Below are 41,506 nucleotides of genomic sequence, written 5' to 3' on the forward strand. Positions count from 1 at the left end.
AAAATGGTCGTGATATAGAAGCTATAAAGTTTAACGCACAAAAAGATTATAAATATTTAAGTGATAAATTTAAGGCAAATATAATAGGAAATAAAATTGATGCTGTATTTTATCCAGATATAAATGAATTTAATGGTAGAAGAAATTTACAAGTGAAATTAATAGATATAAGGTAGGTGATATTATGGCAAAAGATTTTCAAAAAGAATTTTTAAATTTCAAAAAAATTATTTTAAAAAATAATGAACATGCAGATATTAATTTAATAAAAAAGGCTTATGATTTTGCTGAATATCATCACAGAGGTCAAAAAAGAAATTCTGGAGAAGATTATTTTATTCACCCAATAGCTGTTGCAACAACTATATCTAATATGCAGTTAGATGACCAAACAATTTGCGCAGGATTGATGCATGACGTTTTGGAAGATACACCTGTAACGGAAGAACAAATGAAAGAAATTTTCGGGGAAGAAATAACTTTTTTAGTAGATGGAGTTACAAAACTTAAAAAATTAAATTACAAAACAAAAGAAGAAAAACAAGCCGAAAATATAAGAAAAATGGTTTTGGCTATGAGTAATGACATTAGGGTTATTTTGATAAAGCTTGCTGACCGTTTGCATAATATGAGAACTTTGGAATATAAGACTGAAAAAAAACAAAAGCAAACAGCAAGTGAAACTTTGGAAATTTATGTTCCACTAGCACATAGGCTTGGAATATATACTATGAAATGGGAGCTTGAGGATTTGTGTTTTAGGTATCAAAAACCTGAAGAATATTATGAGCTTGCTCAAATGGTTCACAATAAAAGAAGAGAAAGAGAAGCATACATAAATCAAATAATTGAAACTTTGGATAAGGCTCTTTCATCCTCAAATATAAATTATGAAATTTCTGGAAGACCAAAAGGTTTATTTTCAATTTATAAAAAAATGAGTAGAAATAAAATTGAATTTAACGAAATTTATGATATGACAGCTGTTAGAGTTTTGGTTGATACGGTTGCAGATTGCTATGAAGTTTTGGGAAAAGTTCATTCAATCTGGAGACCAATTCCAAATAGAATTAAAGATTATATTGGACAGCCAAAACCAAATGGTTATAGGTCTTTGCATACAACAGTATTTGGAGAAGATTCTAAGCCATTTGAAGTTCAAATAAGAACAAGGCAAATGCATTATGAATGCGAATATGGAATTGCAGCTCACTGGAAATACAAAGAAAATAAAAGTAAATCAACAGAATTTGATGAAAAACTTACTTTTATTAGACAAATTATGGAATGGCAAAAAGAAGGTGGCAAGGATGTAGATAGTAAGGAATTTCTTGATACCTTAAAAGGAGATTTTTTCTCAAAAGAAATATATATTTATTCTCCAAAAGGAGAGATTTATTCTTTGCCTGTAAATTCTTGTGCAATTGATTTTGCTTATAGAGTTCACACAGAAGTTGGAAATAAATGCGTTGGAGCCAAAGTAAATGGAAAAATCGTTCCATTTTCCCACAAGCTAAATACAGGAGATGTAGTTGAAATTCTTACAAGTAAGAATTCTCAAGGTCCATCAAGAGATTGGCTAAATATGGTCCAATCAAACCAAGCCAAAAGCAAAATCAAACAATTTTTCAAAAGATATAGAAAAGAAGAAAATATTGAAATAGGAAAAGATTCCTTATACAGAGAACTTAGAAAATCAAACGAGATTTACAAAAAAGACATAAAAGATGATTGGCTAATAGAAATTGCAAACGACTTAGGTTATCCAACAAAAGATGAAATGTTTGCATCGATTGGATTTGGCAAAACAAATACAGACCAAATAATTCAAAAATTGATAAAAAAACACAAAGATGAATTGCCTAAAAAAATTGAAGATTTAGATATAAATAAGGAAAAACCAAAAAAATCTTTTTCTAATGAAGTAAGGGTAAGCGATCTTGATGACCAAGTGGATGTAAAATTTGCAAAATGTTGTAATCCAGTACCAGGAGATCAAATTGTTGGATATATTACAAAAGGAAATGGTATAAGCGTTCATGTAAGGACTTGCCCAAATATAACAAGCTTAAAATCTCCAGAAAGATTAATTGATGTATATTGGCAAAATAATTCTGATGATATGTTCCCTGTAAGAATACAAATTACAACAAAAGATAAAACTGGAATTATTTTTGAAATAACTAAATTGATTTCAACGGAAAATGTAAGCATTGAGGCGATGAATGTAAGAAGTAATGAAAATCATGAAGGAATTATTGATCTTACAGTTTCAGTTCCAAATACAGAAAAACTTAATGAATTAATTATGAAATTGAAAACAATAAAAATGATTGAAAGTATATATAGGGTGAAAAGTTAATGAGAGCAATTGTACAAAAAGTAAAAAAAGCAAGTGTAAAAGTTTCTGATGAGTTGATTTCAGAAATAGGAGAGGGATTATTAGTTTTTGTAGCAGTAACAGATTCTGATACAAAAAAAGATATTGATTATATAAAAAAGAAAATTGAAAAATTAAGAATTTTTGAAGATGACCAAGGAAAAATGAATTTGTCTGTAGAAGATGAGGGGGGCGAATTATTAATTGTAAGCCAATTTACCTTATATGGCGATGCAAGAAAAGGAAATAGACCTTCATTTATCAATTCATCAAGTGCAGATAAGGCAGAAGAATATTACGAAATATTGATTAATGAGTTAAAAGATGATGGATTTAATGTAAAAACTGGAAAATTTCAAACACATATGGAAGTTTCATTAATAAATGATGGACCTGTTACTATACAGCTTGATAGTGAAAGGTTGTATTAATGAATATTAAAAAAATCACTGAAGGGCCAATGATGGCTAATTGTTACGTAATTTATGACGAAAATAAAAATGGATTTTTGATTGACCCAGTTTATCCAGGTGGAAAAATTGAAAATTATATAGATAAGAATAAAATTAATATAGAGTTTATTTTATTAACTCATACACATTTTGATCATGTGTTGGGGCTTGAATATTTTAAAAACAAATTGAATGTAGATGTTTACGCTAGTGATGATAGTAAAAATATTGCAAATGATCCAGACTATAATTTATCTAGAGGTTATTGCAATATAAATGTAGAAATTGATTCATATTTAAAAGATGGAGAAGTTTTTTCTCCATTCAAAATAAAAGCTATCAAAACTCAAGGTCATAGTTTAGATTCAATGTCATATAAAATTGAAGATGATATTTTTTCTGGAGATACTTTATTTAATTTATCAATTGGAAGAAGTGATTTTCCAGGAGGAAATTTTAACACTTTGATTAATTCTATAAAAAATAAAATATTTATATATGATGAAAAAACAAAGATTCATCCAGGACATGGAGAATCAAGTAATATTGGTTTTGAAAAAGAAAATAATCCATTTTTAAATTAGGAGGTTAGTATGGAATTTAAAAGAAGTCGCATGTGTGGCGAACTTAGAGAAGAAAATATTGGAGAAGAAGTTGTTTTGATGGGCTGGGTTGCCAAAAAAAGAAATCTAGGCTCATTGGTGTTTATAGACCTTAGAGATAAAACAGGTATAACACAAATTGTAACACGTGAAGATGATAATGAAAATTATAAAATAGTAAAAGATGTAGCTGGAGAATATGTTTTGGAAGTTAAGGGAGAAGTAAGAGAAAGAGAATCTAAAAATCCTGAAATTCCAACAGGAAACATAGAAATAATAGCTAGTAAAATCAATATTTTAGATAAGGCAAAAACACCTCCTATTTATATTAAAGAAGATGATGATGTAAGTGAAAATTTAAAATTAAAATACAGATACCTTGATATGAGAAAACAATCAGTTCAAAAAAATTTAAAATTAAGATCTGATATTGTTAGGTGTATGAGAGAGTATATGTATGATAATGGATTTACAGAAGTTGAAACACCATTTCTTACAAAACCAACTCCAGAAGGAGCAAGAGATTATTTGGTTCCATCAAGAGTTAATCAAGGTAAATTTTACGCATTGCCACAATCTCCACAATTAATGAAACAATTGTTGATGATTGGTTCATTGGATAGGTATTTCCAAATAGTAAAATGTTTTAGAGATGAAGATTTAAGAGCAAATAGACAACCAGAATTTACACAACTAGATCTTGAATTAAGTTTTGCTGATCAAGATGATGTTATTAAAGTGAATGAAGGATTATTAAAAACACTTTTTGATAATTTTACTGACTATGATTTAAAACTTCCAATCCAAAGAATGGATTATTCGGAAGCTATGAATTCATACGGATCTGATAAACCAGATTTAAGATATGGATATAAGATAAATGATATTTCAGAAATATTTAAAGATTGTGATTTTAAAGTTTTCACAGATAATATCAAAGAAGGTCATTCAGTAAGAGCAATCAATTTTAAAGGACAAGCATCAAATTATTCAAGAAAGCAATTAGATAAATTAACAGATTTTGTAAAAGATTATGGCTTAAAAGGATTGAGTTTTATTAAATTTAATTCAAAAGATGACATTAATTCTTCTATTAAAAAATTCTTAACTGACGAAATTGTTGAAAATTTAATAGAAAAATTAGATATTTCTGATAATGATTTGATTTTAATTGGAGCTGATAAAAATAAAACTGTTCTTGAAGGACTTGGAGCTTTAAGAAGAAAAGTTGCAAAAGATCAAAATCTTTATGAAAAAGAATATGCTTTTTGTTGGGTTGTAAACTTCCCTATGTTTGAATATAGCGAAGAAGAAGACAGATACGTTTCACAACACCATCCATTTACAATGCCAAACGAAGAAGATATTGATTTATTACCTACAGAACCTGAAAAGGTAAGAACTCAAGCTTATGATATTGTAATAAATGGAGATGAGATGGGTGGAGGTTCAGTAAGAATAAACAATCAAGAACTTCAAGAAAAAGTATTTAAGGCTTTGAAATTATCTGATGATGACATAGAGCAAAAATTTGGTTTCTTTATAGAAGCTTTACAATATGGAACACCTCCTCATGCAGGACTTGCTTATGGACTTGATAGGTTGGTAATGTTATTTGCAAAAACTGAAAATATTAAAGATATTATTGCATTTCCAAAAACTCAATCAGCAACTTGTCCATTAACTCAAGCGCCAAGTATAGTTGATGAAAAAAGTTTAAATGAATTAAGCATTGAGGTAAAAGAATAAGAGGAGCATCGGATGCAAACTATTAGTAAAAAAGGAATAGTCGTAGAAAACTTAAATGGCAATGTAAAAGTAATGATTCAAAAGGAATCAGGATGTGGATCTTGCTCTTCATGTGGTGGTTGTGAAATAAAACCATCTTACTACACTACATTTACTAATGAAAATCTAAATCCTGGCGATTTTGTTTATCTAGATTCAGATGTAAAAACTGTAAATAGACTTTCTTATTTCACTTATTTATTTCCAGTTTTTATGATGATATTTGGAGCTGTTTTAGCTAATACAATATTTAAGGATAAGTTTCTAGATAATAATTTACTTACTGTTTTGTTTATATTTTTATTTTTAGCAATATCTATTTTTATTTTAAGAATGATGGATAAGAGATATGAAAATAAGGATATAATTACAATAAGAAAAGCCTAATATAGATAAGGTTAGCTTTGCTAACTTTATCTATTTATTTATCTTAAAATTAACGGAGAATATAATGAATGCACCAATAGTTACACTAGTAGGAAGAACTAATGTTGGTAAATCGACATTATTTAATAAATTAGTTGGAAAAAGAAAAGCTATTACAGAAGATGTAAACGGAGTTACTAGGGATAGGGTTTATGATAAAGTTGAATGGGTAGGTCATGAATTTATACTAGCTGATACAGGTGGACTTGATATTTCAAATAAAGAACTTATGAATCAAGAAATAAAGTCTCAAGTTGAAAAAGCCTTATTAGAAAGTGATTTAATTCTTTTTGTTGTAGATGGAAGAGAAGGAATAAATCCACACGATTATGAAATAGCTGATGAAATTAGAAAATATAATAAAAAAGTTATAGTTGTAGCAAACAAAATTGATGGAGCAAATATACCAGATCATATTTATGATTTTTATCAATTTGGTTTTGATGATTTGATTAGTACATCTGCAGAAGGTTCAAAAAATCTTGGAGATTTGTTAGATAAAATTGTTGGTTTTATAGATTTTTCTAAATTTGATACAGATTTAGATGCTACAAGAATAGCAATAATTGGAAAACCTAATGCTGGCAAATCATCTCTTGTAAATCATCTTTTGAATGAAGAAAGAATGATTGTTACCGATATTGCAGGAACTACAAGAGATGCCATAGATACTTATTGGCAATATAAAGGCAATAATTATGTTTTGATTGACACGGCAGGACTTAGGAGAAAAAATAAAGTAAGCGATAATATAGAATATTATGCTAATCAAAGAACTTTTGATGCTGTTGATAGCTCAGAAATTTGTTTATTTTTAATAGATGCAACAGTTGGAGTAACTGAACAAGATACAAAAATAGCAGGATATGCTCACAATCAAAAAAAAGCAATTATAATTGCTGTTAATAAATGGGATAAGGTCCAAAAAGAAACAAACACAATGAAAAATATGGAAAAAGAAATTAGAAATAAACTTTCTTTTGCCTTATATGCCCCAATTATTTTCATTTCAGTTCTAAAAGGACAAAGGATTACAGATCTTTTGAATTTAATTGAAATTGTAAATAGCAATTATCACACAAGAATAAAAACTGGAGTATTAAATACTATCTTGCAAGATGCAATAATGATGACGGCACCGCCTCAAGATAAGGGAAAAAGGTTGAAAATATTTTATATCTCACAAGTTCAAACAGCTCCACCAAAGTTTTTATTGCATGTAAACGACAAAGAGTTGATGCATTTTTCATATCAAAGATATTTGGAAAATCAAATTAGACAAAATTATAGTCTTCAAGGAGTACCTTTTACTTTTGAAATTAGAGAAAGGAAAGAAAAATGAAATTTGTTTTAGTTGCACTTTTTTCATATTTAATTGGTTCTATCCCTTTTTCTTATATAATAGCTAAAGTTTTTTTCAAAAAAGATATAAGAATTATGGGAAGTGGAAATCCTGGAACTACAAATGTATTTAGAAATTTTGGAGCTCTTGCAGGTTGCTTTTGCTTGTTTTTAGATATGGCTAAGGGATTAGTAGCAGTTTATTTTTCCATGTTTTTCCTTGGTGAAAAATACGCATTAACTGCTCTTATTTTTGTGGTTTTAGGTCATATATTTTCAATTTTTTTAAAATTTAAGGGTGGAAAAGGAGTAGCAACATCTGCTGGAGCATTGTTTGCTTATGATTTGAGAGTATTCTTGTGTCTATTAATTTTATTTTTAATAGTTTTCTTACTTACAAGAACAGTTTCAAAAGCATCATTAAGTGCAAGTTTACTTGCTCCATTTATTTCTTATTATTTTCAAGGTCTAAGTGCCTTTACACTAATTATATTATTTGTTGCAATTACTATTATAATTGAACATAGGTCAAATATAATTAGAATTAAAAATCACGAAGAAAAGAAAATGTTTTAAAGGAGTATTATGAAAATTTCAATTATTGGTGCAGGAAGTTGGGCAAGTGCTATTGCTGATTTCCTTTCAAAAGACAATGAAGTTTTAATGTATGCTAGAAATATTGAAGATGTAGATAATATAAATAATTTTCATATCAATAAAAAATATTTTGCTGATATAAAATTAAGTGAAAATATAAAGGCTACTAATAAAATAGAAGACTTATTAGAAAATAAAATTATAATAAATGCTATACCAAGTCAAAAGACAAGAGAAGTATTAAGCAATATAAAAGATGGCCTTGATGGAAAAATTTTGATTAATTTATCCAAAGGAATAGAAATTAAAACATTAAAAACAATATCAAAGGTCGTTTATGAATTAAATCCGAACTGTACTTATGCAGTTTTGTCAGGGCCAAGTCATGCTGAAGAAGTGATTAGAAAAATGCCTACAGCTTTGGTTTGTGCTTGTGAAGATGAAAAAATCGCAAAAGAAATTCAAGATATATTTTCAAAATATTATTTAAGAGTATATACTTCAACTGATGTAATAGGATGTGAAATTGGTGGAGCTATAAAAAATGTTCTTGCTTTTGGTATAGGAATGGTTACAGGTTTGGGATTTGGAGATAATACCAAGGCTGCGATTATGACTAGAGGAATCTATGAAATGAATAAATTTGCCATAAGCCAAGGAGCAGATAGAAAAACAATAAATGGACTTTGTGGAATAGGAGATTTGATTGTTACTGCTACAAGCATGCATTCAAGAAATAATAGGTGTGGAATATTATTTGGAAAAGGCTATTCATTAGATGATGCTTGTAAGGAAGTTAAAACAGTTGTTGAGGGAATACCAACTACAAAGGCTCTTTATAATCTATCAAAAAAAGAAAATATAGAGCTACCTATTACAAACGAAATTTATAAGGTGATTTTTGAAAATAAAAATCCAAAGGATTCTGTTGAAGTTTTGATGAATAGAGATAAAAAAAGCGAATATTAGATTGGATGTGTTATGAGTATAAAAGATAATATTGATGATTTAAAAAAAGACTTAGAAAATTATGATGCTAATCTTTTAGCTGTAACAAAAACTCATGGAATAGATAAAATTATGGAAGTTTACAATTACGGTTTAAGGGATTTTGGAGAAAATAAAGTTCAAGAATTAATAGAAAAAAAAGAAAAAATGCCAGAAGATATTAATTGGCATTTGATAGGTCATTTACAAACTAATAAGGTTAATAAAATTGTAGGCGAAGTTTCATTAATTCATTCGGTTGATTCTTTAAAAATTTTAAAAAAGATTAATAGCCGTGCAAAATCTTTATCAATTGTTCAAGATTGTTTGATACAAGTAAATGTTTCAAAGGAAGAAACAAAGTCAGGTTTTTTTGTTGATGAGATTGATAAAGTGATTGAAGAGGCTTCAAAATTAGATAATATTAACATAAAAGGTTTAATGACTATGGCTCCTAATACAGAAGATGAAAATCTTATTAGAAATTGCTTTAGGGAACTTAAAAAAATATTCGAAAAATTATTCAATTTAAGTTATAATAATATTGAAATGAAATATCTTTCTATGGGAATGACTCATGATTATAAAATAGCTCTTGAAGAAGGGGCTAATATAATTAGAGTAGGATCAAAAATATTTGGTAAAAGGATGTATAAAAATGTTAGATAAATTTAAAGAATTTATAGGAATTGACGATGATTACGATGAATATGATGAAGAAGTTGATGAAGAGGAAGAAGTAGAAAAAACTAGCGAAAAAACTGAAAAAACTTACAGCCCTAGCTCAACTTATGATTTTAACAGCTCAATGGGCTCAGATAACGCTAAGACAAGCACCTATTCATCATTTTCAAATGATTATTCTTCTAATAACAAAGCTAGAAAAATTAGGGGAGGAGACAATATAGTTAGTATGAATAGTAATAATAGAAGCTTCGGAAAAAGCACATCAAATTCTTTTAGAATTTCTATTCAAGAACCATTAAGCTACGATGAAGATGGTCCAAAAATTGTCGATGATATTTTAGATAAAAAAGTTGTAGTATTAAATCTTGAAATGCTTGAAGTTGACAAAAAAAGACAAATTTTAGATTTTGTATCTGGTGCTGTTTATGCTCTTGAGGGAACAGTAGAAAAAGTTTCTAAAGGAATTTTTGTAATTTGTCCAAAGGGCGTAGATATTGATAATTATGTAGAAGATCAAATTTCTAGCGGAAATTACAATCAATTATAATTTGTAATTTAATAAATCTTTTATGAAATTAGAATATAATATTGATTTTGTTGAAGATAAATATGTCAAAGCAAATATAAAAAAAGCTATCTCTTTATTAGAAAAATCATTTTATACTAGAAAGGAAGTTCCAAGTTTTTTCTTAAATCCATTTGAGATTTCTGTATTAAATGATATAGCAAAAATTAATAATATAGAGATAGTTTTTTTGTCATGCAATGAATCTAGCGAAAGACAAATATTTGTTGCAAACCCTTATTCGAATGAAATTAATACTAAAGACTACATAAGTGTATTAAAATTTAAAAAAAATAATATAAAACATCCAGATGTCCTTGGAGCTCTTTTAAACTTAGGTCTTGAAAGAAATGATATTGGAGATATTTATGTTGGAGATGAAATTTGCGAATTTGTAGTTTTAAATAAGGATAAGGATTTTGTTAAATTTAACCTAAGTAAAATAAAAAATGAAAGAGTAAATATTGATTTTAAAAAAGATAATATTTTAAATTTGCAAAAAATTGATTATATAGAAAATAGAGGATTTGTTTCTTCGCTTAGACTTGATAATATTGTTAGTGAATTTATAAATCTTTCAAGGTCAAAGGCAAAGATTTTAATTCAAAGAAGATCAGTTAAGGTTAATTATCAAATTATTGATAATCCTTCAAAAATTATTGATGAAAATTCTTTAATTTCGATTAGAAAAGAAGGCAGATTTATTTTTGATAAGGTAATAGGAAAGAGTAAAAAAGATAATTATCACATAGAATATAGGAAGTATAAATGATTTACACAATTTTAATAATTATTGGAATAATACTAGATAGGTTTACAAAAGCTTATGCAATATCACATTTTATTGAAAATCCAGTTTTTACAAGTTTTATTAATTTTCTTTATGTAGAAAACAGGGGTGCAGCTTTTGGGATATTACAAAATAAGAGGATATTTTTTATTGTATTGACTTTAGTTGTTGTTATTTATTTATTGTATTATTTCATTAGAAACATAAAAAGCAATCCAAAATTATTAAACATTTCATTATCTTTAATTGTTTCTGGAGCTTTAGGGAATTTCTATGACAGATTATTTCATGGATTTGTTGTAGATTTTATAGAATTTTCTTTTTTTGATTTTCCAGTTTTTAATGTAGCAGATATTTTGGTTACAACTGGATCAGTTTTGTTGATTATTTTTATAATTTTCGGAAAAATGGATGGAGAAGAAAATGTCAGTTCAAATAGGAAATGATTGGGATGAAATTTTAAAAGATGAATGGAAAAAAGATTATTATATTAGATTAAGAAAAAATCTTATTAATGAATATAAAAATTATACAATTTATCCAAATATGTATGATATTTTTAATGCATTAAAAAAAGTTTCTTATGAAGATACAAAAGTTGTAATATTAGGACAAGATCCTTACCATGGTGTGGGGCAAGCTCATGGATTTTCTTTTTCTGTTCAAGAAGGTATAAAAACACCTCCATCATTGTTAAATATTTACAAAGAATTACATGATGATTTAGGCTTATATATACCTAATAATGGAAATTTAATTAAATGGGCTAATCAAGGAGTTTTGTTATTAAATTCCACATTAACAGTTAGAGCTCATCAAGCAAATTCTCACAAAGACATAGGGTGGACAATATTAACTGATAATATTATAAAATTATTAAATCAAAGAGAAAAACCTCTTGTATTTATTCTTTGGGGCAAGTTTGCTCAATCTAAAGAAGAGCTAATAACAAATAATAGACATTTAATTTTAAAAAGTGCTCACCCATCTCCATTCGCAGCTCATAGAGGATTTTTTGGTTCAAAACCATTTTCAAAAACCAATGATTTTTTAATAAAAAATAATATGAGTCCAATTGATTGGCAAATAGAAGAGACTGTTGCAAAATGATTTATTCATTCTGTAACAGTCTCTTTTTCGATTAAAAATTTCATAATATTTAAGATATTTTCACAAGAAAAAATCTTATCTTCCATTATGGATATTAAATTTTTATTTATTTTATACTTTCCTTTATTTTCGATATTAAAATTATTAACTGTTACAAAACCCGATGAATTTTTTGATAATTTCCCATACAAAACTATAATTTTTAATTCAATAGAATAGTCGTTAATATTTAATGAATAGTTTTCTCCACGAAAATATGATTTTTTTAAAATTTTATTGGAAATAAAATTTATATAGGCAATATCCTTATCAATATAAGCACTATCTAAGTGAATTTTGTAATTATTTATTTCAAATGAAAGTTCATCATTAATAATTTCTTCAATGTTAGCAATAGCTTCTGTTGCTATTAAGTCATTTTTATTATGAATTAATATAGGCCGTGGATTGTTCCTATTTTTAATATCATCACTTAATTTACTAATAACCTTGTATCGAGATGGGTCATTTCTTTCTATTCCAACAATTTTTTCAATATTAGTAAGTTTCATAGAATCAAATTCAATTAATTTTCTTTTATTCTTTATAATTTTATAAAGGTCCAAATTAATTTGCCATATTGGTTCTTCTTTATTTTCTATTAATCTAATATTTAAAAAAGGTAGGTCAAAAATATCTCCATTATAGGTTATTAATTTTTTGTTTTGAATTTTTTCTTTATAAATTTTTAATAATTTTACTTCTTCTTTATCATTTTTTGAAAAATATTGGTCTATATAAAATTTATTTTTTTTATAATCAAAATATATTAGTCCTAAAACTACAAGCTTATCTTTTTTTGGATCAAGTCCTGTAGTTTCAATATCTAAAATACATTCATCTTTTTTTAAATTTTTCCCATAAAAAGGGTATCTAACACATAACATACTTATACTATACCTTATATTTGATTTATTTTCTTTCTAATAATATAATAAATAAGTTAAAGGATGTGATAAAATGATATATTTAGATAATGCTGCTACAACAAAAATGTATGATGAAGTTATTGATATAGAAAAAGATTTTGAAAAAAATTTTTTTGCCAATCCATCTGCTTTACATAGTTTTGGTATGGATGTGGAAAATAAAGTAAAAGAGGCTAGAGAAATTATTTCCTCTTACATAAATGCAAATGAAAGTGAAATTTATTTTACAAAAGGAGCAACAGAATCCAATAATATAGTAATAAATTCATTAGCAGGTGAAAATAATAAGGCGATAACAACAAAATTAGAACATTCGTCTGTTATTGATGCTTTTGATAATTCAATTTATGAGGAAGTAAAACTAATTTCAAATGATGAATTTGGATTTGTTGATGTTGATAAATTAGAAAAAGCTATTGATGAAAAAACAAAATTAGTATCAATAATTTATGTTCAAAATGAAATAGGAAGTATTCAAGATATAAGAAAAATTTCTGATGTCATTAAGAAAAAAAATAAGGATATTTTATTTCATATAGATGCAACTCAAGCATTAGGTAAAATTTCATGTGATGTTAAAAAATTAGGCGTTGATGCTATGAGCTTTTCGTCACATAAAGTTCATGGACCAAAAGGAATTGGTGGTTTATATATTAAAAATTCCTTTAAAAATAAAATTAAACCCTTAATGTATGGGGGAAGGCAAGAAATATTTTCTTCAGGTACAACCAATGCTCCTGCAATTTACAGCTTTGCTAAGGCATTAGAATTATCAAAAGAAAAAGAAGATTTTTATTATGTTAAAAATTTAAATATTTATTTAAGAAATAAAATTTTGGATAAGTTTTCTGATATTCACGTAAATTCTCCATTAGAAAATTCAAGTCCTTATATATTAAATATATCTTTTGGTAAAATAAAATCAGAAGTTTTACTTCACATGCTAGAATCAGATGAAATTTATGTATCAAGCGGTTCGGCTTGCTCAAAAGGAAATAATAGCAGGATACTTTCAGCGCTTAATTTAAATGAAAAATATATGGATGGAGCTATTAGATTTTCATTTTCAAATGATATTTCCATAGAAGATTTGGATTTAGTAGCTAGTAAATTATATACTTATGTAGAAGAAATAAGAAAGGTGTTTTAATGGAAGATTTACTATCAGTAAGCTTTGGGGAATTATTTTTAAAAGGAAAAAATAGAAATAAATTTTTTAAAGCTGCAATCGATAATATAAAAAGAAATATAAAAGACATTGGCTATGAAGATATGTATCTTGAAAGCTCAAAATTATATATAAATGCCGATAAAAATGATTTTGATGATCTTATTAGAGAAATAAAAAAAGTTTTCGGAATAATTTATATTTCAGAAATTAAAAGATGCGACAAAAATAAAGAATCTATAGAAAATGCTCTAAAAGAAATTTTAGATAATATGGATATAAAAAATAAAACTTTTAAAGTCATAACAAATAGGGTTGATAAGTCTTTCGAAATAAAATCTCCAGAATTTTCACAAATGATGGGTGGTTTTATCCTAAAAAATTATGCCAAAAAAAATAATTTAAAAGTTGACGTTCATAATCCAGATTTTAAAGTTTTTATAGATATAAAAAAATACGCTTATGTTTATGCAAATAGACACGAAGGAATGGGAGGACTTCCACTAGGCTCAAGTGGAAATGGACTTTTGTTATTATCAGGAGGAATTGATTCACCAGTTGCAGGTTTTATGATGGCAAAAAGAGGAATGAGAATTAATTGTCTGCATTTTCATTCTTATCCATTTACATCAAAAAGAGCCTTGCAAAAAGCTATTGATTTAGGAAAAATATTGTCCCAATATACTGGAAATATGAGAATATATTCTGTAAATATGGCAGAAATTTACAAGGCAATAAATAAAAATTGCCATAGAAATCAAACAACAATTTTATCAAGAAGATTTATGATGAGAATAGCTGAAAAAATTTCAGAAAAAAATAGTTATGATGCTTTAATTACAGGAGAAAGTTTAGGTCAAGTTGCAAGTCAAACGGTTGAGTCTATGACTGTAATAGAAGATGCAATAAAACTTCCAATTTTTAAACCATTAATTGCACTTGATAAAACAGAAATAATTGATAGGGCATTATTCATTGGTTCTTATGAAAAAAGTATTGAACCTTATGATGATTGTTGCTCAATTTTTGCCCCATCAAATCCAATTACAAAACCAAAACTAAAATATATAAAAGAAAGTGAAAGTAATTTAGATATTGAAAATCTAGAAAATAAGGCAATTGAAAATATGGAAATATTTGATATATAAGTTGACAAAACTTGTATTTATTGGTAATATATTATGGTAAACCGCTCAGTATGGGTACTGATCACCTTGACTGGCGAGAATCTAAATAGGAGGTGTACTATGTACGCTATAATTAAGACAGGTGGAAAACAATATAAAGTATCAGAAGGCGATCTAGTTAGAGTTGAAAAACTTAATGCAGAAATAGGAGATAGTGTAAGCTTTGAAGATGTACTATTAGTAAAAAGCGATAGTGATTTAAAAGTTGGAACTCCAATAGTTGAAAATGCAAAAGTTGAAGCTACTGTAAAAGATCAAGCTAAAGACAAAAAAATAGTTGTGTTTAAATATAGACCTAAAAAAGCATCAAAAACTAAAAAAGGTCATAGACAACCATATACTTTAGTTGAAATTAACAATATTTCTTGTTAATGATTGATGTTACTTTATTAATAAAAAAAGAAAAAAGATTAGGATTTGCAATAAAAGGTCATGCAAATTTTGATCAACACGGATATGATATAGTTTGTGCTGCAGTGTCTATTTTATCATACACAGCGGTAAATACCCTAGATTATTATGAAATAGATTTTGATTTTTTTGATGATGAAAACGAAATGAAAGTTTCGCTAAAAAATTCAAATGAAAAATCTGAAATTATTTTAAATAATTTTGAAATAGGTATTAAAACTTTACTCACAAATTATAATGAATATGTTAATTTAAATTATAGGGAGGTTTAGGATGTTTTTAAACATAAACTTACAAAGATTTTCTAGTAAAAAAGGAGTTTCTTCTTCTAAAAACGGTAGAGATTCTAATGCAAAAAGACTTGGCGTTAAAAGAGCTGATGGACAAACAGTAAATGCTGGAACAATTATCGTTAGACAAAGAGGAACAAAAATTCACCCTGGCGAAAATGTAAAAAAAGGTGGAGATGACACACTTTTTGCTGTATGCCAAGGAGTAGTTAAATTTGAAAGAAAAGGAAAAAATAGAAAACAAGTTTCTGTATATCCAAAGCAAGACATTGCTTAATAGAGAACTAGCTTGCCCACGGGCAAGCTTTTTTTGTAAAAAGGAAATTTACACCAATGATTGATTATGCAAAAATCGAACTTCAAGCGGGAAAAGGTGGAGATGGTGCAGTCGCCTTCAGAAGAGAAAAATATGAACCTACAGGAGGTCCTGCAGGTGGAGATGGAGGAGATGGAGCAAGCATTTATATAAAAGCTACAAATTCCCTTTCAACCCTTGAAGAATATAGATATAAAACAAAATATAAAGCAACAAATGGCGAAGACGGTATGGGTAAAAAAAGATTTGGAAAAAAAGGAGAAGATCTTTATTTATATGTACCAGTTGGAACAATTGTTAGAGAAAGTACAAGCGGAAAAATTATAAAAGATTTGAAAAAAAATGGAGAAGAATTTCTAATAGCAAAAGGTGGCAAAGGTGGAAAAGGAAATGTTCATTACAAATCTTCCACAAGGCAAGCTCCACGTTTTGCTCAAAAAGGAAAAGAAGGTCAAAAAATAACTATAAGCCTTGAGCTTAAAATTTTGGCTGATGTTGGTTTGGTTGGACTTCCAAATGTAGGAAAATCAACCTTGATTTCTGTTATTTCTAAAGCAAAACCAAAAATTGCAAATTACCATTTTACAACTCTTGATCCAAATCTAGGAGTTGTTAAAATTGATAAAGAAAGATCTTTTATAGTTGCTGACATTCCAGGACTAATAGAAGGTGCCAATGAAGGCTTAGGTCTTGGCCATGATTTTTTAAAACACGTTCAAAGATGTAAAATTCTTGTTCATTTAGTAGACATTTCAGGTTTTGAAGGACGAGATCCTATTGAAGATTTTGAGCTTATAAATAAGGAATTAAAATTATTTGATGAAAATCTTTATAACAAATATCAAATAGTTGCTCTTAATAAATCAGACTTAGATTTTAATGAAAATTATAAAAAGTTTGAAGAAAAATACTCAGATAAATATAAAATTTTTAGAATTTCGGCAGCTACAACAAATGGAATCAAAGATTTGATTGATGAAGTTTCAAGAGTTTTATATAATTTTGAAGATGAACAATATAATCTAGATGAAAAAGTCGATGAAGCTTATCTTGAAGAATTTTATGATAAGTCAATTGCAAGTGATGAATTAAACTTTGAAATAGAAGATGGGATTTATGTTTGCAATGGATATAGAATCGATAAGCTTTTAGAAAAAGTTAATTTAGATGATTATGATAGTCGTATGTATTTCGAAAAAAATCTAAGAGAAATGGGTGTTTTTGAAAAATTTGTAGAAATGGGAATCCAAGAAGGAGATTCTGTTGCTATAGGAGATATAGTTTTTGATTATTATGAATAGGAGATAAAATGATTTCAGGAAAACAAAGATCATATTTAAAATCTTTAGCTCATGATTTAAAGCCAATTGTTAATATAGGAAAAAATTCATTAACTGATGAAGTAATCACTTCAATTGATGAGGCTTTGGAAAAAAGAGAGCTTATAAAAATAAAAATACTAAACAATAACTTAGACGATAATGATGAAATTGTTGATGAAGTTATTGAAAAATTAAATTGTGAATTTGTTTCTCATTTAGGTAATATTTTTACCATATATAGAGAAAGCAAAAAAAACAAAAAGATAGATTTATAATGAAAATTGGTCTATTTGGTGGTACATTTGACCCAATTCATATTGGGCACATGATATTGATGGAAAATGTGATTAATAATTTGGATTTGGATAAAATATATGTTCTTCCAAATTCAAATCCACCACACAAATTAGAAAATAAAAAAACAGCCTTAAATTTAAGGCTAAAAATGGTAAATGAAACAATAAAAGACAATCCAAAACTTGAAATAAATGATTATGATTATAGAGATAATGAAATTCACTATACCTTTAACACAATTAATTATTTTAAAAAATCTTATCCCAATGATGAATTTTTCTTTATAATGGGGGAAGATTCTTTTCTTGATATTGAAAAATGGAAAAATTACAAAGAAATATTGAAAGAAAATTTGATTATTTTTAAAAGATATAGCAATAAAAATTTTTCTCTTATATCTAAAATAAATCAAGTAAGAAAGTATAATAAAAATATATACCTAATTGATAATATAGCTTTAGATATTTCATCAACTTTGATAAGAGACTTAGTAAAAGAAAATAAAAGTATCAGATATTTGGTAAATGATGAAGTTATAAATATCATTAAAGAGGAGAAATTGTATGTTTAATTTTTCTAAATATAAAGACAAGCTTAAAAATGATATTGGAGAAAAAAGATTTAATCATGTAATCAGAGTTAAGGATATGGCTTTAAAAATCAATAAAAATATAGATATTGAGAAAATAAAAACAGCAGCTTTATTACACGATTGTGCAAAATATAATGAAAAATATTATTTAGATAAGTATAAGAAATATTGTGATTTTTCAAATGAAATTATTAGCAATAAAGCAATTTTACATTCATTTTTAGGACCTATTGTAGCTAAATATGAATATGGAGTAGATGATGAAGAAATTTTAAATGCAATTAAATATCATACTACTGGAAAAGAAAATATGACTGATTTTGAAAAAATAATATTTCTTGCAGATGCTTGTGAAGAAAATAGAAATTATGATGGCGTGGATAAATTAAGAGAGTTAGCATTTAAAAATTTAGATGATGCTGTTTTATTTAGCTTAGATGGAACTATAAAGTCATTGGTTGATAGGAAGATGGTAATATTTCCTTTGACTATAAAAGCAAGAAATTATTTATTAAGGGAGAAAAATGGGTAAATTAGATATTATAGTAAAAACTTTAGAAGATAAACAAGCTTATGATATTAAAGTTATTGATCTTGAAAATAAATCTTCAATAGCAGATTATTTTGTACTTGCTACTGGAAATTCAATTAATCAAAATAAAGCTTTAATAGAATATATTGAGGAAAATCTTAAAAAAGAAGGATTTGATGTTTTATCTATCGAAGGATTGAGAGAAGGAAAATGGATATTAATGGACTGTGGAGAAGTGATAGTTCATATATTTTCATCAAATCAAAGAGAATTTTATAATATAGAAGATTTATGGGAGTCATAAATTATCGTTTAATAGAGGTATTTTATGGAAACTGATAAAAAAGATAAGATTATCATTGCTTTGATAATTGGAATTGTTATTGTTATATCTCGAAATTTTGTTTCAAGTCGAAATAATGATGAGCTTGTATTTGAAAAACAAGGCTTGTCAATTGAAATGAAATCAACTGATGATAAGAAAAATAATGATGATAATAAACTAAATTCTGAATCAAAAAATTCTATTAAAAAAGTACATATTAGTGGTGAAATCAATAAGCCTGGAGTTTATCAAATAAATGAAGATTATAGATTAGAGGATTTAGTAAATGATGCGGGAGGGCTTACTGAAAACGCTGATATTGATAAAATAAATTTGGCATTAAAGCTTGAAGATCAAATGAGAATAATAATTCCAAACATCAATGACAAAAATAATGATGTGGAAGTTTCTACAAATCAACTTATTAGTCCCGTAGAAAAAATTGATGATAAAAAGGTTAATATTAACAAAGCTGATAAGGCTCAGTTGATGACTTTGCCAAATATTGGAGAAAAAAGAGCGCAAGCTATTATTGAATATAGAGAAAAAAACAAATTTAATAAGATTGAAGATATTAAAAATGTATCTGGCATTGGGGATAAGTATTTTGAAGCGATGAAAGATATGATAGTGATAGATTGAGGAGTAAATATGAAATTATCAACTAGAGGTAGGTATGGACTTAGAGCTATACATTATTTAGCAGAAAATGAAGATAATGGATATATTTCAGTTTCTGATATTTCTAATGCCTTAAAGTTGCCAGAAAATTACTTAGAACAATTAATAAGAATACTAAAAAGAAATAATTTAGTAATATCAGCAAGAGGCGCTAAGGGAGGTTACAAACTTTCTAGAAATTCAAGTGAAATTACAGTTGGAGATGTTTTGAGAGTATTGGAAGGCGAAATGACCTCAAGTGAATGTGTAGCTGATAGAAATAACTGTAATAATTCGGAATGTGAAGCTTATTATGTTTTTGCAAAAATTGATGATGCTATCAACAAGGCAGTTAATTCAATAACTATAAAAGATATGGTTAATGAAAAACTATAAATAGGAGAAAATTATGAGAAAACTAGGAATGAACGAACTTAGAAAAGAATATTTAAATTTTTTTGGCTCTAAAAAAAATCATACAGTATTAAAATCATTTTCTTTAATACCAGAAGATGATGAATCATTACTTTTAATCAATGCTGGTATGGCACCATTAAAAAAATATTTTACTGGCGAAAAGAAAATGAAAAATAACAGAGCTACATCTTCACAAAGATGTATAAGGACTGGAGATATTGAAAGAGTTGGAATAACTGAAAGGCATGGAACTTTTTTTGAAATGCTTGGCAATTTTTCTTTTGGAGATTATTTTAAGAGAGAAGCTATACATTGGGCATACGAATTTTTAACAGTTAATCTTGAAATTGATAAAAATCTTTTGTGGGTTTCAGTTTATGAAAATGATGACGAAGCATTTGATATTTGGCATGATGAAATAGGAATTGCCAAAGATAGAATTTTAAGATTTGGAAAAGAAGATAATTTTTGGGAATTAGAAGTAGGTCCATGTGGGCCGGATTCAGAAATTTTTGTTGACAGAGGTATAGAAAAAGCTGTTGATGAAAATGATAATAAACCAGGAAATGATGATTCAGATAGGTTTATGGAAGTTTGGAACTTAGTTTTCACTCAATTTAATAAAAACGCAAATAAGGAATATATACCATTAGCTCATCCAAATATTGATACAGGAATGGGACTTGAAAGAATGGCAATGGTTCTTCAAAATAAAGACAATATTTTTGAGGTTGATGTAAACCAAAATATTATCAAAGAAATTGAAGAATTATCAAATAAAAAATACAAGGAAAATAAAAAAGATGATATTTCTATAAGAGTTATTGCAGATCACGCTAAAGCTATGACTTTTATGGTATCAGACGGCATTCAACCTTCAAATGAAAAAAGAGGATATGTTTTAAGAAGACTAATAAGAAGAGCATTTAGACATGGAAAACTATTAGGAATTGAAGGAGAATTTTTATCATCTATTGTTGATTGCGTTATTGATTCTTATAAAGTTGAGTATGATGAACTTACAAAAAATAGAGAAAAAATTATTAATATTATAGAAAAAGAAGAAGAAAATTTCCAAAAAACAATTGACAGTGGTCTGGATATTTTAAATTCTTATATTAAAGAATTAAAAGAAAATAATAAAGATATACTTAGAGGTAAAGATGCATTTAAGTTGTATGATACTTATGGTTTTCCTTTAGATTTGACAAAAGAAATTCTTGACGAAAATGATTTAAAAGTTGATACAAAAGAATTTGATGAATATATGGAAAATCAAAGAAATCTTGCAAGAAATGCAAGAAAATCTGATGCGGGTTGGTCTCTTGAATCGATAAATGTAGATGAATTTAAACAAACAGAATTTGTAGGTTATGAAAATTTTGAAATAAATGCAAACATTATTGGCTTATTTGATAATAAAGAAAAAGTAAACTTTATAAAAAAAGGTCATAAGGGTATAATTGTAAGTGATAAGACTTCTTTTTATGCAGAAGGTGGCGGACAAGTAGCTGATACAGGATTTATTATCACAGATGATGCAAAAGCAAAAGTTTATAATGTACAAAAGAAAAAAGATGTTATACTTCATTATGTTGAAGTTGAAGAAGGTAAGTTAGAATCTTGTAATGCATTATTTAAAGTTAATAAACAAAGAAGATTAGATATAACAAGAAACCACACTGCAACACATTTACTAGATCAAGCTTTGAGAAATTTATTAAGTGATGAAGTTAAACAAGCTGGATCATTAGTAGATGAATATAAATTAAGATTTGATTTTACTTATCCAAATGCTTTAACTAAGGATGAAATCAAGAAAATAGAAGATGAAGTAAATGAAAAAATCAGAGAACAATTACCTGTAAAAAAAGAAATTATGTCTTATAAAGAATCAGAAAAACTTGGAGCTATAGGTTTATTTGAAGATAAATATAAAGATATGGTTAGAGTTGTTTCAGTTTCTGATTATTCAAAAGAATTATGTGGTGGATGTCATGTAAACAATTCATCTGAGATTTTAATGTTTAAAATAATTCAAGAATCATCTGCAGCTTCAGGCATAAGAAGAATTGAGGCTATAACAGGAAAAAAAGTTTATGAATATTTAAATAAAAATATAGAATTAATTAACTCGATTTCCGATGAATTAAAATCAAACCATAAAAATCTATTGTCAAGAGCTAAATCTTTAAATGAAGAAATAAAAGAGCTCAAAGATGACATTCAAAAGCTAAAGGAATTCAATGAAAAAGATATTTATAAAGATATGGAAAGTGAAGTTAAGGATATTAATGGTATAAATCTTTTAGTTCACAAATTTGATAATGAAGATCTTGATACATTGAGAAATTTTGAAAACAGAATAAAAGACAAATACAAAGATTTAATAATTGTATTTGCTACTGTAAAAGATAATAAAATAATCTTTACAGCATCTGTTTCTGATTCATTAACAGATAAATACAATGCAGGAAAAATTGTCAAAGAAGTTAGTAAAATAACAGGTGGAAACGGTGGAGGAAAGAAAAATTTCGCTCAAGCTGGAGGTAAAGATATTTCTAAACTAGATGAAGCTTTAGAAAAAGTTTATGATTTAATATAAGGAGAAATTATGTCAGACAAAAACTTCAATGAAACTATGCGTTTCGATCCACAAGATGAGAAAAAAGTTGATATAAGAGAAATTATTACAGAAGTTTATAATGCTTTAGAAGAAAAAGGATATAAACCTACAAATCAAATCATTGGATATTTAATTAGTGGAGATCCTACTTATATTACAGGACACAAAAATGCTAGAAAATTGATAAGACAAGTTGATAGAGATACTATTCTAGAAGAAATATTAAAATATTATATTAATGAGTAGAATTATGGGATTAGACTTGGGTGATAAAACAATCGGAGTCGCATTAAGCGATCCGTTTTTTATCACTGCCCAAGCCTATATTACAATTAAAAGAAAAAAAGCAAGTTTAGATATTGAAAAATTAATTGAAATAATTAATGAAAAAGAAGTAAATTTAATAATTATTGGACTTCCAAAAAATATGAATAACACCTTAGGACCTCAAGCCATGAAGGTGATTTCTTTTGTCGATTTATTAAAAAAATCCACTGATATTGAAATTAAATATCAGGATGAAAGAATGACTACTATACAATCAGATCAGGTCTTGATGGATATGAATGTTAATCTAAAAGATAGAAAAAAATACGTAGATAAAATTGCTGCCTCTTTTATTTTACAGACCTATTTGGATGGGAGAAATAATGGATAAGATAATTTTAACAGATGAAAATAATAACGAAGTCGAATTTAATTTGATAGATACATTCGGAGTAGACGATAAAGATTATGCTGCTTTAGAGCCAATAGATGAAGATTTTATTTTGATTTTTGAAATGATAAAAAGTAAAGATTCTGTTAGCTTTAAGGCAATCGATAATAATAAAGAATTAGACGAAATTGTAAAAATATATGAAGAAATGAAAGAAGATGAAAATGAACATTGAACAGTTAAAAAAAGTATTTGAAAAAAATGGTCATAAATTTACAAAACAAAGACAAATAATTTTCAATGCTCTTAAAAATTCTAATTCAAAACATTTGACACCAGAAGAGTTGTTTTCTATAGTACATGAAGATAATAAACAAGTTGGTATAGCAACTGTTTATAGAACTCTTAATATTTTTGAAGATTTGGGAATTGTTAATAAGCAAGAATTTACAGATTCTGTGAATACTTATGAGCTTATTAGTCAAAAAGATGCACACCATGACCATTTAATTTGTACTAATTGTGGAAAAATTGTTGAAGAGAAAATATTAGATAATGAAAAATTAGCAAAAAATTTAAAAGATAAATATAACTTTGAATTGGATTATTATTCTTTAAGAATATATGGTATTTGCTCCGAATGTGAAGATGATTTAAGGAGTAAAAATGAGAATGCAAAATAAACTAAAAGTCATCCCATTAGGAGGACTTGGAGAAATAGGTAAAAACTGCACAATTGTCGAATATAAAAATGAAATGATTATGATAGATTGTGGCTTAACTTTTCCAGATGAGGATATGTTAGGTGTAGATATAGTAATACCAGATTTTACCTATGTTGAAGAAAATAAAGATAAGTTAAAAGGTATATTCATAACTCATGGTCATGAAGATCATATTGGGGGAATTGCATACCTTTTAAAAACAGTAGACACTAATGTTTATTGTTCAAAACTTACAAAAGGATTATTAGAAAATAAATTTAAAGAACATGGACTTAATCCTAATAGATTAAAGATGGTTAATGTCAATAATACAGTAAAAGTTGGAAATTTAAGTGCAGAATTTATCAGAGTAAGTCACTCAATTCCAGATTCTTGCGCAATAGCCGTAAAATCTCCAATAGGAACTATATTATTTACTGGTGATTTTAAAATGGATTTTACGCCTATAGATGGCGAACCTACTGATATACAAAAGCTTGCTTCTTTAGGAAGAAAGGGATTATTATGTCTTTTTTCTGATTCTACAAATGTAGAAATAGAAGGAAGTTCAATGAGTGAGAAAGAAGTAGGAGAAACTTTTATTAATTTATTTGGACAAGCACCAGGTAGAATAATTGTAGCAACTTTTGCGTCAAACCTTCATAGGGTACAACAAGTAATATTTGCTGCTGAAAAATATAATAAAAAAGTAGTTTTATCTGGAAGATCTATGATAAATAACGTAAAAATTGCAAGTTCATTAGGATATTTGAAAATTAGAAGTAACACTCTAATAGATATGAAAAATATTAAAGATTATTCTGATGATCAAATTGTTGTCTTGTCAACTGGAACTCAAGGAGAACCACTATCTGCATTGACAAGAATGGCAAATAATGAACATAAGCAAGTTCATTTAAATTCTTCAGATACAGTTATACTATCATCATCAGCAATTCCTGGTAATGAAATGCCAATTAATAATACAATTAATAATTTAACAAAAATTGGTTGTGATATTATATATGATTCTTTGGCAAAAGTTCATGCATCAGGTCATGCTTGCCAAGAAGAAATTAAATTAATGCACCAATTAACAACACCAAAATATTTTATCCCAGCTCACGGCGAACCACGCCAATTAAAAAAGCACATGGAAATAGCTATGGATATGGGATTGAATAAAGAAAATATTTTAGTCGGTCAAAATGGAGATGTTTTTGAATTTACCAAAAAATCTGCCAGAATTAATGGTAAAGTTCAAGCAGGAAATGTTCTAGTAGATGGTTCCGGTATTGGCGATGTTGGAAATATTGTTCTTAAAGATAGAAAACATCTTTCTGAAGATGGACTTTTAGTTGTAAGTTTAACAATTGAAAAACATACACAAAGAGTTTTATCAAATCCTGAAATTGTTTCAAGAGGATTTATTTATGTAAAAGAAAATCAAGATCTTATTGAAAATTCAAAAGATATTGTAATGAGAACAATGAAAAAATGTGAAAAAAAAGATATTCATGCTATTAGTCAAATTAAATATCAAATAAGAGAAGCATTGAAATCATATATTTATAATCAAACTGGAAGAGATCCTATGATTTTACCAGTTTTAACAGAAGTTGATAGCAATGAATATTAATTATAATCATATAGTTGATTATTTAAATAATATTTATATTGATGAAGATTTTATTGAATTAAGAAATTACGGAATTGAAAATAATATTCCTATAATGAAATTAGAAACGAAAGAATTTCTTAAAACTTTAATTTCAATTTCAAAACCTAAAAATATTCTAGAAATTGGAACAGCTATTGGCTATTCTTCATTACTTTTTTCTAAATATTCTAATGCAAATATTACTACAATTGAAAAGAGTAAAGAAATATCAGAAATAGCAAAAGCTAATTTTTCTAAATATAATAAAAAAATAAATTTAATAAATATGGATGCAAAAAAAGCCTTGAATAATTTTAATCAAGGCTTTGATTTTGTTTTTATAGATGCAAATAAATCACAATATGAATATTATTTTAATGAATCATTAAAATTATTAAATGAAAACGGACTTATTGTTTGTGATAATATTCTCTTTAGGGGAGAAATTACAAACGATGATTTAATTAATAGACGACACATAACTATGGTTAAAAATTTGAGAAAATTTTTATCTCATATTACAAATTTAGACGATTATGTAACAAGTATAATACCAATAGGCGATGGTATTAGTTTAACGACAAGGAGAGTTGATGAAAGATAAAGTAGAATTATTAGCACCAGCTGGAGATATGGAAAAATTAAAAGCAGCTATAAAATTTGGAGCAAATGCTGTTTATATGGCTGGAAATAATTTTGGTCTTAGAAAAAATTCAAAAAATTTTGATAAAGATGAACTTAAAGAAGCAGTTGATTATGCTCATGAACATGGAGTTAGATGTCATATTACTATGAATATAGTTCCTCATGATAATGATCTTGAGGGAATTGTAGAATACATCAAATATCTTGAAAAAATTGGGGTAGATGCTTTAATAATTTCAGATCCTGGTATTTTTAATATAGCAAAAGAAAATTCTAATATAGATTTACACATTTCAACTCAAGCATCTGTAACTAATTCTCACACAATTAATTTTTGGTATAAACTCGGTGCAAAAAGAGTTATACTTGCAAGAGAATTATCACTTGATGAAATAATAGAAATTAGAAAAAATGTTCCAAAAGATTTAGAAATTGAATGTTTTATTCACGGAGCTATGTGTATTTCGTATTCTGGAAGATGTTTATTAAGTAATTACATGACAGGAAGAGATGCAAATAGAGGAGATTGTGCCCATGCTTGCAGGTGGAAATATGCCCTACAAGAAGAAAAAAGACCGGGCGAATATTATCCTATAGGCGAAGATGAAAATGGAACATTTATTATGAATTCCAAAGATTTATGCCTAATAGATGAAATTGATAAACTAATAGAGGCAGGAGTTGATTCATTTAAAATTGAAGGAAGAATGAAAACCGTCTTTTATGTTGCAACAGTTATTAGAAGCTACAGACAAGCAATTGATGCATACTATAATGGAGTTTATAATAAAGAAATTGCTAAAAAATATATGGATGAAATAAAAAAAGCTAGCCATAGACATTTTACAAAAGGATTTTTCTATAATAAAGCAGATTCTTCTTCTCAAATTTATGAAAATTCTTCATACATTAGAAATTATGATTTTATTGCTGTGGTTTTAGATTATGACAAAGAAAATAAAATTGCAAAACTAGAAGAAAGAAATAGGTTTGTTTTGGGAGATGAAGTCGAAATTTTTGGAGATAGTCCAGACTTTATAAAACTTAAAATTGAAAATATGAAAGATTCCAAAGGAAATGATATAGAAGTAGCCAACAAGGCAAAACAAATAGTTTATATTAAAATAGATCATGATTTAAAAAAGGGAGATATGGTAAGACGTAAAATTGATGAATAACTTTAAATTTTAAATGATTTTTTAAATCATATAAAATTTTTGCAAGCACCTTCTGATTAGGATTAACAAAACTAATCAGGAGGATTTTTTATTTCAAAGAGAAAATTATTAAATTTTAATTATTTATTAAAATTGGTATAATCAAGATAGTAATTTGAATTAACTAATTTGGAGGATGAATTGTTAAGTAATAAAGGTTTTGATTTGTGGGCTGATGATTATGACCAAAGCGTTGAAATATCTGATAATAATGGTTCATATCCTTTTGCAGGATATAAAAAGATACTTAATGAAATATATAATAGGATATTAAGTGAATCTTATAGAAATATTTTAGACATTGGATTTGGTACAGGAACTCTAATATCTAAGTTATATGATCATGGCTATAAAATCTATGGGCAAGATTTTTCTAAAAGAATGATAGAAATAGCACAAAATAAAATGCCTAATGCGAAGCTTTTTTATGGAGATATTTCTAAGGGCTTGGTTAATCCCTTGTTAGAACATAAATATAATGCAATAATTGCTACATATTCACTTCATCATCTAACTAATGAGAAAAAAGTTATATTTTTGAAAAAATTACTAGAACAATTATATGATGGGGGTTGTGTATATATTGGAGATATAGCTTTTCTATCTCGTTCTTTACATGATAAATGTATGAAAGAATCTTATGCTCAGTGGGATAATGATGAGATTTATTTTGTTGTGGATGAATTTAGGTCTTATTTTCCTAAATTGAAATTTGAAAAATTTTCTGAATGCTCAGGATTAATTACATTGAAAAAATAGGATATTTTCTAGATAAATTAAATGGTAATAATAAAATTTTAGATAAAATACAAAAAAAGGCTGTAATTATTTTACAGCCTTTAAATTTACTTATCTTTTGATGGATTTTCAGAAAAATCTGATCTTGTTCTTCTTGCTTCTGCTCCAACGTTTGAGTTGGTATCAGCTTCATCAGTTATACTTCTTAAATTTTCTTGATCTGCAGTATGTTTTTTATCTAGAGATTCGCTACCATCAGCTTTATTTTCATCTCTTAATTTTTTATCAAGTTCTTTGTCTCCTCTGTATTGGTTGTCATTGCTTATTCTGTTTTCGTCAGTCATTTTAATCTCCTTTAAATTTTAAAATTAGAATCTTACTATTACTATACCCAATTGAATAAATTTAACCATTTTATTTTTTTGATATTTCTTTTATAATTTCTACAATTGTTTCAGATGCTTTTTTCATATCTTCAATAGGTATCAATTCATAAATACCATGGAAATTATAACCGCCTGTAAATAAATTTGGGCATGGAAGATTCATAAATGATAATTTTGAACCATCAGTTCCGCCTCTAATAGGTTGTGTTATTACTTTTATTCCTAAATTTTCCATAGCATTTTTTGCATAATCTATTATTTCTTTATGATTTTTTAAAACATCACCCATATTATAGTAAGTGTCGCTCATTTCTATTTTTATAATATTGCCGTATTTTGAATTTAAGAAATTCACACAATCATTTAGGAATTTTTTCATTTTTTCGAATTTTTCCTTATCAAAATCTCTTATTATATAGACTAAATTAGTATCTTCTATACTTCCATCAATTGAAATCATATGATAGAAGCCCTCATAGCCTTCTGTATGCTCTGGTCTTTGAACTTGACCTAATAAATCATCTAACTCTTTTGCAACGCTTATAGAGTTAATCATTGTGTTTTTTGCAGTACCTGGATGGACAGATTTGCCTTTTATTGAAATTTTTGCTTCTGCTGCATTAAATGATTCATATTCTAATTCGCCAAGTCGTCCTCCATCTAAGGTATAGGCAAAATCTGCATCAAAATAATCAACATCAAAGCTATCGCATCCTGTGCCGATTTCTTCATCTGGTGTAAAAGCAATTTTTATATCTCCATGCTCTATTTGTGGATTATTTATAAGAAATTCTATGGCATCCAGTATTGCAGCAATTCCTGCCTTGTCGTCAGCTCCTAATAACATTTCTCCATTTGTTGTAATTAAAGTTTTTCCTTTTAATTCTTTTAAAAATGGAAAATCTTTTTCTTTTATAAATATATTTTCTTTTAGTTTTATATCCCCACCTTCATATTTAATAATTTGTGGATTTTTTATTCCTCCTGGCATTTCTGGAGAAGTATCCATGTGTGCAATGAATCCAACTTTTGGTAAGATTTTATCTGTATTTGCTTTTAGACATGAAAAAACAAATCCCTCATCATTTATATAGGCATCAAGACCTAAATCATTCAATTCTTCTTTTAAAATTTTACCTAATTCTAATTGACCTTTGCTTGTTGGTTTTATCAAATTTGCTTTTGATTCGTCACTTCTTGTATCTATTGCAATATATTTTAAAAATCTGTTTTTTATTTTTTCCATTTTATCCTCCTATAAATTAATTATACACCCTTAGAATATTTAATTATACTGGTATTTTTAATTCAAATTTCTTTTGATATATGATAAAATATAAAAGACGATTAGATAGGAGAAATTATGACTAAAAAAATTTTAAAAATAAAAACTAATAATATATTACCAGAATATAAAACTTTTTATTCAGCTGGCATGGACATATATTCTTCAAATGAAGAAGAAATTATAATAAAGCCAGGGGAAGTTGGCAAAGTTCCTACTGATTTAAAAATAGAAATTCCAGAAGGCTTTTTTGTTGCCATTTATCCTAGGTCATCAACAGGCGTTAAAAGACAATTAATGCTTGCTAATTCTACAGGAATTATAGATAGTGATTATAGGGGAGAGATAAAATTATTTTTTTATAATTTTGGGAAGAATGAACAAGTTATCAAAAAAAATGAAAGATTGGCTCAAATGGTAGTTCAACCTTATGAAAAAGTTGAAATTCAAAAAGTTGATGATTTATGTGAAAGTGAAAGAGGAGAAGGTGGATTCGGTTCAACCGGAAAATAATGAGAAATAATAAAAATAACAATATTTCAAAACTTTATAATAAAAATAAATACAATCTTGTTTTACTTGTAATAGTCTTATTGATTTCGATTTTTTTATTTTCAAAACTAGCAAGTTATATTTCTAATAAGTCATTATCTAATTATGATAATGAAATTGTTGTAGTTAAAAATAATGATAGCGAAATAGATTCCTTGTCTTTGAAAGATATAAGAAAAATGGGAAAAAACGAAATGAAATTTACTACTCCTAAGGGAGAAGAATTTAAACTTGTGGGAGTATCAATTGAAAAAATCCTAAACAAAGAAGGTATTAATCCTAATTTGAATAATACAGTTGAGTTTTCGGATGGGTATGGACACACTACAAATATGAGTATGGAAACTGCTCTTGAAGTAAATAGAGTTTTATTAGTTTATAAAATCAATAATAAGGCTAATATGGACTATGACAAAAAATTGGGAATATTTTTTATAGTTGACAAGCAAGAAAAAGATTCAAGTAAATGGATAAAAAATATTCAATCAATAAATATTAAATAACTCATGATTTATCATGGGTTATTTCTTTTATATGAATTTTCCTATATGTTATAATAATCAAAGGATGTGATTATATGAATTCAGATTTTAAATATGATAAATTAACCCCTATGTTAAGGCACTATGTGGATGTCAAAAAAAACTTTGAAGATTCTCTTTTACTTTATAGAGTTGGAGATTTCTACGAGGCTTTTTTTGATGATGCTATAACTATTAGCAAAAATCTTCAATTAGCTTTGACTGGAAAAGAATGTGGTCATGACAAAAGAGCGCCAATGTGTGGTGTTCCTCATCATGTTATTGATACATATATAAATAAATTAGTTCAAAACGGATTTAAAATTGCCTTGTGTGATCAAGTAGAAGATCCGAAAATGGCAAAAGGCCTTGTAAAAAGAGCTATAACAAGAGTTATAAGTCCAGGTACAATAATAGATTTGGAATCGCTTGATAAAAAAGAAAATAATTTTTTACTTTCAATATATGAAAATAAATACGGAATTGGTGCTTGTTTTTCAGATATTTCAACTGGTAAATTAATGTCTTTTGAAATAAGAAATAATCAAAGCATTAGTGCAAACAAGCTAATAGATGAAATAGAAAAAATTTCTCCATCAGAATTAATCATAAATTCAAATTTTTCTAATAAAAAAGTTTTAAAATATCTAAACTTAAATAAAGAAATCCTTATAAATAAAATTGACGATAGCAAGGACTATGAAAGTTTAAGTGAAAATGTATATAAAAATTTGGGAGTAGAAAATTTCAAAAAAATAGAAAATATGAGAATTGCTTTAATAGCTATTTCAAATTTATTGGATTATATTTATAGTTATCACAAGGAAAAATTAGCTCATATAAATGATATTGAAATTTTAGATATTGCATCTTATATGCAGTTAGATGCAAATACACGAAGAAATCTTGAACTACATTCAAATATTGATAAAAAAGGTAAGGATAATTCTTTATTTAAATTGATTGACAAAGCTGATACTGTTATGGGTTCAAGGCTTTTAAATATGTGGCTTGAAAGACCTTTAATAGAAAAAGAAAAAATTGATAAACGTCTAGATTTAGTCGAATTTTTCTTTTTAAACCCTGATTTATCAAATAAAGTTTCATATTTTTTGGATGATATATTTGATTTAGAAAGAATTATTGGAAAAATTTCTTATCAAAGAGCTAATGCGAGAGATTTTATTTCCTTGAAAACATCAATAAGAAATATTCCAGAATTTAAAAAATTTTTGGCAGGACTTGATAATAAAGATATTATTTCTTTTTCAAAAAATCTTCCAGATGTTTCCAATATTTATGATATTTTAGATAAATCTATAGTTGATGACCCACCTGTTTTAATTACTGAAGGGGAAATTATCAAAGAAGGTTTCAATGATGATTTGGATAAGTTAAAAAAAGATTCTTTGTCAGCAGAAAATGATTTGATTGCTTATGAAAATGAACAAAAAGAAAAGACAGGCATAAATAAATTAAAAATAAATTACAATAAAAACAATGGATATTCAATAGAGATAACTAAATCAAATTTAGATTTAGTTCCTGATACTTATATAAGAAAACAAACTTTAATTAATCGAGAAAGATATACTACAGAAAGACTTGAGGAGCTTTCAAATTTGATTTTGGGCTCTAGCGATAGGATAAATAATCTTGAGTATGAAATCTTTTGTCAAATAAGAGAATTTATATTGGATAATACTAAAAAACTCCAATACTTATCAAAATTAATTTCAATTATAGATTCTATAAATGCATTGTCAAAACTTGCTAGGGAAAATAACTATTGTAAACCTAAAATTACTACAGATAATATTATAAAAATTAAAAACGGCAGACATCCTGTTATTGAAAAAAAACTTAAAGAAAATGAGTTTATTTCAAATGATACAGACATCGGAGAAAGTAATAATCTAATCCAAATAATTACAGGGCCTAATATGGCAGGAAAATCTACTTATATGCGACAAATGGCTATAATTATAATTCTTGCTCAAATGGGTTCTTTTGTTCCTTGCGAAAAGGCAAGTATTTGTATTTGTGATAAGGTATTTACAAGAATTGGAGCTAGCGATAATATTTCAAAAGGCGAGTCAACCTTTATGCTTGAAATGAATGAAGTAAGTAATATTTTAAAAAATTCAACCGACAAGTCCTTCATTATTTTGGATGAAGTAGGGAGGGGGACAAGCTCTGATGATGGTTTATCAATAGCTATGAGCTTGGTTGATTATTTAAGTAAAAAGAAGAAGGCTAAAACAGTTTTTGCAACTCATTTTCATGAATTGACAGTTCTTGAAAATAAATTGGATAATGTCATCAATTTAAAAATAGATATATTAGAAGAAAATGATAGCTTAGTTTTTTTGAGAAAAATATCTAGAGGAAAATCTGATAGGTCTTATGGAATTGAAGTTGCTAGAATGTCCGGCTTGCCATTAGATTTAATAGAAAATGCTAAAGTATTTATGAATAAGCTTGATGAAAGTGATGAGATATTCAAGGACAATAACAAAATAATAAAATCTTCTATAGATGATTTGAATAAAATTAAAATTGATGAATTGAAAAATAAAGTTAATTTGATAAATATAAATGAATTAACCCCATTAGAAGCAATAAATATTCTAAACAAGCTTATTGATAATATAAAGGAGATATGATGAAAATCATAGAACTTGACAAAAAAACAATAGAAAAAATAGCGGCAGGAGAAGTTATAGAATCTCCTGTTTCTATAGTAAAAGAATTAGTAGAAAATTCAATAGATGCAAATGCCAAAAATATAGTTGTAGAAATAAAAAATGGTGGAAAATCTTATATAAGAGTTACTGATGATGGGCTAGGAATTGATGAGGATGATTTTAAAAGAGCTTTTAAAAGACATGCAACTTCAAAAATTAAAGATTTCTCAGATTTATATGATTTATTTACTCTTGGATTTAGGGGCGAAGCCTTATCATCAATTGTTGCTTGTGCAAATATAAAAGCAATTTCAAAAACAAAAAATCAAAATCTAGGCAAAGAATTGATTTTTGAAAATGGAAATATAAAGTCATATAATTCTATAGCTACAAATATGGGGACAAGCATAGAAGTTTATGATTTATTTTCAAATCTTCCTGTAAGACGTAAATTTTTATCATCTGATATAAATGAATCAAATAAAATAGCAAAAATAATGCAAGCATTAGCCTTAGGATATAATGATGTTTCATTTAAATTTATAAAAGATAATAGATTGATTTTTTATACATTAAAAGACCAAGCTATGGATAATAAAATTATTGATTTATTGGATGAGAATCTAAAAGACAATCTTATCAAGATAGAAATTCAAAATTCTCTTTATAAAATTAAAGGATTTATTTCAAAAGTTAATTATTATAGGGGAAATAGGTCTTTTCAATATATTTTTGTAAATAATAGGCTTATTGAAAATGAGAATATAAGCAAGGCTATAGAAAATGAATATAGAACACTTATTCCAAATCAAAGATTTCCAGCTTTTTTTATCTTTATAGAAACAAATTCTAACAATATTGATGTAAATATTCATCCTAACAAAAAAGAAATTAAATTCACATATCAAAATGAGTTAATTGATTTATTAGAAGATGAAGTATCTAAAATCTTATATGAAAATATTAATATTAGGGAAGTTAAAGTATCAGAAAAAAATAAAGAAGAATTGAATTTTTATGATGATTATAATGAGATTTTAAATTCATACAATAGGGTAAAAGAGGAAGAAAATTCCTATAATTTTGAAAAAAATCCAGATACAAAAGACCAAGCAAAAAAGGAAGAAGATTTCTTTAGTGGTGTAGAATTAAATTTTATTGAAAAAAATGAAAAAATAGAAGATATAGACTACAATAAGAAAAGCCTTGGAACAGTAAAAAAATTAGAAATTGATAAGCTTACTTATAAGTGTTCAATTTTTAATAGGTATGCTTTATTTTCTTATAATGATAAAATTTTAATCCTTGATAATAGACGAGCTGATCAAAGAATTAAATTTGATAAATATATAGAAAATTTTAATAATGGAGAAATTTCCTCTCAACGATTGGTTGAATCAAAAATTGTCAAAGTAAATCTTCAAGAATATAATAAATATCTTGAAAAAAAAGAAATTTTCAAAAAAATGGGTTTTGATATTGAGGAATTTTCTTATGACAAATTAATAATTAGAGCTGTTCCTTTAATATTTGAAGAACCTGAAAATAATAATTTTTTCTATGATTTATTAGATATTGATGAGAAAAATGAAAACTTATTTTTAAATAAAATTTCAAAGCTAATAAACAAAAATGTCTTTAGAAAAGGAGATATTATTAATAAATCAGAAGCTATGGCTACAATAGATAAATTAAATAAGTGTGATAATCCATATAAAACTTACGATGGAAAATCTACTATTATTATGATTGAAGAAGATGAATTGGAGAAATATTTTGATAGATAAAGTTTTGATTGTAACAGGACCTACAGCTTGTGGAAAAAGTGATTTTGCTATAAAACTTGCCAAAAAATTTGATGGAGAAATTATTTCTGCTGACAGCCAACAAATTTATAAGGATATGGATATAGGTACAAACAAAATAAAAGAAAGCGAAATGGATGGCATAAAACATTATGGACTTGATATAAAATATCCAAACGAAGAATATTCTGTTCAAGAATTTAAGGATATGGCAATAAATCTAATAAGTGAAATCAATTCGAAAAATAAAATGCCGATTATAGCTGGTGGTACGGGTTTTTATATTGATTCAATTTTATTTGATATGAATTATGGAACAAATAAAAAAGATGAAAATTTAAGGAACAAGCTTACAAAAGATTTTCAAATGTATGGAAATGAATATATGTATGAAAAATTTTGTGAAATTGATCCAATAGAGGCAAAAAAATATCATCCAAATGAAACCCAAAGAATTATAAGAGCCTTTGAAACTTACAAATTAACTGGAAAAAAACCGAGTGAATTAAGAAAAGGTCTAAAAAATTTAAATAAAAATATAAAGCCTATATTGTTTTTTATAAACTACAAGGATAGGTCAAAACTTTATGAAAAAATCAATCTTAGAGTCGACCAAATGATTAATGACGGATTAGAAAATGAATTTGATTTTGTAGCTAAAAAGTATAAGCTAAGTCCATTATCTAAGTCATTACAAGCTATAGGTTATAAAGAATTTTTTTCTTATAAAGAAAATGAAATTTCTTATGATGAACTAAGAAGTGAAATCAAAAAAAATACAAGACGATATGCCAAAAGGCAAATCACATGGATGAAAAAATATTTACAATATGATTTTTCTCATTTAATTTATAGGGATGAGGATATGGATGAAAAAATCTTGGAAAATATGGAAAAAATTGTAAAGGAGACTTATGATTTACAATAAATTATATGGAATTGATACAAAGATTGAAAATTATATTGAAAAAATAGATCTTGGTTTAGAAGATAAATTTAAAAAATTAGATAAGATAAGTGAATATAACCAAATAAAGGTCTTAAAAGCTTTTAGCGATAATAGTCTTTCTGCTATTCATTTTAACTCTGCAACAGGATATGGATATGCAGATATTGGTAGAGAGGTAGTTGAAAATATTTTTTCTTCAATTTTTAAATCGGAAGATTCTCTTGTAAGACCAAATATAGTATCTGGCACTCATGCTATTTCTTTGGTTTTATTTTCTCTTTTAAATTATGGAGATAAGATTTTATCAATAAATGGAGATCCTTATGATACTTTACAACAGGTTATTGGAATTGAAGGAAATAAAAAAGGAAATTTGCTTTCAAAAGGAATTATATACGATAAATTAGAATTAAAAAATGACCAAGAAATCCAATATGAAAAAATAAAAGAGAAATTAGATGATAAAACAAAGCTTGTAATGATTCAAAGATCAACAGGATATACAAATAGGAGAGCTTTTAGTATTAGTGAAATAGAAAAAGCAATTATTGAAATTCGAAAAATAAATAAAGACGTAATTATTTTTGTAGATAATTGTTATGGGGAATTCACAGAAATCAAAGAACCTATAGAAATAGGTGCAGATATAATCGCTGGCTCTTTAATTAAAAATCTTGGTGGTGGAATTGCAATAACTGGCGGATATATTTCTGGAAAAAAAGATTTGATTGAATACTGTGCAAATACCCTTACAGCACCTGGAATTGGAAAAGATGAAGGATTAAGTTTTGGAACAAATCGAAATGTCTTGCAAGGTTTATATTTTTCAAGCAAAACTACAATTGAGTCTATAAAAGTTGCTCTTCTTTTCGCAAAAGTTTTTGATGATTTAGGATATGAAATAATACCAAAATTAGATGATCCAAGAAGCGATATAGTCCAAGCTATAAAATTATATTCTAGTGAAAAATTAGAATTATTTGCAAAAGCAATCCAAGAATCTTGTAGTGTAGATTCCAATTTAACACCAATAGCTGACCAAATGCCAGGATATGAAGACCCTGTTATAATGTCATCAGGAGGCTTTGTAGAAGGAGCTACTTCTGAATTATCTTGCGACGGGCCATTGAGAAAACCATACACAGTTTATTTGCAAGGCGGATTAAATAAATACCACGGAAAACTTGCCTTGATGAAAGTATTAGAAAAATTTGTGGATAATAAAATTTTAGATATAAATTCCATAAAATAAGTGATGAAACTAAAAAATACTCAACCAATAAGAATTAGTTATTGATTGAGTATTTTTTTATAAATTCTAGCTTTGAAAAATTAATATTAATAGATAAGAATTTTTTTATATTTTTAAATTTGATAAAGGATTTTTGTTTACTGCTTTTTTCAAATCTTCATCATCCAAGTGGGTGTAAATTTGAGTGGTTGATACACTTTCGTGTCCTAATACATCTTTTAAGGCTCTTATATCCACGTTTCCATACTTATACATTAAAGTTGCTGCTGTATGTCTTAGTTTGTGAGTAGAATAGATTTTTGTATCAAAACCTGCTTTTTCTAAATATTTTTCAACAGTTGATTGAACAGCTCTGTTTGATATTCTTTGTTTTCTAGTAGATATAAACAAAGCGTCAATTTTTTTGTCTTTTAAATATTTTTTTCTAATTTTTATATAATTTTCAATTAAATCTATGCAATTTTTAGTTAGGTATATAGTTCTTTCTTTATTACCTTTACCAATAATTGAAAAATGATCATCTTTAATATCTTTTAAATCCACACTAACAAGTTCGGAAAGACGCATGCCTGTTGTTAAAAAAGTGAAAACTATAGCCATATCTCTATTTCTTAAAAATTCATTTTTTTCTTGACTAACAATTTCAAGTAAGTGTTCTGTTTCACTTAAAGTGAGGTAGACAGGTTGTCTTTTTTGGATTTTTGGATTTCTTAATTTTTCTGTTATATTATTATCAATAATTTCAATTTCTTGATGTAAATATTTATAAAAAGAACGCAAGGCAGAAATTTTTCTTGACCTTGTAGAAGTATTGTCATTAAGTTCATTATCCAAATAAGATATATAAGAATACATATCCTGAATATTAATATCGTTAATAAAAGCTTGATTGAAAATTTTATTAGAATCAATATTTGATTTTTTTAAATCATAATCAAATTTTTCTTTATCATCAAAATAAACCTTTCTTAATATTTGAAAAGAAATAAAATTAATAAGGTCATAATGATATTCACTAATAGTTTTTTCAGATAAGGCTCTAATAGATTTTAAATAAGAAAGATAATCTTTTAAAATTAAGGGGGACTTTATTTTATTCATAAAAAACTCCTAAATATTTTGTGCTAAGCTCATTATAGCAGAAAAAAATAAAAATATCAATTATTGCACAAAATAATAATTTTGTGCAATAATTTTAAAATCAAAAAGCTCCTCCACTAATAACGTTTTTAATTAAAATTTTTTAGCAAAAAAACTTTTTGGAAATAAAATTATAAATAAAAACAGCGGATTTATAGTCGACTCATAAAACATTACTACAAATTTTTAAATTATATTAATTTTCTAAAAAATCAGACGTCGTATTTTGCGTTTTAAGCGATTTTATATTTTTGTTAATACAATTATACTCCTAAATAAATAATAAAAATTGAATTTTTACATTTTGAGTATTAATTTAATTTTAAATCGGATTAAACAATTCATTACAGTATGATTTGAAAAATTATATAAATAAAAAAATTGGATAAAGAATTTTTCTTTATCCAAAATTTAAATTTCTATTTTCTTTTCTTAGATGCTATTAGAGCAAAACTCGCTGTAGAAAGTGTGATTAAAATAGAACTTAGTGAGCCTACTCCGGTTTTTACATTTTCCGAACCGCTGTTGCTGTAAGTAGTATTTGTTGTTGCACTTACATTGTTATCTGTTGTTTGTGCTTTCTTTCTATTATTTATTGAGCTAGATTTTTGATTTTCATTATTTTCTACATTATTATTTGCTTGAATATTTTCAACTGGTTTTATTGTTGCGTCAGCTGTTGAAGCTACAATAATATTTTTGCTATCGCTTGAAAGTTGTTTAGATTTAGTAGATGATGCAAGAATATTTTGTGGATTTGTAGTTGATTTAGCATCGGCAACTTTAACACTTGGTTTTTGTGTAGCTTTAGCAACTCTTTGACTTTGTTTGTTATTTACCTTAGCTTTTTTGTCGGTTTTACTTGCACTTACTTTTTTATTAGATGTATTAGCTACTAAAGTATTAGAGTTTTTCTTTGAGTTATTTGATTTTGCAGTAGCGGAATTATTTGCTCTTGTTGTATTTGAGTTTAAATATTGATTAGCTAATGCAGATAAATTATTTCTGGTAATTACATTCAAAACAGCATCAACATAATTACTAGCTGTTGCATATCCAGCTTTTTTAATTAGTCTTAGTTGTTCTTTATAATCTTTAGCTTTAGTAACGCCAAAACTGCTATAATATCTACCGCTTAGTAAGCTTAGATATTGTCTAATACTTTGTTCGTAAGTATCAAATTTTCTAAACTCGTCTTTTATTCTTATATTTTTACCGTTAATTTCTTCGTTAGTTAGGTAAACATGACCCTTACCTTTTCCTTTTTGAGAATTAGGAACTTTTACTCCAAATAAATTCTTACTATATTTAGCAAGTCCAGATTCTCCCCATCCTGATTCAAGGATAGCTTGTCCCATCATAACTTCTGGGAAAATATTATATTCCTTAGCAAGGCTTGAATGGCTTGCAAGCATTTCAAGAAATTCTTTTCTATTATTGTAATTATTTATATATTTTCCCTTATTAGAAGATTTGTTTTGGTAAGAAACAGCTTTAGGAGCAGCTTTTAATGAAGGACTTTTTACAGCAGCCTTTTTAATTACAGGTGCTACTTGCAATTCTTCATTAGAATTTTTTTCTTCTTTTTGTTCGATAACAGGCTTTTCCTCTTTTATTAATTCTTTTTCAGAAGTTTCTTTTTTATTATTATCATCAGCCTTATTTTCTTCAACTTTTTCCTTAATAAGGTCTTCATCCTTTTTATCATTTATAGGATTTTCAGGTAAATTTTCTTCTACATTATCAATATTTTCTTCTTGATTATTATCTTTCTCATCTACTATAAGCTTATCTTCATCAGTTTCTTCAGTTTCTTCTTTTACATCTTCTACATCTTTAACATTTTCTGTTTTTTCATTTTCATTTTGAGAATTTTCTATATTATTTTCTGAAAGCTCAGGATTTTCAACTTCATTAAGATTTTTCTCTAAAGTTTCATTTTCTGATTCAACATTATTTGTTTGATCATCTTCTATATTATCTACAAGAGTTTGGATAGTTGAATTTTCCTCAGATTTCTCTTCGTTTTTATTATTTAAAACTTCTTCAATGTTTTTATCTGTATTTTCAACTTCTTCATTTTTTTCTGATTCTTGTATAGATTCTTTTTCTTCGATTTTGTCTTTTTCTTCTAAGTCAAGTTTTTTATCTACTATAACCTTTTCAACATTAGTGGATTCAATATCTTTAGCAGAAGAATTAGAAAATAATCCACCACTTGCAAGCAACAAAACTAATGCGCCACTTGTAATTTTTGTAAAATTCTTGTTACTATTTTGTTTCATTTAAAACTCCTTATATTGTTATTACTATAATAATATATTGTTTTGTAATAATTGTCAACATTTAGCTTGAAATTCAATATATTTGTAATATTTTTAGAAAAAGTTTTTGATTTAGTATATATATTAAAAAAATAAAAAGAGAGGATTTCTCCTCTCCCAGAGCGTCGACAAACCCACCAATAAATT

Annotated in this window: 45 protein-coding genes and 1 pseudogene; 41 read left to right on the forward strand and 5 right to left on the reverse strand. The window is 26.6% G+C overall.

Annotated features, from left to right (window positions below):
- The 14 genes and pseudogenes from HMPREF2852_RS09685 to HMPREF2852_RS01550 form a co-directional block, all read left to right on the forward strand.
- A pseudogene (locus tag HMPREF2852_RS09685) lies at positions 1 to 176 on the forward strand (single-stranded-DNA-specific exonuclease RecJ); the annotation flags it as partial.
- 8 nt (positions 177 to 184) lie between these two features.
- Entirely contained in the window at positions 185 to 2,362 is a 2,178-nt protein-coding gene (locus HMPREF2852_RS01490) for a RelA/SpoT family protein (RefSeq protein ID WP_070605462.1), read from the forward strand.
- Complete coding sequence (dtd, locus tag HMPREF2852_RS01495; RefSeq protein WP_070605465.1) at positions 2,362 to 2,811, forward strand: D-aminoacyl-tRNA deacylase; 450 nt, start codon at positions 2,362 to 2,364, stop codon at positions 2,809 to 2,811. The genes HMPREF2852_RS01490 and dtd overlap by 1 nt, the downstream gene beginning before the upstream one ends.
- Positions 2,811 to 3,416, forward strand: a complete 606-nt coding sequence (locus HMPREF2852_RS01500) for an MBL fold metallo-hydrolase (protein WP_070605468.1) — start codon at positions 2,811 to 2,813, stop codon at positions 3,414 to 3,416. Before dtd ends, HMPREF2852_RS01500 begins: the two co-directional genes overlap by 1 nt.
- Positions 3,417 to 3,425: 9 nt before the next feature.
- Complete coding sequence (gene aspS / locus HMPREF2852_RS01505) at positions 3,426 to 5,183, forward strand: aspartate--tRNA ligase (protein WP_070605471.1); 1,758 nt, start codon at positions 3,426 to 3,428, stop codon at positions 5,181 to 5,183.
- 12 nt (positions 5,184 to 5,195) lie between these two features.
- Complete coding sequence (locus HMPREF2852_RS01510) at positions 5,196 to 5,609, forward strand: SoxR reducing system RseC family protein (RefSeq protein ID WP_004838775.1); 414 nt, start codon at positions 5,196 to 5,198, stop codon at positions 5,607 to 5,609.
- A gap of 64 nt (positions 5,610 to 5,673) precedes the next feature.
- Positions 5,674 to 6,990, forward strand: a complete 1,317-nt coding sequence (gene der / locus HMPREF2852_RS01515) for a ribosome biogenesis GTPase Der (protein WP_070605474.1) — start codon at positions 5,674 to 5,676, stop codon at positions 6,988 to 6,990.
- Positions 6,987 to 7,565, forward strand: coding sequence for a glycerol-3-phosphate 1-O-acyltransferase PlsY (gene plsY, locus HMPREF2852_RS01520; RefSeq protein ID WP_070605481.1), 579 nt, complete (start codon positions 6,987 to 6,989; stop codon positions 7,563 to 7,565). Before der ends, plsY begins: the two co-directional genes overlap by 4 nt.
- Positions 7,566 to 7,574: 9 nt before the next feature.
- On the forward strand, positions 7,575 to 8,555 hold the full coding sequence (locus tag HMPREF2852_RS01525; RefSeq protein ID WP_070605485.1) for an NAD(P)H-dependent glycerol-3-phosphate dehydrogenase: 981 nt from the start codon (positions 7,575 to 7,577) through the stop codon (positions 8,553 to 8,555).
- Between the two features lie 12 nt (positions 8,556 to 8,567).
- Positions 8,568 to 9,242 carry a YggS family pyridoxal phosphate-dependent enzyme gene (locus HMPREF2852_RS01530; protein WP_070605487.1) on the forward strand — a complete coding sequence of 225 codons (675 nt, stop codon included), beginning with the start codon at positions 8,568 to 8,570 and terminating at the stop codon, positions 9,240 to 9,242.
- Positions 9,232 to 9,807 carry a cell division protein SepF gene (locus HMPREF2852_RS01535; protein WP_070605489.1) on the forward strand — a complete coding sequence of 192 codons (576 nt, stop codon included), beginning with the start codon at positions 9,232 to 9,234 and terminating at the stop codon, positions 9,805 to 9,807. The genes HMPREF2852_RS01530 and HMPREF2852_RS01535 overlap by 11 nt, the downstream gene beginning before the upstream one ends.
- Positions 9,808 to 9,829: 22 nt before the next feature.
- Positions 9,830 to 10,597 carry a YlmH/Sll1252 family protein gene (locus tag HMPREF2852_RS01540; protein WP_070605491.1) on the forward strand — a complete coding sequence of 256 codons (768 nt, stop codon included), beginning with the start codon at positions 9,830 to 9,832 and terminating at the stop codon, positions 10,595 to 10,597.
- Positions 10,594 to 11,061, forward strand: a complete 468-nt coding sequence (gene lspA / locus HMPREF2852_RS01545) for a signal peptidase II (protein ID WP_070605493.1) — start codon at positions 10,594 to 10,596, stop codon at positions 11,059 to 11,061. The genes HMPREF2852_RS01540 and lspA overlap by 4 nt, the downstream gene beginning before the upstream one ends.
- Positions 11,039 to 11,725 carry a uracil-DNA glycosylase gene (locus HMPREF2852_RS01550; protein WP_070605495.1) on the forward strand — a complete coding sequence of 229 codons (687 nt, stop codon included), beginning with the start codon at positions 11,039 to 11,041 and terminating at the stop codon, positions 11,723 to 11,725. Before lspA ends, HMPREF2852_RS01550 begins: the two co-directional genes overlap by 23 nt.
- Before the next feature lie 5 nt (positions 11,726 to 11,730).
- Here the strand turns inward: HMPREF2852_RS01550 and HMPREF2852_RS01555 are convergent, their stop codons facing one another.
- Positions 11,731 to 12,651, reverse strand: coding sequence for a ribonuclease H-like domain-containing protein (locus HMPREF2852_RS01555; protein WP_070605496.1), 921 nt, complete (start codon positions 12,649 to 12,651; stop codon positions 11,731 to 11,733).
- 73 nt (positions 12,652 to 12,724) lie between these two features.
- On the opposite strand from HMPREF2852_RS01555, the gene HMPREF2852_RS01560 reads away from it, so the two are divergent.
- The 21 genes from HMPREF2852_RS01560 to HMPREF2852_RS01660 all read left to right on the forward strand — a co-directional run bounded on the left by HMPREF2852_RS01560 (position 12,725) and on the right by HMPREF2852_RS01660 (position 28,479).
- Positions 12,725 to 13,843, forward strand: coding sequence for a cysteine desulfurase family protein (locus HMPREF2852_RS01560; protein WP_070605498.1), 1,119 nt, complete (start codon positions 12,725 to 12,727; stop codon positions 13,841 to 13,843).
- Positions 13,843 to 15,009, forward strand: coding sequence for a tRNA uracil 4-sulfurtransferase ThiI (gene thiI, locus HMPREF2852_RS01565; RefSeq protein ID WP_070605500.1), 1,167 nt, complete (start codon positions 13,843 to 13,845; stop codon positions 15,007 to 15,009). The genes HMPREF2852_RS01560 and thiI overlap by 1 nt, the downstream gene beginning before the upstream one ends.
- A 99-nt stretch (positions 15,010 to 15,108) precedes the next feature.
- Positions 15,109 to 15,420, forward strand: coding sequence for a 50S ribosomal protein L21 (gene rplU, locus HMPREF2852_RS01570; RefSeq protein ID WP_004838787.1), 312 nt, complete (start codon positions 15,109 to 15,111; stop codon positions 15,418 to 15,420).
- Complete coding sequence (locus HMPREF2852_RS01575; RefSeq protein WP_004838788.1) at positions 15,420 to 15,731, forward strand: ribosomal-processing cysteine protease Prp; 312 nt, start codon at positions 15,420 to 15,422, stop codon at positions 15,729 to 15,731. The genes rplU and HMPREF2852_RS01575 overlap by 1 nt, the downstream gene beginning before the upstream one ends.
- Position 15,732: 1 nt before the next feature.
- Positions 15,733 to 16,026, forward strand: coding sequence for a 50S ribosomal protein L27 (gene rpmA / locus HMPREF2852_RS01580; protein WP_004838789.1), 294 nt, complete (start codon positions 15,733 to 15,735; stop codon positions 16,024 to 16,026).
- A 56-nt stretch (positions 16,027 to 16,082) separates the two neighbouring features.
- Positions 16,083 to 17,366, forward strand: a complete 1,284-nt coding sequence (gene obgE, locus HMPREF2852_RS01585; protein WP_070605502.1) for a GTPase ObgE — start codon at positions 16,083 to 16,085, stop codon at positions 17,364 to 17,366.
- Positions 17,367 to 17,374: 8 nt separating this feature from the next.
- On the forward strand, positions 17,375 to 17,662 hold the full coding sequence (gene yhbY, locus HMPREF2852_RS01590; protein ID WP_004838791.1) for a ribosome assembly RNA-binding protein YhbY: 288 nt from the start codon (positions 17,375 to 17,377) through the stop codon (positions 17,660 to 17,662).
- Entirely contained in the window at positions 17,662 to 18,255 is a 594-nt protein-coding gene (gene nadD, locus HMPREF2852_RS01595) for a nicotinate (nicotinamide) nucleotide adenylyltransferase (protein ID WP_070605504.1), read from the forward strand. The genes yhbY and nadD overlap by 1 nt, the downstream gene beginning before the upstream one ends.
- The gene (yqeK, locus tag HMPREF2852_RS01600; RefSeq protein ID WP_070605506.1) at positions 18,248 to 18,808 is read left to right on the forward strand and encodes a bis(5'-nucleosyl)-tetraphosphatase (symmetrical) YqeK; all 561 of its coding nucleotides are present in this window, start codon (positions 18,248 to 18,250) and stop codon (positions 18,806 to 18,808) included. Before nadD ends, yqeK begins: the two co-directional genes overlap by 8 nt.
- The gene (gene rsfS, locus HMPREF2852_RS01605) at positions 18,801 to 19,112 is read left to right on the forward strand and encodes a ribosome silencing factor (RefSeq protein WP_004838794.1); all 312 of its coding nucleotides are present in this window, start codon (positions 18,801 to 18,803) and stop codon (positions 19,110 to 19,112) included. The genes yqeK and rsfS overlap by 8 nt, the downstream gene beginning before the upstream one ends.
- A 24-nt stretch (positions 19,113 to 19,136) precedes the next feature.
- Positions 19,137 to 19,775 (forward strand): DUF655 domain-containing protein, encoded by a 639-nt coding sequence (locus tag HMPREF2852_RS01610; RefSeq protein ID WP_070605508.1) that lies wholly within the window; start codon positions 19,137 to 19,139, stop codon positions 19,773 to 19,775.
- A gap of 9 nt (positions 19,776 to 19,784) precedes the next feature.
- Positions 19,785 to 20,189 carry an RrF2 family transcriptional regulator gene (locus HMPREF2852_RS01615; RefSeq protein WP_004838796.1) on the forward strand — a complete coding sequence of 135 codons (405 nt, stop codon included), beginning with the start codon at positions 19,785 to 19,787 and terminating at the stop codon, positions 20,187 to 20,189.
- Between the two features lie 13 nt (positions 20,190 to 20,202).
- On the forward strand, positions 20,203 to 22,815 hold the full coding sequence (gene alaS, locus HMPREF2852_RS01620) for an alanine--tRNA ligase (RefSeq protein WP_070605511.1): 2,613 nt from the start codon (positions 20,203 to 20,205) through the stop codon (positions 22,813 to 22,815).
- 9 nt (positions 22,816 to 22,824) lie between these two features.
- Entirely contained in the window at positions 22,825 to 23,082 is a 258-nt protein-coding gene (locus HMPREF2852_RS01625; protein ID WP_004838798.1) for an IreB family regulatory phosphoprotein, read from the forward strand.
- Positions 23,075 to 23,494, forward strand: a complete 420-nt coding sequence (gene ruvX, locus HMPREF2852_RS01630) for a Holliday junction resolvase RuvX (protein WP_004838799.1) — start codon at positions 23,075 to 23,077, stop codon at positions 23,492 to 23,494. The genes HMPREF2852_RS01625 and ruvX overlap by 8 nt, the downstream gene beginning before the upstream one ends.
- The gene (locus tag HMPREF2852_RS01635; protein WP_070605513.1) at positions 23,487 to 23,729 is read left to right on the forward strand and encodes a DUF1292 domain-containing protein; all 243 of its coding nucleotides are present in this window, start codon (positions 23,487 to 23,489) and stop codon (positions 23,727 to 23,729) included. Before ruvX ends, HMPREF2852_RS01635 begins: the two co-directional genes overlap by 8 nt.
- Positions 23,719 to 24,177 (forward strand): Fur family transcriptional regulator, encoded by a 459-nt coding sequence (locus tag HMPREF2852_RS01640; RefSeq protein WP_070605514.1) that lies wholly within the window; start codon positions 23,719 to 23,721, stop codon positions 24,175 to 24,177. Before HMPREF2852_RS01635 ends, HMPREF2852_RS01640 begins: the two co-directional genes overlap by 11 nt.
- Positions 24,161 to 25,837 carry a ribonuclease J gene (locus HMPREF2852_RS01645; protein WP_070605516.1) on the forward strand — a complete coding sequence of 559 codons (1,677 nt, stop codon included), beginning with the start codon at positions 24,161 to 24,163 and terminating at the stop codon, positions 25,835 to 25,837. The genes HMPREF2852_RS01640 and HMPREF2852_RS01645 overlap by 17 nt, the downstream gene beginning before the upstream one ends.
- Positions 25,827 to 26,462: an O-methyltransferase gene (locus HMPREF2852_RS01650; protein ID WP_070605518.1), complete on the forward strand. Its 636-nt coding sequence runs from the start codon at positions 25,827 to 25,829 to the stop codon at positions 26,460 to 26,462. The genes HMPREF2852_RS01645 and HMPREF2852_RS01650 overlap by 11 nt, the downstream gene beginning before the upstream one ends.
- Entirely contained in the window at positions 26,452 to 27,681 is a 1,230-nt protein-coding gene (locus HMPREF2852_RS01655; protein ID WP_070605520.1) for a peptidase U32 family protein, read from the forward strand. Before HMPREF2852_RS01650 ends, HMPREF2852_RS01655 begins: the two co-directional genes overlap by 11 nt.
- A gap of 180 nt (positions 27,682 to 27,861) precedes the next feature.
- Positions 27,862 to 28,479 (forward strand): class I SAM-dependent DNA methyltransferase, encoded by a 618-nt coding sequence (locus HMPREF2852_RS01660; RefSeq protein ID WP_070605522.1) that lies wholly within the window; start codon positions 27,862 to 27,864, stop codon positions 28,477 to 28,479.
- 86 nt (positions 28,480 to 28,565) lie between these two features.
- Here HMPREF2852_RS01660 and HMPREF2852_RS01665 read toward each other — a convergent pair whose 3' ends face one another.
- On the reverse strand, positions 28,566 to 28,802 hold the full coding sequence (locus tag HMPREF2852_RS01665) for an elastin-binding protein EbpS (protein ID WP_070605524.1): 237 nt from the start codon (positions 28,800 to 28,802) through the stop codon (positions 28,566 to 28,568).
- 70 nt (positions 28,803 to 28,872) lie between these two features.
- A complete protein-coding gene (gene pepT, locus HMPREF2852_RS01670; RefSeq protein WP_070605536.1) occupies positions 28,873 to 30,090 on the reverse strand; it encodes a peptidase T in 1,218 nt (405 codons plus the stop codon).
- A gap of 117 nt (positions 30,091 to 30,207) precedes the next feature.
- Here pepT and dut point away from each other — a divergent pair, with 117 nt between their 5' ends.
- The 6 genes from dut to HMPREF2852_RS01700 all read left to right on the forward strand — a co-directional run bounded on the left by dut (position 30,208) and on the right by HMPREF2852_RS01700 (position 37,895).
- Positions 30,208 to 30,642, forward strand: a complete 435-nt coding sequence (gene dut / locus HMPREF2852_RS01675) for a dUTP diphosphatase (RefSeq protein WP_019117671.1) — start codon at positions 30,208 to 30,210, stop codon at positions 30,640 to 30,642.
- Positions 30,642 to 31,184, forward strand: coding sequence for an oxidoreductase (locus HMPREF2852_RS01680; RefSeq protein WP_070605538.1), 543 nt, complete (start codon positions 30,642 to 30,644; stop codon positions 31,182 to 31,184). The genes dut and HMPREF2852_RS01680 overlap by 1 nt, the downstream gene beginning before the upstream one ends.
- A gap of 74 nt (positions 31,185 to 31,258) precedes the next feature.
- Positions 31,259 to 33,868, forward strand: a complete 2,610-nt coding sequence (mutS, locus tag HMPREF2852_RS01685; protein ID WP_070605539.1) for a DNA mismatch repair protein MutS — start codon at positions 31,259 to 31,261, stop codon at positions 33,866 to 33,868.
- Entirely contained in the window at positions 33,865 to 35,676 is a 1,812-nt protein-coding gene (gene mutL / locus HMPREF2852_RS01690; protein WP_070605540.1) for a DNA mismatch repair endonuclease MutL, read from the forward strand. The genes mutS and mutL overlap by 4 nt, the downstream gene beginning before the upstream one ends.
- The gene (miaA, locus tag HMPREF2852_RS01695) at positions 35,666 to 36,622 is read left to right on the forward strand and encodes a tRNA (adenosine(37)-N6)-dimethylallyltransferase MiaA (RefSeq protein WP_186821915.1); all 957 of its coding nucleotides are present in this window, start codon (positions 35,666 to 35,668) and stop codon (positions 36,620 to 36,622) included. The genes mutL and miaA overlap by 11 nt, the downstream gene beginning before the upstream one ends.
- Positions 36,609 to 37,895: a methionine gamma-lyase family protein gene (locus tag HMPREF2852_RS01700; RefSeq protein ID WP_070605542.1), complete on the forward strand. Its 1,287-nt coding sequence runs from the start codon at positions 36,609 to 36,611 to the stop codon at positions 37,893 to 37,895. The genes miaA and HMPREF2852_RS01700 overlap by 14 nt, the downstream gene beginning before the upstream one ends.
- 105 nt (positions 37,896 to 38,000) lie before the next feature.
- On the opposite strand, the gene HMPREF2852_RS01705 is transcribed toward HMPREF2852_RS01700, so the two are convergent.
- Positions 38,001 to 38,996: a tyrosine recombinase XerC gene (locus HMPREF2852_RS01705; RefSeq protein ID WP_070605544.1), complete on the reverse strand. Its 996-nt coding sequence runs from the start codon at positions 38,994 to 38,996 to the stop codon at positions 38,001 to 38,003.
- 458 nt (positions 38,997 to 39,454) lie between these two features.
- Entirely contained in the window at positions 39,455 to 41,320 is a 1,866-nt protein-coding gene (locus HMPREF2852_RS01710) for a glucosaminidase domain-containing protein (protein ID WP_070605546.1), read from the reverse strand.
- Between the last annotated feature and the right edge of the window lie 186 nt (positions 41,321 to 41,506).

The sequence above is a fragment of the Anaerococcus sp. HMSC065G05 genome (genome assembly GCF_001812365.1).
GTDB classification, from domain to species: Bacteria; Bacillota; Clostridia; order Tissierellales; family Peptoniphilaceae; genus Anaerococcus; species Anaerococcus vaginalis.

Coding starts and splice junctions, on each gene's coding strand:
- HMPREF2852_RS01490 (WP_070605462.1), top strand. CDS start 185: ATGGCAAAAGATTTTCAAAAAGAATTTTTAAATTTCAAAAAAATTATT.
- dtd (WP_070605465.1), top strand. CDS start 2,362: ATGAGAGCAATTGTACAAAAAGTAAAAAAAGCAAGTGTAAAAGTTTCT.
- HMPREF2852_RS01500 (WP_070605468.1), top strand. CDS start 2,811: ATGAATATTAAAAAAATCACTGAAGGGCCAATGATGGCTAATTGTTAC.
- aspS (WP_070605471.1), top strand. CDS start 3,426: ATGGAATTTAAAAGAAGTCGCATGTGTGGCGAACTTAGAGAAGAAAAT.
- HMPREF2852_RS01510 (WP_004838775.1), top strand. CDS start 5,196: ATGCAAACTATTAGTAAAAAAGGAATAGTCGTAGAAAACTTAAATGGC.
- der (WP_070605474.1), top strand. CDS start 5,674: ATGAATGCACCAATAGTTACACTAGTAGGAAGAACTAATGTTGGTAAA.
- plsY (WP_070605481.1), top strand. CDS start 6,987: ATGAAATTTGTTTTAGTTGCACTTTTTTCATATTTAATTGGTTCTATC.
- HMPREF2852_RS01525 (WP_070605485.1), top strand. CDS start 7,575: ATGAAAATTTCAATTATTGGTGCAGGAAGTTGGGCAAGTGCTATTGCT.
- HMPREF2852_RS01530 (WP_070605487.1), top strand. CDS start 8,568: ATGAGTATAAAAGATAATATTGATGATTTAAAAAAAGACTTAGAAAAT.
- HMPREF2852_RS01535 (WP_070605489.1), top strand. CDS start 9,232: ATGTTAGATAAATTTAAAGAATTTATAGGAATTGACGATGATTACGAT.
- HMPREF2852_RS01540 (WP_070605491.1), top strand. CDS start 9,830: ATGAAATTAGAATATAATATTGATTTTGTTGAAGATAAATATGTCAAA.
- lspA (WP_070605493.1), top strand. CDS start 10,594: ATGATTTACACAATTTTAATAATTATTGGAATAATACTAGATAGGTTT.
- HMPREF2852_RS01550 (WP_070605495.1), top strand. CDS start 11,039: ATGTCAGTTCAAATAGGAAATGATTGGGATGAAATTTTAAAAGATGAA.
- HMPREF2852_RS01555 (WP_070605496.1), bottom strand. CDS start 12,651: ATGTTATGTGTTAGATACCCTTTTTATGGGAAAAATTTAAAAAAAGAT.
- HMPREF2852_RS01560 (WP_070605498.1), top strand. CDS start 12,725: ATGATATATTTAGATAATGCTGCTACAACAAAAATGTATGATGAAGTT.
- thiI (WP_070605500.1), top strand. CDS start 13,843: ATGGAAGATTTACTATCAGTAAGCTTTGGGGAATTATTTTTAAAAGGA.
- rplU (WP_004838787.1), top strand. CDS start 15,109: ATGTACGCTATAATTAAGACAGGTGGAAAACAATATAAAGTATCAGAA.
- HMPREF2852_RS01575 (WP_004838788.1), top strand. CDS start 15,420: ATGATTGATGTTACTTTATTAATAAAAAAAGAAAAAAGATTAGGATTT.
- rpmA (WP_004838789.1), top strand. CDS start 15,733: ATGTTTTTAAACATAAACTTACAAAGATTTTCTAGTAAAAAAGGAGTT.
- obgE (WP_070605502.1), top strand. CDS start 16,083: ATGATTGATTATGCAAAAATCGAACTTCAAGCGGGAAAAGGTGGAGAT.
- yhbY (WP_004838791.1), top strand. CDS start 17,375: ATGATTTCAGGAAAACAAAGATCATATTTAAAATCTTTAGCTCATGAT.
- nadD (WP_070605504.1), top strand. CDS start 17,662: ATGAAAATTGGTCTATTTGGTGGTACATTTGACCCAATTCATATTGGG.
- yqeK (WP_070605506.1), top strand. CDS start 18,248: ATGTTTAATTTTTCTAAATATAAAGACAAGCTTAAAAATGATATTGGA.
- rsfS (WP_004838794.1), top strand. CDS start 18,801: ATGGGTAAATTAGATATTATAGTAAAAACTTTAGAAGATAAACAAGCT.
- HMPREF2852_RS01610 (WP_070605508.1), top strand. CDS start 19,137: ATGGAAACTGATAAAAAAGATAAGATTATCATTGCTTTGATAATTGGA.
- HMPREF2852_RS01615 (WP_004838796.1), top strand. CDS start 19,785: ATGAAATTATCAACTAGAGGTAGGTATGGACTTAGAGCTATACATTAT.
- alaS (WP_070605511.1), top strand. CDS start 20,203: ATGAGAAAACTAGGAATGAACGAACTTAGAAAAGAATATTTAAATTTT.
- HMPREF2852_RS01625 (WP_004838798.1), top strand. CDS start 22,825: ATGTCAGACAAAAACTTCAATGAAACTATGCGTTTCGATCCACAAGAT.
- ruvX (WP_004838799.1), top strand. CDS start 23,075: ATGAGTAGAATTATGGGATTAGACTTGGGTGATAAAACAATCGGAGTC.
- HMPREF2852_RS01635 (WP_070605513.1), top strand. CDS start 23,487: ATGGATAAGATAATTTTAACAGATGAAAATAATAACGAAGTCGAATTT.
- HMPREF2852_RS01640 (WP_070605514.1), top strand. CDS start 23,719: ATGAACATTGAACAGTTAAAAAAAGTATTTGAAAAAAATGGTCATAAA.
- HMPREF2852_RS01645 (WP_070605516.1), top strand. CDS start 24,161: ATGAGAATGCAAAATAAACTAAAAGTCATCCCATTAGGAGGACTTGGA.
- HMPREF2852_RS01650 (WP_070605518.1), top strand. CDS start 25,827: ATGAATATTAATTATAATCATATAGTTGATTATTTAAATAATATTTAT.
- HMPREF2852_RS01655 (WP_070605520.1), top strand. CDS start 26,452: ATGAAAGATAAAGTAGAATTATTAGCACCAGCTGGAGATATGGAAAAA.
- HMPREF2852_RS01665 (WP_070605524.1), bottom strand. CDS start 28,802: ATGACTGACGAAAACAGAATAAGCAATGACAACCAATACAGAGGAGAC.
- pepT (WP_070605536.1), bottom strand. CDS start 30,090: ATGGAAAAAATAAAAAACAGATTTTTAAAATATATTGCAATAGATACA.
- dut (WP_019117671.1), top strand. CDS start 30,208: ATGACTAAAAAAATTTTAAAAATAAAAACTAATAATATATTACCAGAA.
- HMPREF2852_RS01680 (WP_070605538.1), top strand. CDS start 30,642: ATGAGAAATAATAAAAATAACAATATTTCAAAACTTTATAATAAAAAT.
- mutS (WP_070605539.1), top strand. CDS start 31,259: ATGAATTCAGATTTTAAATATGATAAATTAACCCCTATGTTAAGGCAC.
- mutL (WP_070605540.1), top strand. CDS start 33,865: ATGATGAAAATCATAGAACTTGACAAAAAAACAATAGAAAAAATAGCG.
- HMPREF2852_RS01700 (WP_070605542.1), top strand. CDS start 36,609: ATGATTTACAATAAATTATATGGAATTGATACAAAGATTGAAAATTAT.
- HMPREF2852_RS01705 (WP_070605544.1), bottom strand. CDS start 38,996: ATGAATAAAATAAAGTCCCCCTTAATTTTAAAAGATTATCTTTCTTAT.
- HMPREF2852_RS01710 (WP_070605546.1), bottom strand. CDS start 41,320: ATGAAACAAAATAGTAACAAGAATTTTACAAAAATTACAAGTGGCGCA.